Origin of the sequence: Streptomyces sp. 5K101, assembly GCF_046506645.1 — a bacterium.
In the GTDB taxonomy this organism is placed as follows: Bacteria; Actinomycetota; Actinomycetes; order Streptomycetales; family Streptomycetaceae; genus Streptomyces.
In genome coordinates this window covers 224730-281685 of the sequence record NZ_JBKFFO010000010.1, presented here as the reverse complement: position 1 = coordinate 281685, position 56956 = coordinate 224730, and the positions used below count along the sequence as shown (strand labels likewise).

General features: G+C 72.7%; 43 protein-coding genes and 1 riboswitch (2 of these 44 only partly in view). Of the genes, 13 read left to right on the top strand and 30 right to left on the bottom strand.

Annotated features, from left to right (window positions below; all coding sequences use genetic code 11):
* Nucleotides 1-315, top strand: the 3' portion of a protein-coding gene (locus tag ACLB9X_RS21200) for a hypothetical protein (protein WP_410361940.1). It extends 15 nt beyond the left edge of the window; only the last 315 of its 330 coding nucleotides appear in the window; its start codon lies off the left edge, out of view; it ends in the stop codon at nt 313-315.
* Nucleotides 316-448: 133 nt separating this feature from the next.
* Here the strand turns inward: ACLB9X_RS21200 and ACLB9X_RS21195 are convergent, their stop codons facing one another.
* The 6 genes from ACLB9X_RS21195 to ACLB9X_RS21170 all read right to left on the bottom strand — a co-directional run bounded on the left by ACLB9X_RS21195 (nt 449) and on the right by ACLB9X_RS21170 (nt 8371).
* Entirely contained in the window at nt 449-1411 is a 963-nt protein-coding gene (locus ACLB9X_RS21195; protein ID WP_410361939.1) for an ABC transporter substrate-binding protein, read from the bottom strand.
* Between the two features lies 1 nt (nt 1412).
* The gene (locus ACLB9X_RS21190) at nt 1413-3374 is read right to left on the bottom strand and encodes an ABC transporter permease subunit (RefSeq protein ID WP_410361938.1); all 1962 of its coding nucleotides are present in this window, start codon (nt 3372-3374) and stop codon (nt 1413-1415) included.
* Between the two features lie 265 nt (nt 3375-3639).
* A complete protein-coding gene (locus ACLB9X_RS21185; RefSeq protein ID WP_410361937.1) occupies nt 3640-4701 on the bottom strand; it encodes a glycine betaine/L-proline ABC transporter ATP-binding protein in 1062 nt (353 codons plus the stop codon).
* Nucleotides 4701-6227 carry a GMC family oxidoreductase gene (locus tag ACLB9X_RS21180; RefSeq protein WP_410361936.1) on the bottom strand — a complete coding sequence of 509 codons (1527 nt, stop codon included), beginning with the start codon at nt 6225-6227 and terminating at the stop codon, nt 4701-4703. The genes ACLB9X_RS21185 and ACLB9X_RS21180 overlap by 1 nt, the downstream gene beginning before the upstream one ends.
* 17 nt (nt 6228-6244) lie before the next feature.
* Nucleotides 6245-7732, bottom strand: coding sequence for an aldehyde dehydrogenase family protein (locus ACLB9X_RS21175; RefSeq protein WP_410361935.1), 1488 nt, complete (start codon nt 7730-7732; stop codon nt 6245-6247).
* Nucleotides 7733-7870: 138 nt separating this feature from the next.
* Nucleotides 7871-8371 carry a GNAT family N-acetyltransferase gene (locus ACLB9X_RS21170; RefSeq protein WP_410361934.1) on the bottom strand — a complete coding sequence of 167 codons (501 nt, stop codon included), beginning with the start codon at nt 8369-8371 and terminating at the stop codon, nt 7871-7873.
* Nucleotides 8372-8533: 162 nt separating this feature from the next.
* On the opposite strand from ACLB9X_RS21170, the gene ACLB9X_RS21165 reads away from it, so the two are divergent.
* Nucleotides 8534-9133, top strand: a complete 600-nt coding sequence (locus tag ACLB9X_RS21165; RefSeq protein ID WP_410361933.1) for a DUF6882 domain-containing protein — start codon at nt 8534-8536, stop codon at nt 9131-9133.
* A 308-nt stretch (nt 9134-9441) separates the two neighbouring features.
* Here ACLB9X_RS21165 and ACLB9X_RS21160 read toward each other — a convergent pair whose 3' ends face one another.
* The 3 genes from ACLB9X_RS21160 to ACLB9X_RS21150 form a co-directional block, all read right to left on the bottom strand.
* The gene (locus ACLB9X_RS21160) at nt 9442-10431 is read right to left on the bottom strand and encodes a malate dehydrogenase (RefSeq protein ID WP_410361932.1); all 990 of its coding nucleotides are present in this window, start codon (nt 10429-10431) and stop codon (nt 9442-9444) included.
* A gap of 454 nt (nt 10432-10885) precedes the next feature.
* Entirely contained in the window at nt 10886-11512 is a 627-nt protein-coding gene (locus ACLB9X_RS21155) for a DUF3017 domain-containing protein (protein WP_410361931.1), read from the bottom strand.
* A gap of 9 nt (nt 11513-11521) precedes the next feature.
* On the bottom strand, nt 11522-12391 hold the full coding sequence (locus ACLB9X_RS21150) for a bifunctional methylenetetrahydrofolate dehydrogenase/methenyltetrahydrofolate cyclohydrolase (RefSeq protein WP_410361930.1): 870 nt from the start codon (nt 12389-12391) through the stop codon (nt 11522-11524).
* A gap of 248 nt (nt 12392-12639) precedes the next feature.
* On the opposite strand from ACLB9X_RS21150, the gene ACLB9X_RS21145 reads away from it, so the two are divergent.
* On the top strand, nt 12640-13179 hold the full coding sequence (locus ACLB9X_RS21145) for a hypothetical protein (RefSeq protein WP_410361929.1): 540 nt from the start codon (nt 12640-12642) through the stop codon (nt 13177-13179).
* A 193-nt stretch (nt 13180-13372) separates the two neighbouring features.
* On the opposite strand, the gene purH is transcribed toward ACLB9X_RS21145, so the two are convergent.
* Entirely contained in the window at nt 13373-14938 is a 1566-nt protein-coding gene (purH, locus tag ACLB9X_RS21140) for a bifunctional phosphoribosylaminoimidazolecarboxamide formyltransferase/IMP cyclohydrolase (protein ID WP_410361928.1), read from the bottom strand.
* The gene (purN, locus tag ACLB9X_RS21135) at nt 14925-15542 is read right to left on the bottom strand and encodes a phosphoribosylglycinamide formyltransferase (protein ID WP_410361927.1); all 618 of its coding nucleotides are present in this window, start codon (nt 15540-15542) and stop codon (nt 14925-14927) included. The genes purH and purN overlap by 14 nt, the downstream gene beginning before the upstream one ends.
* A gap of 224 nt (nt 15543-15766) precedes the next feature.
* Between purN and ACLB9X_RS21130 the strand changes: the two genes are divergently transcribed.
* The gene (locus ACLB9X_RS21130) at nt 15767-16570 is read left to right on the top strand and encodes a hypothetical protein (protein WP_410361926.1); all 804 of its coding nucleotides are present in this window, start codon (nt 15767-15769) and stop codon (nt 16568-16570) included.
* Nucleotides 16571-16657: 87 nt separating this feature from the next.
* On the opposite strand, the gene ACLB9X_RS21125 is transcribed toward ACLB9X_RS21130, so the two are convergent.
* Nucleotides 16658-18433: a DUF6350 family protein gene (locus tag ACLB9X_RS21125; RefSeq protein WP_410361925.1), complete on the bottom strand. Its 1776-nt coding sequence runs from the start codon at nt 18431-18433 to the stop codon at nt 16658-16660.
* Between the two features lie 116 nt (nt 18434-18549).
* Between ACLB9X_RS21125 and ACLB9X_RS21120 the strand changes: the two genes are divergently transcribed.
* Complete coding sequence (locus ACLB9X_RS21120) at nt 18550-19959, top strand: helix-turn-helix domain-containing protein (protein ID WP_410361924.1); 1410 nt, start codon at nt 18550-18552, stop codon at nt 19957-19959.
* 111 nt (nt 19960-20070) lie between these two features.
* On the opposite strand, the gene sucD is transcribed toward ACLB9X_RS21120, so the two are convergent.
* The 5 genes from sucD to ACLB9X_RS21095 form a co-directional block, all read right to left on the bottom strand.
* Entirely contained in the window at nt 20071-20955 is an 885-nt protein-coding gene (gene sucD / locus ACLB9X_RS21115; protein ID WP_356634793.1) for a succinate--CoA ligase subunit alpha, read from the bottom strand.
* A 21-nt stretch (nt 20956-20976) separates the two neighbouring features.
* Nucleotides 20977-22158 (bottom strand): ADP-forming succinate--CoA ligase subunit beta, encoded by a 1182-nt coding sequence (sucC, locus tag ACLB9X_RS21110; RefSeq protein WP_410361923.1) that lies wholly within the window; start codon nt 22156-22158, stop codon nt 20977-20979.
* 540 nt (nt 22159-22698) lie between these two features.
* A complete protein-coding gene (locus ACLB9X_RS21105; protein WP_410361922.1) occupies nt 22699-23874 on the bottom strand; it encodes a VWA domain-containing protein in 1176 nt (391 codons plus the stop codon).
* Entirely contained in the window at nt 23871-26519 is a 2649-nt protein-coding gene (locus tag ACLB9X_RS21100; RefSeq protein WP_410361921.1) for a DUF5682 family protein, read from the bottom strand. The genes ACLB9X_RS21105 and ACLB9X_RS21100 overlap by 4 nt, the downstream gene beginning before the upstream one ends.
* Nucleotides 26516-27628: an ATP-binding protein gene (locus ACLB9X_RS21095; protein WP_410361920.1), complete on the bottom strand. Its 1113-nt coding sequence runs from the start codon at nt 27626-27628 to the stop codon at nt 26516-26518. Before ACLB9X_RS21095 ends, ACLB9X_RS21100 begins: the two co-directional genes overlap by 4 nt.
* Before the next feature lie 118 nt (nt 27629-27746).
* Between ACLB9X_RS21095 and ACLB9X_RS21090 the strand changes: the two genes are divergently transcribed.
* On the top strand, nt 27747-29171 hold the full coding sequence (locus ACLB9X_RS21090; protein ID WP_410361919.1) for an SWIM zinc finger family protein: 1425 nt from the start codon (nt 27747-27749) through the stop codon (nt 29169-29171).
* A 10-nt stretch (nt 29172-29181) separates the two neighbouring features.
* On the top strand, nt 29182-30798 hold the full coding sequence (locus ACLB9X_RS21085; RefSeq protein ID WP_410361918.1) for a DUF5691 domain-containing protein: 1617 nt from the start codon (nt 29182-29184) through the stop codon (nt 30796-30798).
* A 309-nt stretch (nt 30799-31107) separates the two neighbouring features.
* On the opposite strand, the gene ACLB9X_RS21080 is transcribed toward ACLB9X_RS21085, so the two are convergent.
* Nucleotides 31108-31518 carry a cobalamin B12-binding domain-containing protein gene (locus ACLB9X_RS21080; RefSeq protein ID WP_410361917.1) on the bottom strand — a complete coding sequence of 137 codons (411 nt, stop codon included), beginning with the start codon at nt 31516-31518 and terminating at the stop codon, nt 31108-31110.
* A gap of 374 nt (nt 31519-31892) precedes the next feature.
* Here ACLB9X_RS21080 and ACLB9X_RS21075 point away from each other — a divergent pair, with 374 nt between their 5' ends.
* Nucleotides 31893-32756 carry an esterase/lipase family protein gene (locus tag ACLB9X_RS21075; protein WP_410361916.1) on the top strand — a complete coding sequence of 288 codons (864 nt, stop codon included), beginning with the start codon at nt 31893-31895 and terminating at the stop codon, nt 32754-32756.
* A 294-nt stretch (nt 32757-33050) separates the two neighbouring features.
* The gene (locus tag ACLB9X_RS21070; protein ID WP_410361915.1) at nt 33051-34685 is read left to right on the top strand and encodes a M23 family metallopeptidase; all 1635 of its coding nucleotides are present in this window, start codon (nt 33051-33053) and stop codon (nt 34683-34685) included.
* Between the two features lie 115 nt (nt 34686-34800).
* On the opposite strand, the gene pcrA is transcribed toward ACLB9X_RS21070, so the two are convergent.
* Nucleotides 34801-37236, bottom strand: a complete 2436-nt coding sequence (pcrA, locus tag ACLB9X_RS21065) for a DNA helicase PcrA (RefSeq protein WP_410361914.1) — start codon at nt 37234-37236, stop codon at nt 34801-34803.
* Nucleotides 37237-37475: 239 nt separating this feature from the next.
* Nucleotides 37476-37640, top strand: a riboswitch (cyclic di-AMP (ydaO/yuaA leader).
* A gap of 1 nt (nt 37641) precedes the next feature.
* On the opposite strand from pcrA, the gene ACLB9X_RS21060 reads away from it, so the two are divergent.
* Nucleotides 37642-38796: an NlpC/P60 family protein gene (locus ACLB9X_RS21060; RefSeq protein WP_410361913.1), complete on the top strand. Its 1155-nt coding sequence runs from the start codon at nt 37642-37644 to the stop codon at nt 38794-38796.
* A 65-nt stretch (nt 38797-38861) separates the two neighbouring features.
* Here the strand turns inward: ACLB9X_RS21060 and ACLB9X_RS21055 are convergent, their stop codons facing one another.
* The gene (locus ACLB9X_RS21055; RefSeq protein WP_410361911.1) at nt 38862-39215 is read right to left on the bottom strand and encodes a hypothetical protein; all 354 of its coding nucleotides are present in this window, start codon (nt 39213-39215) and stop codon (nt 38862-38864) included.
* Nucleotides 39216-39543: 328 nt separating this feature from the next.
* On the opposite strand from ACLB9X_RS21055, the gene ACLB9X_RS21050 reads away from it, so the two are divergent.
* Complete coding sequence (locus ACLB9X_RS21050) at nt 39544-40587, top strand: NlpC/P60 family protein (protein WP_410361910.1); 1044 nt, start codon at nt 39544-39546, stop codon at nt 40585-40587.
* 47 nt (nt 40588-40634) lie between these two features.
* Here ACLB9X_RS21050 and ACLB9X_RS21045 read toward each other — a convergent pair whose 3' ends face one another.
* Complete coding sequence (locus ACLB9X_RS21045) at nt 40635-41324, bottom strand: LuxR C-terminal-related transcriptional regulator (RefSeq protein ID WP_410361909.1); 690 nt, start codon at nt 41322-41324, stop codon at nt 40635-40637.
* Nucleotides 41321-42601, bottom strand: a complete 1281-nt coding sequence (locus ACLB9X_RS21040) for a PspC domain-containing protein (protein ID WP_410361908.1) — start codon at nt 42599-42601, stop codon at nt 41321-41323. Before ACLB9X_RS21040 ends, ACLB9X_RS21045 begins: the two co-directional genes overlap by 4 nt.
* Before the next feature lie 151 nt (nt 42602-42752).
* Between ACLB9X_RS21040 and ACLB9X_RS21035 the strand changes: the two genes are divergently transcribed.
* A complete protein-coding gene (locus tag ACLB9X_RS21035) occupies nt 42753-44057 on the top strand; it encodes a PspC domain-containing protein (protein ID WP_410361907.1) in 1305 nt (434 codons plus the stop codon).
* Between the two features lie 168 nt (nt 44058-44225).
* On the opposite strand, the gene ACLB9X_RS21030 is transcribed toward ACLB9X_RS21035, so the two are convergent.
* The 3 genes from ACLB9X_RS21030 to guaA form a co-directional block, all read right to left on the bottom strand.
* Nucleotides 44226-44747: a DoxX family protein gene (locus ACLB9X_RS21030; protein ID WP_410361906.1), complete on the bottom strand. Its 522-nt coding sequence runs from the start codon at nt 44745-44747 to the stop codon at nt 44226-44228.
* A 146-nt stretch (nt 44748-44893) separates the two neighbouring features.
* Nucleotides 44894-46135 carry a hypothetical protein gene (locus tag ACLB9X_RS21025; protein WP_410361905.1) on the bottom strand — a complete coding sequence of 414 codons (1242 nt, stop codon included), beginning with the start codon at nt 46133-46135 and terminating at the stop codon, nt 44894-44896.
* Between the two features lie 212 nt (nt 46136-46347).
* Nucleotides 46348-47943, bottom strand: coding sequence for a glutamine-hydrolyzing GMP synthase (gene guaA, locus ACLB9X_RS21020; RefSeq protein ID WP_410361904.1), 1596 nt, complete (start codon nt 47941-47943; stop codon nt 46348-46350).
* Nucleotides 47944-48249: 306 nt separating this feature from the next.
* On the opposite strand from guaA, the gene ACLB9X_RS21015 reads away from it, so the two are divergent.
* Nucleotides 48250-48531, top strand: coding sequence for a chorismate mutase (locus ACLB9X_RS21015; RefSeq protein WP_410361903.1), 282 nt, complete (start codon nt 48250-48252; stop codon nt 48529-48531).
* A 545-nt stretch (nt 48532-49076) separates the two neighbouring features.
* On the opposite strand, the gene ACLB9X_RS21010 is transcribed toward ACLB9X_RS21015, so the two are convergent.
* The 5 genes from ACLB9X_RS21010 to ACLB9X_RS20990 form a co-directional block, all read right to left on the bottom strand.
* Nucleotides 49077-50777 carry a peptidase gene (locus ACLB9X_RS21010; protein WP_410361902.1) on the bottom strand — a complete coding sequence of 567 codons (1701 nt, stop codon included), beginning with the start codon at nt 50775-50777 and terminating at the stop codon, nt 49077-49079.
* 330 nt (nt 50778-51107) lie between these two features.
* On the bottom strand, nt 51108-52973 hold the full coding sequence (locus ACLB9X_RS21005) for a GMC oxidoreductase (RefSeq protein WP_410361901.1): 1866 nt from the start codon (nt 52971-52973) through the stop codon (nt 51108-51110).
* Between the two features lie 48 nt (nt 52974-53021).
* Nucleotides 53022-54638: a succinic semialdehyde dehydrogenase gene (locus ACLB9X_RS21000; protein WP_410361900.1), complete on the bottom strand. Its 1617-nt coding sequence runs from the start codon at nt 54636-54638 to the stop codon at nt 53022-53024.
* Between the two features lie 184 nt (nt 54639-54822).
* The gene (locus tag ACLB9X_RS20995; RefSeq protein ID WP_410361899.1) at nt 54823-56406 is read right to left on the bottom strand and encodes a protein kinase domain-containing protein; all 1584 of its coding nucleotides are present in this window, start codon (nt 56404-56406) and stop codon (nt 54823-54825) included.
* Nucleotides 56407-56649: 243 nt separating this feature from the next.
* On the bottom strand, nt 56650-56956 hold the 3' portion of the coding sequence (locus ACLB9X_RS20990) for a protein kinase (protein ID WP_410361898.1). The gene runs 2579 nt beyond the window's last position; 307 of the gene's 2886 nt are visible here — the last part of the coding sequence; its start codon lies off the right edge, out of view; the stop codon is at nt 56650-56652.

Below are 56956 nucleotides of genomic sequence, written 5' to 3'. Positions count from 1 at the left end.
AAGCAGGAGATGTCGGTGCTGGTCCTCCGTGACGCGGAGGACATCGAGGACGCCGTCCGCGCGGCTCTGGGCAGTGCCCCGCCCGAGGAACGCCCCGGCCTGGAGCGAACGCTGGCGCTCGTGACCGAGGCGGGGACACGGCCGGACGGCGAGCTGCACGCCCGCTGGGTCCGCCAGGTCCTCGCGAAGGCGGGCGTCCAGGGCCCGCCGGACTCCGTTCCGGCGATCAAGGCCCTGCGGGAGGCGGCACCGGGCCTGAGCCTGCTGTCGGCGGTCCAGCTGGCGAAGTCGGCGGCCGCCACGCCCGCGGCGTGACGTCGGGGGCCGTCACGCCGGCGGCGTGACGTCGGCATCCGCCGCGCCGACGGTGTGACTCGGCCGCCGCCACGCGGACGGCGTGATTCCGGGCCCGGGGGTGCGGCCTCGGGCCCGGCTCACGGTGCGGGCGTCACTTGGGGAGCCACGCCCGCCACGTCCGCTCGTTCTCCTTCACCCACTTCTCCGAAGCGGCCTGCGGCGACAGCTTCTGCTCGGCGATCATGAGAGCCACGTCGTTCTGCTGCTCCGTCGTCCACCGGAAGTTCTTCAGGAACGCGGCCGCCTCGCCGCCGTTGTCCGCGAACCGCGCGTTCAGGAACTTCTGCAGCGGGGTGTGCGGGTACGCGCACGCCACCTTCTCGGGATCGGCGTCGCAGCCCTCCTTGTACGCGGGCAGCTTCACCTCCGTCATCGGGACCTTCTCGAACAGCCACTGCGGCTTGTACCAGTAGGTCAGGAACGGCTTCTTCTCCTTGGCGAACTGCTTGATCTGCGTGATCTGCGCCGCCTCCGAGCCCGCGAAGACGACCTGGTAGTCCAGGTCCAGGTTCTTCACCAGCGCCTTGTCGTTGGTGACGTACGAGGGCGAGCCGTCGAGCAGCTGGCCCTTGCCGCCGCTCTCCGCCGTCCGCAACCGGTCCGCGTACCTGTCGAGGTTCTTCCAGTCCGTCACGTCCGGGTGCGCCTTCGCGAAGTACGTCGGCACGAACCAGCCGATGTGACCGGTCACGCCGAGATCGCCACCTGGCGCGATGGTCTTCTTGTCGGCGACGTACCGGTCCTCCTGCTCCGGGTGGCCCCAGTCCTCCAGGATCGCGTCGACCCGGCCCTGGCTGAGGGCGTCCCAGGCGGGGACCTCGTCGATCTGGACGGTGTCGACGCGGTAGCCCAGCTCGTGTTCGAGCAGGTACTGCGCCACGGCGACGTTCGCCTGGGCGCCCACCCAGGACTGGACGGACAGCGTCACGGTCTTCGTGCCGTGCGCGTCGGCGTACGGGGACGCCTGGCGGGTCATGTCGGCCGCGCCGCAGCCGGTGACGGCCATGAGGCCGACCGCCGCGGCGAGCGCGGTGATGCGTGTACGAGAAGCCATGTCAGGCCCCCTTTCCGGTGCTGCGGCGGGTCGGCTGGGTGACGCGGTCCAGCATCAGACCGAGGCACACGATCGCCGCGCCGGCGACGAGTCCGGTCGCCAGGTCGCCCTGGGCGAGACCGAACACCACGTCGTAGCCGAGCGCCCCGCCGCCGACCAGGCCGCCGATGATGACGACGGCGAGGACCAGCACGACGCCCTGGTTGACGGCCAGCAGCAGCGCGGGCCTGGCGAGCGGCAGTTGCACCTGGAGCAGCTGCTGGCGGGCGGTCGCGCCGAGCGAGCGCGACGACTCCATGGCGACCGGGTCCACGGCGCGCATGCCCTGTGCGGTGATGCGTACGACGGCGGGCAGCGCGTACACCACGGCGGCGGCGACCGCCGGGGCGCGGCCGACGCCGAACAGCGCGACCACCGGGATCAGGTACACGAACTGCGGCATCGTCTGGAAGACGTCGAGCACGGGGCGCAGCAGGCGTTCCAGTCGGGTGCTGCGGGCCGCGGCGATTCCGGTCGCGAAGCCGGTGACGAGGGTGACCGCGACGGCGGCCAGCACCTGCGAGAGCGTGTCCAGCGCGGGATCCCACACGCCGAGCACCCCGATGGCGGCCATCGCCAGGACGGCGGTCAGTGCGGTGCGCCAGGTGCCGATGAGCAGGGCGAGCACGCCGACCAGCACCAGCACGGCCCACCAGGGCAGCCATTGCAGCCCGTCGCGGACCGGGTCCAGGACCCAGGTGGTGAAGCGGCCGGCCCAGTCGGCGGTGCCGCCGACGAGGGGCACGCCCGAGTACAGGTGGGCGGTCATCCAGTCGACGGCCCGGTTGACGGGCTCCGCGATGTTCACGGTCCAGGCGTCGGGCCAGGCGAGGCGGCCGGCGAGCCGTCCCGCGAGGGCGGCGGCGACGGCGAGGGCGGCGGCGATGGGCCACCCGAGGCGGGCGGCACGGCCGGTCCGCGGCGCGCTGCCGATCCGCTCCCCCGCCGCGGCGGTGACGCGGTCGAGGACGACGGCGAGCAGCACGATCGGGATGCCTGCGGCGAGCGCGGCGCCGACGTCGACCGAGGCGAGCGCCTGGTAGACGCGGTCGCCGAGTCCGCCGGCGCCGATCACCGACGCGATCACGGCCATCGACAGGGCCATCATGATCGACTGGTTGAGGCCGAGCAGCAGTTCGCTGCGGGCCAGCGGGAGCCGGGCGGTCAGCAGCCGCTGGCGCCCGGTCGCGCCGAGCGAGGCCGCGGCCTCCATCACACCGGCGTCCGCGCCGCGCAGTCCGAGCGCGGTCAAGCGGGCCATGGGCGGGGCGGCGTAGACGACGGTGGCGAGGACCGCGGCCGGCACGCCGATGCCGAAGACGAGGACGACGGGCAGCAGGTACGCGAAGGCGGGCAGCACCTGCATGGTGTCGAGCACGGGCCGCAGCGCCCGGTGCGTACGGTCGAACAGCCCGGCGGCCAGTCCGAGGAGCGCGCCGAGCAGGACGGACGCGGCGACCGCGACGACCATGAGGGCGAGGGTCTGCATGGTGGGCACCCACATGCCGAGCAGTCCGCACGCGGCGAACGCGGCGACAGCGGTGAGCGCGAGCCTGACCCCGGCGACCCGCCAGGCGAGGAGCCCGGCGGCGGCGGTGACCCCGGCCCAGCCGGCGGCCAGGAGCACGAGGTAGACGGCGCGCACCGACAGCACGACGGCGTTGCTGACGTGCCCCAGGAAGTGGAGGAAGAGGGGGTGGCTGTCCCGGTTGTCGATGATCCAGTCGCTGGCCCCGCCGAGCGGCCCGGACAGGTCGACGGCGAACCGGTCGGGCCAGGTGCCGCCGCCGACGAGGACGGCGCCGAGGACGAGGAGCACCGCGCCGCCCACGGCGACGACGGCGCCCCGCCGCCGCGCGAGGGCGCGCAGCGCCCCGGTCCCGGCGGTGGGAGCGGTGGTCTCGGCGGTGACGGTGGCGCTCATCGTCCCCACCTCCGGATGAGACGCGGGCGCACGCCGCGCACGGCACGCGTGGGGGCGCATCGGGCGGCGCTTGGGTGCGCAGGGCGCATGCCTGCGCTCCGGCGCAGGGCACCCGGCGTCACACGGCGCACGACGCCCGGCCCGCCGGCAGGCACGGCCCGCTCGCGGGGGACATCGGCGCGCCCGCGCACCGCGGAGCCGCCCGTCACGCCGGCAGGCGTGCCCACGGCACGCGTGCCCGGCGGGGAGATCGTACGGTCGTACCTCATGCCGCCGCCTTTCCGGCCGCCTCCGGCGTGATGCCGGCGACCACCCCCAGCAGCCCTGTCTGGTCCACGACGCCCACGCAGCGGCCGTCCTCGACCACCCGGGCGGTCTCGCCCGTGCGGGCGACCGCCTCGATCGCCTCGTGGACGGTGGCGTCGGGCGCCAGCGCCGGGCCCGTGTCCGTCTCGGACGTCTCGGCGGGTCGCATCGCGGTGCGCACGGTCATGACCTGCTCGCGCGGCACGTCCCGTACGAAGTCCCGTACGTAGTCGTCCGCGGGATCGCCCACGATCTCCTCGGGCGTGCCGAGCTGCACGATCCGCCCGTCCCGCATCAGCGCGATGCGGTCGCCGAGCTTGAGCGCCTCGCTCAGGTCGTGCGTGATGAAGACCATCGTGCGGCCCTCCTCCCGGTGCAGCCGTACGACCTCCTCCTGCATGTCGCGCCGGATGAGGGGGTCGAGCGCGCTGAACGGCTCGTCGAACAGCAGGACTTCGGGGTCGACGGCCAGTGCGCGGGCCAGCCCGACGCGCTGCTGCTGGCCGCCGGACAGCTGGCCGGGGCGGCGGTGCTCCATGCCGGCGAGGCCGACCTTGGTGACGAACTCCGCCGCACGTTCGCGGCGCCGGGCGCGCCCCACGCCCTGGATCTCCAGCCCGTAGGCGACGTTGTCGAGGACCGAGCGGTGCGGCAGCAGTCCGAAGTGCTGGAAGACCATGGCGGCGCGATGACGGCGCAGTTCGCGCAGTCGTCCGGCGTCCATGGACAGCACGTCCTCGCCGTCGATGGCGATCGAGCCGGACGTGGGCTCGATGAGGCGGGTCAGGCAGCGCACGAGCGTGGACTTGCCGGATCCGGACAGGCCCATGACGACGAAGACCTCGCCCTTGCGGACGTCGAACGACACGTCACGCACGGCGGCGGTGCAGCCGGTGCGTTCCCGCAGGTCGGCGGGGGTGAGGGCGCCCAGCGCGGGGTCGGCGGGCACCCGGTCGGCCTTCGGTCCGAAGACCTTCCACAGGTCGCGTACGGAGAAGACGGGCGGCGGCGGAGTGTTCATCAGGAAGTACCTCCCAGGAGGTCGGCGCATTTCTCCCCGACCATCAGCACGCCGATCATCGGGTTGACGGCGGTCATGGTCGGGAAAACGGAGGCGTCGGCGATCCGGATGCCGTCGAGCCCCCGGATCCTCAGGTCGGGCGCGACGACGGCCAGTTCGTCGTCGGCCGCACCCATCCGGCAGGTGCCGGCGGGGTGGTAGACGGTGTGCGCGACCTTGCGCGCGTACGCGCTGAGCTCCTCGTCCGAGGTGACCTCGGGTCCCGGGCACACCTCCCGCTTCAGCCAGCCGGCCAGCGGCTCCCGGGCCGCGATGCGCCGGGCGATGCGGATGCCGTCGACGAGGGTGCGGCCGTCGTAGTCGTCCTCGTCGGTGAAGTACCGGAAGTCCAGGGCGGGCTTGACCTCGGGGTCCGCGCTGGTCAGGTACAGCCGGCCGCGGCTCCTCGGCTTGGGGATGTTGGGCGTCATCGACACGCCGTGCGCGGGGCGTTCGTAGCCCAGGCGCTCCGGGTTGTCGGTGAACGGGATCTGGTAGAAGTGGAACATCAGGTCGGGCCCGTCCGATGCGGGATCCCGGCGGACGAACAGACCGGCGTCGCTGTCCATCGCCGAGTTCTCGGGGATCGGCCCGTGGGTCTCCCACACGATGACGGACTCGGGGTGGTCGAGCAGGTTCTCGCCGACGCCCGGCAGGTCGTGGACGACGGGGATGCCCAGCTTCTCCAGGTCGGCGCGTGGCCCGATGCCGGAGTGCAGGAGCAGCCTCGGGGTGTCCACGGCGCCCGCGCACACGAGGACCTCGCGCCGGGCGCGTACGACGTGCTCCGCGCCGTCCTTGGTGCGCACGTGCACGCCGGTGGCGCGCGTACCGTCCAGCTCCAGGCGGAACGCCCAGGTCTCCAGGGCGATGTGCAGGTTCGGCCGGTCGAGGAAGGGGTGCAGGTACGCGACCGAGGCCGAGGAGCGCTTGTTGTTCTCCGGGTGGTACGCGAGGTCGAAGAATCCGACGCCCTCGTGGAACGGCTTGCTGTTGAAGCCCTCGATGCGCGGCACTTCGAGCGCGGACTGCGCGGCGTCGACGAAGTCGCGGGCGATGGCGTTCCGGTCGGCCTCGTCGACGGGGACGATGTTGTTGCGCAGCTTGGCGAAGTACGGGTCCATCGACGCGGCGTCCCACCCCTCGGCGCCCGCATCGGCCCACTCGTCCCAGTCGGACGGCAGCGGCTTGAAGGCGATGAGGGTGTTGTGGGAGGAGCAGCCGCCGAGCACGCGGGCGCGGCTGTGGCGGATGTGCGAGTTGCCGCGGGGCTGCTCGGTGGTCGGGTAGTCGTAGTCCAGTTCGCCGCCGAGGAGTCCCATCCAGCGGCGCAGGGTGAGCACGTCGTCGCGGCCGACGTCGCTGGGGCCGCCCTCGATGACGGCGACGGTGACGTCGAGGTCCTCGGTGAGGCGGGAAGCGATCACGGATCCGGCCGTTCCGCCGCCGACGACGACGTAGTCGTACACGGTGTGGTGCTCGGTCATGTGCTGTTCTCTCCGGCTCAGCCCGCGAACCAGCGCACGGGGCGCGGGGCGAGGTTCTGGTAGATGTGCTTGCTCTCGCGGTACTCGGCGAGGCCCGTCGGGCCCAGCTCGCGTCCGGTGCCCGACTTCCCGAAGCCGCCCCACTCCGCCTGCGGGAGGTAGGGGTGGAAGTCGTTGATCCACACGGTGCCGTGGCGCATCCGTGCGGCGACGCGGCGGGCGCGGCCGGCGTCGGCGGTCCACACGGCGCCCGCGAGGCCGTACTCGGTGTCGTTGGCGAGGGCGACGGCCTCCTCCTCCGTACGGAACGTCTCGACGGTGAGGACCGGCCCGAAGATCTCCTCGCGGACGACCCGCATCCACCGGTTGCACCGGTCGAGGACGGTGGGCCGGTAGAAGTAGCCGGGTCCGTCCGGACGTTCGCCGCCCGCCCGGAGCACGGCGCCCTCCTGCAGCGCGGACGCGACGAAGTCCTCGGTCCTGGCGAGCTGCTGCGCGGAGACGAGCGGGCCGCACTCGACGCCCTTCTCGGTGCCGCGCCCGAGCCGGATCTTCTCGGCGCGGCGGGCCAGTTCGGCGACGAACCGCTCGCGCAGGGACTCCTCGACGATGAGGCGTGATCCGGCGGAGCAGACCTGGCCGCTGTGGATGAAGGCGGCGTTGAGCGCCTGGTCGACGGCGGTGTCGAAGCCTTCCTCGGTCGCGCAGGCGTCGGCGAAGACGACGTTGGGGTTCTTGCCGCCGAGTTCGAGGGCCACCTTCTTGACGGTGTCGGCGGCGGCGCGGGCGACCTTGGTGCCGCTGACGAGCCCGCCGGTGAAGGAGACGAGGTCCACGTCGGGGTGCTCGGCGAGGCGCGCGCCGACGGTGTCGCCGGGACCGGTGACGAGGTTCGCGGCGCCGGGGGGCAGCCCGGCCTCCATCAGGAGGTCCATCAGCGCGACGGTGGTCAGCGGCGTGATCTCGCTGGGCTTGATCACGAAGGTGTTGCCCGCGGCGAGCGCAGGCGCGATCTTCCAGCTGGCCTGGAGCAGCGGGTAGTTCCAGGGCGTGATCAGGGCACACACGCCGACGGGTTCGTGGACGACCACGCTGTGGATCTCGTCGCACCCGGCGTCGACGACGCGCCCGCCGCTCTCGTTCATGACGAGGTCGGCGAAGTAGACGAAGGCGTCGCGCACGCAGTCGACGTCGGTGCGGCCCTCTTCGAGGGTCTTGCCGGCGTCCTGGCTCTCCAGCCCGGCGATCCGTTCCCGGTCGCGCTCCAGCAGGGCGGCGACGCGGCGCAGCAGGGCGGCCCGCTCGGCGACCGGCGTACGCGGCCAGGTCCCGTCGTCGAAGGCGGCCCGTGCGGCGGCCACGGCGTCGTCGGCGTCGGCGACGCCGCCTTCCGAGACGACGGCGAACACACGCGTGTCGACGGGGTCGATGATCTCGCGCGTGGCGCCGGAGGCGGCGGATCGCCATTCTCCGCCCACGTGGATGGTCTGTTGTGCTGCCGACACGTCCTGTTTGGCCTTTCGTTCCCGTTTTGCCTTGCACCGGTCACAACCCGGCGATCTGGCCGCCTGCCCGGGGATCCGAAATCCATGCGGAACGGTTAACGGAAAGTGTCGTGCTTCACACAGTGCGTGCGACGTGCGTCACTTCCCCGTGTCGAACGAGACCCAGACATCGCTCACGGCGTCGGCGCTGCCCGGGCCCGGCCTGCGCTCCTCGGTCCATGCGGCACCGGCGACCCTGGTGGCCACGTCCCGCCAGAAGCGCGCGGCACCCGCGTTCTCCTCCTGGAACGGGATGCCCCACGGCCCTGGATGCCGCCCCACCACGTCCAGCGCGACCCGCGTCCCGACCCCGCTCCTGCGCAGAGCGCGCACGACGAAGAACGCGCTCATCACGCGCGTCGGCTCGGCCAGCCCGCGTACGAGGACGAACCCGGCGGCGCACTCACCGCTGGTCAGCAGGTACAGCGCCCGGTCGGGGTGGTCGAAGGCGGCGTCGAGGCGGTCACTGGTGAACGTCCCGTCCGGCGCGGGAAGCGGCCCGACGAACTCGGACAGGTCGTGCCGGAACAGCTGCCACAGCCGCTGAAGGGCGGGCCGGTCACCGGCCCCGGCGAGGCGGAGAGCAAGGGCGTCGGTCATGGAACTCCTCCGGTCGAACGGTCACTGCCCCGAAACGAGGAAAAGCCTCCCGGCCCGGAAGGTGTCCGAGCCGAAAGGCTTGCAGCGCCAGGCATGCCGGCCAATCGGCCGTCCCCGGGGCCGAGTTCAGCACCTTCCGGCCCACCCCCTAGGGTCCACGTCATGACCACGACGTTCAGCGAGCCCTTCCTGCGGCTCACCCGGGAGCACGCCGCTTGGGGTGCCGAGCAGCTCGAGACCTTCAACGAGTTCCTGCCCATGGGCGAGTGGAGCGCCGACCTCGGGCAGTGCCTGTACCGGCAGTCCGGCCGAGAGCTGCGGATCTCGCTGCTCGGCACGTTCGACACCGACGAGCAGTCGTGGCTGTGGGCCTGGGCCAACCCGGGCTTCCAGGGCTCACCCGTGGCGCGGGCCGCCGAGTCGCTCCGCGCGTACGGCCGGACCCATGGTCTGCCCGAGTTCACAAGTGAACTGCTCCGCCTCGCCGCACACGAGGAGCCGCGCCGCGCGGCGGAGACCCTGGCGTTCACCGCGATGGGCGTCCTCGGCGCGTCCGGCTACATCGGCGTGCAGGCCAACCCGTCCGCCCGCGCCTACCTGCTCCCCGACGACCCCAGGTCCCCGTCGCCGAACCGAACGCGATCACGCTCCCCCGTGTCCTGCTCACCGGCGCGGGACTGCTCGGCGGCTCCGCCCGGCAGGTCGTCGAGGGCTACTTCGCCCACCACGACCTGCCGGTGCGCCGGACGGCCGACCGCATGAGCGCGGGCCTCCCCGACGGCGGCACGGTGGACGTCCTGTTCGACGACCTCGACCGCATCGCGTCGGTGCACATCAACTCGGGCTCACCGGCAGCCGTCTGAACGCACGCCTGGTCCGCCCGCCGATACCGACCCCCTGGACTCGCTCCAGCCGGCCTCCCCCCGCGACGGCACGGGCGGTCGTGAGCCCTGGCGTTCGACGGCACCGGCGTGTGGGTCGTCGACATCGGAAAGCCATGACCCGGCGCAGCAGGACACCGCCCCCGGCGGCCGAAGCCGACGGGGGCGGGAAAACGCAGGCGGGGTGCGTCAGATGAGGCCGAGCTCGCGGACCGCCGCGCGCTCCTCCTCCAGCTCCTTCACGGACGCGTCGATGCGCGCACGCGAGAAGTCGTTGATCTCCAGGCCCTGGACGATCTCGTACTTACCGTCCTTGCAGGTGACCGGGAAGGAGGAGATGAGGCCCTCGGGGACGCCGTAGGAGCCGTCCGACGGGATGCCCATGGAGGTCCAGTCGCCCTCGGCGGTGCCGTTCACCCACGTGTGGACGTGGTCGATGGCGGCGTTCGCGGCGGACGCGGCCGAGGACGCGCCCCGGGCCTCGATGATCGCGGCGCCGCGCTTGGCGACGGTCGGGATGAAGGTGTCGGCCAGCCACGCCTCGTCGTTCACGGTCTCGGCGGCGTTCTTGCCGGCGATCTCCGCGTGGAAGATGTCCGGGTACTGGGTCGCCGAGTGATTGCCCCAGATGGTGAGGCGCTTGATGTCGGAGACGGCGGCGCCGGTCTTGGCGGCCAGCTGGGAGATCGCGCGGTTGTGGTCGAGGCGGGTCATCGCGGTGAAGCGCTCGGCCGGTACGTCCGGGGCGGCGGCCTGCGCGATGAGCGCGTTGGTGTTGGCCGGGTTGCCGACGACGAGGACCTTGATGTCGTCCGCGGCGTTGTCGTTGATGGCCTTGCCCTGCGGCTTGAAGATGCCGCCGTTGGCGGACAGCAGGTCGCCGCGCTCCATGCCCTTGGTGCGGGGGCGGGCGCCGACGAGGAGGGCGACGTTGGCGCCGTCGAAGGCCACGTTCGGGTCGTCGGTGATGTCGATGCCCCTGAGCAGCGGGAAGGCGCAGTCGTCGAGCTCCATGGCGGTGCCCTCGGCGGCCTTCAGGCCCTGCGGGATCTCGAGCAGGCGCAGCTTGACCGGCACATCCGCGCCGAGCAGGTGGCCGGAGGCGATGCGGAAGAGCAGCGCGTAGCCGATCTGGCCGGCCGCGCCGGTCACGGTGACGTTGACGGGAGTGCGGGTCATGGCGATCTCCGTATGACAGCTGGCGGTGGGCAACACTGCCCCTCGTGCGGGACATCTCGTCCACGCCCGACCTGAATCTTGACGTGAAGAGAATTCCAGCGGTCAGGCTATCCGACCCGGACCCTCAGCAATCCACGCCCCCTTGTGGCGCGGCTCACCCGTCCGAACCGCCCGCGAGGCCGCTTCACCCACCGTACGGCGGGTCGCGCCGTAGTGGGTGTCGCGCGCGCGGACGGCGTGTACGGGGCTGGACCGGTGTTGACCAGCCGTTCCTTCCGTGGCGGAACGATCACACGATGGCGGAATGGTCACCTCCGTGCCACAGGCCCCAGCCGCCCCTTGAACGCCGTTGGCGCGTGCATGACCCTTGAAACACGACGGCGCCCGTCCTCCCTCGGGGGAGAGGACGGGCGCCGTTCGCCGTTCGTGGAGCCGTGGCGGTGGCCGTGGCCGGTCAGCGCACGGTGAAGTGGACGGCGTCCTCGAGGATCGGGATGTCCAGCCACGGCTTCGGCTGCGTCACCAACGCCAGCAGCACGATCGCCACGCCCAGCACGCCGTACGTGATCATGTCCGTGAAGCGCGAGCGTACGGCCAGCATGCCGACCGAGTGCAGGCAGCGCCGCAGGACGGCCCCGGTGATGAGCGCGGCCCCGATGAGGATCGCGCCGATCCGGAACGCCTCCGCGAAGGCGTCGGTGCCCACGATGAGGATGCCGGCCGCGGCCATGCCGAGGACGGTGAGCAGAGGCCACTGCCGCGCGGGTGCGGGGGCGTCCTTGGGCGCGGCACGCCCGCCGCCCTCGGGCCGCGCGGTGTCCCGCGTGACGGCGGGAGGCCGCCGTGAGGGCTTCTTCTCCCCGGTCTCGCCGGGACCTGTCTCCGGCCGCGCGGCACCGGCGAAACCGTCGCCGTCGGCCCGGCCGTCCCCGCCCGGCGCGCCGGCGCCCGTGTCACCGTCGCGACCGCCAGGTCCCGCGACGGGCGCGTCGGTGGCCGCCGCCCCGTCCGCGACAGCCCCGGCCGGCGCGCCCGCGTCCGCGTCCGCGTCCTCGGGGACGTCGTTCGTGCGTACGCCCATCGCGCCGGCTCAGCCCTCGGTCGTGGCCGACGCCGCGCGCTCGGCCGCCTCGACCACGTTGACCAGCAGCTGCGCGCGGGTCATCGGGCCCACACCGCCCGGGTTGGGGGCGACCCAGCCGGCCACCTCCGCGACACCGGGGTGCACGTCGCCGACGATCTTGCCGTTCTCGTCGCGGCTGACGCCGACGTCCAGGACTGCCGCGCCCGGCTTGACGTCCTCGGGCTTGACCAGGTGCGGGACACCGGCCGCGGCGACGATGATGTCCGCCTGCTTCAGGTGCGCCGACAGGTCGCGGGTGCCGGTGTGGCACTGCGTCACCGTGGCGTTCTCCGACTTACGGGTCAGCACCAGCGGCATCGGGCGGCCGATGGTGACGCCGCGGCCGACGACCACGACGTTCGCGCCCTTGATCTCGACGCCGTGGTGGCGCAGCAACTGCACGATGCCGTACGGCGTGCAGGGCAGCGGGCCCTCGATGCCGAGCACGAGGCGGCCGAGGCTCATCGGGTGCAGACCGTCGGCGTCCTTGGCCGGATCCATGAGCTCCAGGACACGATTTGCGTCGATGCCCTTGGGAAGCGGGAGTTGCACGATGTAGCCGGTGCACTCGGGGTTCTCGTTGAGCTCCCGGACGACCGCCTCGATCTCCTCCTGCGTCGCGGTCTCGGGCAGTTCACGCTGGATGGACGCGATGCCGACCTGCGCGCAGTCGCGGTGCTTGCCGTTGACGTACCAGCGGCTTCCCGGGTCGTCGCCGACGAGCAGGGTCCCCAGCCCCGGGGTGACACCCCGCTCCTTGAGGGCCGCCACGCGGGCGGTCAGATCGGACTTGATCGCGGCTGCGGTGGCCTTGCCATCGAGAATCTGGGCAGTCATACCCCCATCCTCCCGGATGCACCCGTCCCGGTTCCAATCCGGTCCGCCGCGATCTCGCAGTCCGGGCGAACGGCAGGTTGCACTTGCACAACACATACGGATACCGACTGGACAAGAAGTCGACGGTGATACGACGATGATCCGCGCAGTGCCGCGGGCAGTGCCGGGGGGCAAAACAGGAAATAACCATGCAGTTCCTCCGCTCGGACCGCGTCGTCCCCGGAACATCCAACGGAGGAACCCCACCCATGAGCTTCGGCGACCCGAACAACCCGTACGGCCAGCAGCAGGGCCAGCAGCCCGGCTACGGCTACCCGCAGGCCCCGCCGGCCCAGCCCTACGCCGGCGGCTACCCGACCGGTCCGACGGAGATGCCGGGCGGCGTCAAGGCGGCCCGTGTGATGCTCTTCATCATCGCCGGCTTCCAGGTCATCGGTGCGATCTTCGCCGCCATGGGCGCCGTCGGTCTCAACAAGGCCAAGGACGACCCGGCCCTCAAGGACGACATCCAGTTCCAGCAGATCGCCGACATGTCGGTCGGCGCCGTCTGGGCCATCGCGTTCCTGATCCTGGCCTGGGGTGTGCTCGCCATCGTCCTCGGCGCCAAGTTCGGCAGCGGCGGCAACGGCATCCGCATCACCGCCATGGTCTTCGGCATCATCACGGCCGTTCTCGGCATCTACCCGTTCGTCCTGATCGGCCTGGTGCACACCGTGCTCGCCATCCTCATCACCGTCTTCGTCGGCAAGTCCGACGGCGGCGCATGGTTCAACCGCCAGCGCGCCTGATCCGCCCAGCACCTCACGTGCGAAGGCCGTGAACCCGGCTCCGGCGAGGGTTGACGGCCTTCGGCTGTTTCCGGTCAACGGGCCCTCCCCCGACGGCACCTGGGACGCACGAGGCCGCGCGGATACGGAGAGGCCCGCCGCGCGGGTCGCGCGGCGGGCCTCCTGGGTGCTCCGCGTCCCGCGGAGGACGCGGTCAGTGGAAGAAGTGGCGCGTACCCGTGAAGTACATGGTCACGCCCGCCTTCTTCGCCGCCTCCACGACCAGCTCGTCGCGGACCGAACCGCCCGGCTGGACCACGGCCTTGACGCCCGCGGCGGTCAGGATCTCCAGGCCGTCAGGGAAGGGGAAGAACGCGTCGGACGCCGCGTACGAGCCACGCGCGCGCTCCTCGCCCGCGCGCTCGACGGCGAGTTTCGCCGAGTCGACGCGATTGACCTGGCCCATGCCGACGCCGACCGAGGCGCCGTCCTTGGCGAGCAGGATCGCGTTCGACTTGACCGCGCGGCAGGCGCGCCAGGCGAAGGCCAGCTCGGCGAGCTCGTCGGCGGACAGCGCCTCGCCCGTGGCGAGCGTCCAGTTCGCCGGGTCGTCGCCGTCGGCCTGGAGGCGGTCGGTGACCTGGAGCAGCGCGCCGCCGTCGATCGGCTTGAGCTCGACCGGGTTCGCCGGGGCGCCCTCGGCGCGCAGCACGCGGATGTTCTTCTTCTTGGCCAGGACCTCGACCGCGCCGTCCTCGTAGCCGGGCGCGACGATGACCTCGGTGAAGATCTCCGCGACCTGCTCGGCCATCGCGACCGACACCGGGCGGTTGACGGCGATCACGCCGCCGAACGCGGACAGCGGGTCGCAGGCGTGCGCCTTGCGGTGCGCCTCGGCGACGTCCGCGCCGATCGCGATGCCGCACGGGTTGGCGTGCTTGATGATCGCGACGCACGGCTCGTCGTGGTCGTACGCGGCCCGGCGCGCGGCGTCGGTGTCCGTGTAGTTGTTGTACGACATCTCCTTGCCGTGCAGCTGCTCGGCCTCGGCGAGACCACCGGTGCCGGAGGTGTAGAGCGCGGCGGGCTGGTGCGGGTTCTCGCCGTAGCGCAGCACGTTCTCGCGCTCCCACGTGGCGCCGAGGAAGTCGGGGAAGACCGTCTCGTCGGCGGGGGCGTAGGAGGACGCGAACCAGGAGGCGACCGCGACGTCGTACGCGGCGGTGTGCTGGAACGCCTCGGCCGCGAGCCGCTTGCGGGCCGCGAGGTCGAAGCCGCCCTCGCGGACGGCGGCGAGAACGTCCGCGTACCGCGCCGGGCTGGTGACGACGGCCACGGACGGGTGGTTCTTGGCGGCGGCGCGGACCATGGACGGGCCGCCGATGTCGATCTGCTCGACGCACTCGTCGGGGCTCGCGCCGGAGGCGACGGTCTCCTTGAACGGGTACAGGTTCACGACGACCAGCTCGAAGGGCGCCACGCCCAGCTCGGCGAGCTGCTCGCGGTGCGCGTCGAGGCGCAGGTCCGCGAGGATTCCGGCGTGCACGCGCGGGTGCAGCGTCTTGACCCGGCCGTCGAGGCACTCGGGGAAGCCGGTCAGCTCCTCGACCTTGGTCACCGGGACACCGGCGGCAGCGATCTTCGAGGCGGTCGAGCCGGTGGACACGAGCTCGACGCCTGCCTCGTGCAGCCCGCGGGCAAGCTCCTCAAGACCCGTCTTGTCGTAGACACTGATCAATGCGCGACGGATGGGCTTGTTACCCGACTTATTCACCGACATGAACCTTTCGTCCCTCAATGCGGTAGCCGTGCCGGGCGAGACGCCCCACGACCTCGACGAGCAGCGAACGCTCGACTTCCTTGATGCGCTCGTGCAGAGCGGCTTCGTCGTCCGTGTCCCGGACCTCGACCACGCCCTGGGCGATGATCGGTCCGGTGTCGACGCCGTCGTCGACGAAGTGGACGGTGCACCCGGTCACCTTCGCGCCGTACGCGAGCGCGTCCCGCACGCCGTGGGCACCGGGGAAACTGGGCAGCAGCGCAGGATGCGTATTGACGATGCGCCCGCCGAACCGCGCGAGGAACTCCTTCCCCACGAGCTTCATGAACCCCGCCGAGACCACCAGGTCCGGCTCGTACGCGGCGGTGGCCTCGGTCAGGGCCGCGTCCCACTCCTCACGGGTGGCGAAATCCTTCACCCGGCACACGAAAGTCGGCAGCCCCGCCCGCTCGGCCCGCTCCAGACCGGCGACACCCGACCGGTCCGCGCCGACGGCGACGACCCGCGCCCCGAACCCGTCGGGATCGGCGGCGATGGCATCGAGCAGGGCCTGGAGGTTCGTCCCCGATCCGGAGACCAGGACGACGAGACGGGCGGCAGCCACGAGGAGCTCTTTTCACGTTGCGGTGCGGCTTTGTGTGGTCGTACGAACGAATCGCATCCCTGGATACGGGGAACTCTACGAAGGGGTCGACCGTCAGCAACGATACCGGCACTCAGCACGGCCCCCACGGGACGGGGGCGCGGCCGGGGGGTAGCGTCTGGGGGCAGAGAACCGCCCGGGCGCCGCTCGACCGACGGGCCTGAAGAGGGGAAGACGTTCACCAGATGCCGGACCGACGCCACCGTACGAACCTCCTGTTGCCGCGGGAGCGCCAGTCCACGGACGACGACAATCCCTTCGCGCCCCCGCCGGAGGGCCGGCCGGACCAGCCGTGGCGGCCCCGTCGGCCGTTGAACGACGGCTCCTCCGCCGACGGCCGCTCGCAGGGCTCCTCGGGCTCGTCCGGGGACAGCTCGGACGGGTCGGGCGGTTCCCGCGGCGCGGGCGGCACCGACGGGTCCAACGGGTCGAACGGGTCGCAGTGGGGCAGCCAGTGGAGCAGCCGCCAGCCGGGCCGCTCGTCCGGCGGCTTCGGCGGCCGCCCCGGCGGCCAGCGCGACCAGAACGGCCCGGAGGGCGGCGGCCCCGGCGGCCTGCGCTGGGATCCGACCGACCCGGTCCAGAGGCGCGCGCGGTACGCGCTGCTGGGTGGCATGTGGGCGTTCTTCTTCGCGCTGTTCGACTTCCCGGAGATCGCACTGCTGCTGGGCGCGCTAGCCGTCTACTGGGCGTTCAGCTCCCTGCGCGCCAAGCCCCGGCGCGCCACGCCCGAGGCGGTGACGAGCGGGGCACCGTCGTCCGCGTCGGCGCCGTCCCCCCAGTCGAACAGGCCGCAGATCACGGCGGCGATGAGCGGCCTGGTGATGGCGGCCATCGCGCTGCTCATCGTGGCCGCGTCGTTCACCGCGCAGCTGGTGTACCGCGACTACTACACGTGTGTGAACGACGCTCTGACGAAGTCGGGCCAGCTGGCGTGCAACGACCTGCTCCCGGAGCCCCTGCGGGATGTACTGGGCGTGAAGGAGTAGCTCCCGCCCGACCGACGGCTCCTGCTTTCGGCAGCGCGTGAGACGGCCCGGACCGCGACGGCGGTCCGGGCCGTCCTGCTTCCCGCGTCAGCCGGGGGCCGGCGGGTCGTCCGCGGTCCGGGGGTCGGTGGCCGGGTGGGCGGTGTCGGTGTCGGTGGCCGTGGCGGCGTCGGGGTCTGTCCCCGGCTTGGGGTCGGTTCCGGTGGAGCGGGGGCCCTGTTCCTCGTCCGGGGCGGGGGCGTCCTCGTCCGGGGCGGGGGCGACGGATTCCGCGGGCTCGGCGGCTGGCTCCTCGGACAGGCACGGCTCGGCTGCCCCGTCGGCCGGGTCCTGGGGCGGGCGCGGCTCGGCTGCCCCGTCGGCCGGGTCCTGGGGCGGGCGCGGCTCGGCTGCCCCGTCGGCCGGGTCCGTCGCGGGTGGCGCCGGGGCCGTCCGCGCGCTCCAGGTGTCCTCCGGAAGGAAGTCGTACGACACGAAGTCCTCGTCCCGGCCCGCCAGGAACTCCGACGCCTCCGCCGGGGGCAGCGCCGCCTCGCGGCCGTGACCGGCCTCGGTTCCTCCGTCCTGCCCCTCCGGCTCCTTTGCCACCGCGGCCCCGCGCACGCGCCAGGCGCGCAGCGCCACGGCGACCGGAACGGCGACCACCGAGGTCCAGAGCAGCGCGGCCGCGCCCGTGAGCCACCACACCGGCCCGAACTCCGCGAGCCGCCCCCTGCCGAGCGGCCCGCCCGCCGCCGCGGCGAGCACGGCCATGAGCGCCCCGCAGCCGGCGGACCCCAGCAGAGCCGCCACCACCGTCCCGCCGCGCGTCCACGCCTCCTCCCGCTCCCCGTACCGGGGGGCTGCCGCGTCGACGGTGCACCATGCGACGCACAGGCCCGCCACGACCGGGGCGGCGGCCGCCGCCCAGTGCAGAGGCGTTCCCTGGCCGGGGCCCGGCACGGCCGCGAGCAGCGGGAACTCCGGGAGCGCGGGTGTGCCGGTCAGCGCGAGCGGGGTGGCCGTTGCGCCCGTGCCGAGCGCGAATCCGGGGCCGAGTCCGTAAGCCGCAGCCCACACCGCCGCGTTCGGCAGGAGGGCCAGCGCGAGCAGGACGACGGCCAGTCGGCCGGACCAGTCACCGGCGAGGGCCAGGAAGGACGTCTGCGCCGCGTGTGCGTGCGCGACGAGGGACACCAGCACGACCACAGCACCCGCGGCCACCATCGCCAGCGCGCCGACGGCCGCCGAACGCAGCGCCACGGCGACCCGGCTGCGGGCGAGGGCGACCCGCAGCCGGCGCGGCAGCCGGGCGGGGAGCGGCCCGAGCGGACGCCCGTTCGCCGTCCACACGCCGCCGGCCGCGGCCAGCAACGCCAGGAGCGGTACGTGCACGAGGGCGCTCAGCGGCTGGGCGGCGACCGGCCCGCCCGCCGCGTAGAGCACGGCAGGCGCTGCGACCAGCACGTATCCGGTGGACACGGCGGTGAGTGCGCCCGAAGCGGAGGCCCGGGGCCGCGACTCGTCGGGCTCGAGCGCGTCGCGCGCCGCCCGGTGGGCGAGCCAGGCGGGCAGCGCGGCCAGCAGCAGGGGCACGACGCCCACCGGGGCGGGGAGCTGGGAGAGGGTGTCGGTGCGGACGAGCTCCGTCCCGTGGGCGAGGAGCCACAGCGCGGTCGCGACGCGCAGGGCGCCGCCGGGACCGCTGTCGGGGAACGGCGAAGCGATCCACATCACCAGCACGAGCACGGTGATCACACCGAGGCCGAGTCCGGCCGCGGTCGCACCGCGTACGCATCCGGCGACGAACGCCGCCGACGCCCCGCCCTGGACGGCGACCGGCGCGTGCGGCAGGGGCGGGCTGTGGTCGGTCAACTGGGTCACCCGGCCATGCTGCCAACGACACGCACTTTCGGCCGGTAACGAGCTAATGGCCGTTGTGTCGCTAAAAATGCACTTATGTCATTTACTGCCGAGTGCCGTGTCGCTTGGAGCCCCGCATGACACACAGCGCCACACACTCCGCGTCAGGCTCTCCGCCGCTCCCTCCACCGAAGGAGCGGCGCAGGCTTCGCGAGGCGAAGTCGCTGACCGAGGCGCAGCTGGCCTCGGCGCTCGGCGTCACCCCTGCCGCGATCAGGTCCTGGGAGACCGGCCGCACGAGCCCCCGGGGGCGTCAGCGCGAGGCGTACGCGAAGCTGCTCGCCGCCTGCGAGGCGGAACAGGACGCCCCCTCGGCCGAGGCCCCGCACCCGGCCCCCGAGCCGGCCCACGAACAGACGGCGACACCCGACCCGGCCACCGGGCCTGCCGCGCCTCCCGAGCCGGACCACGCGCACGGCGTCGCGACCCCCGAGCCTGACCACGAACACACCGACGCGACACCCGAGCCTGACCACGCCGACACGACACCCGAGCCGTACCCCGTGACGGGCCCCTTCGCGGCGACGGCCGGGGGGACGTATCCCCCGGAGCGACAGCCGGTCGTGGGTCCGAGCGCCGACGGGGAACCGGGCTCCGCCGAGCCGCAGCTGCCTCTCCCGCCGCCTTTCCCGCTGCCGCTCCCGCTCGCGGAGATGACACCCGCCGAGGCGTTCGACACGCTCTACGCGTACGCCGCGCCCGACCTCGTCCGCCAGACCTTCGTGCTCACCGGCCGCCGGCGTCTCGCGCAGGAATCCGTCGAGCGCGCCTTCCACCTCGCCTGGCAGCGCTGGCCCGAGGTCGCCGTCGACCGGGACCCGACGGGTTGGGTGCGGGCGGCCGCCTACGACTGCGCCCTGTCGCCCTGGCAGCGGCTGCACCCCGCCCACCGGCACGCCGACGAGCCCCTGGACGACCCGTACATGCACGCCCTGATGCAGGCGTTGCAGGAGCTGCCCCCCACCTGCCGACGGGCCCTGCTGCTCTACGACGGAGTCGGACTCGGCCTGCCGGAGACGGCCGCGGAGACCGAGGCGAGCACCCCCGCCACCGTGGGTCGCGTCCTCCATGCCCGCGAGGCCGTGGCCGAACGGCTGCCCCGGCTCGCCGAGGCCGCAGAGCTCCAGGACGAGCTCAGAGCGCTCGTCCAGGCGGGCCCCACGCCCCGGCCCGCTTCCGCCGAGACGGTGCGTACGGACTGCGAGCGCCGGGCCGAGGCGTGGACCAGGGCCGTGGTCGTGGCGACCACGCTGATCGTCGTGGCGACGGCTCTGGCGCTGCTCACGTCGCCCCGGCAGTACGAGCCGCCGGTGCCGCCGAGCAAGCAGGTCGAGGGTGTACCGCCGCCGCACGGGGGCCCGCAGATGCTCAGCGGGGCGCCGTTCAGCGGCCCGCACCGGCTCAGCGCGAAGGACCGCAAGCTGCGCGACAAGCTGCGCGCCGAGCCGGCCGCGGGGCCGGAGCGGCTGCTGCCGCAGCCCCGCTGAGGACCGCCGCCGGGAAAGACGCGTGGGCCCGCCCCCGGAGATCCGGGAGCGGGCCCACGCGGTGCTCGGACGACTCGCCCGTGAGGGACGGCTCGACCCGTGCGGAACGACTCAGCCCGCGAGGATGGCGCGCGCGAGCTTGGCCGTCTCGGTCGGCGTCTTGCCGACCTTGACGCCCGCGGCCTCCAGGGCCTCCTTCTTGGCCTGTGCGGTGCCGGAGGAGCCGGAGACGATGGCGCCGGCGTGGCCCATGGTCTTGCCCTCGGGCGCGGTGAAGCCCGCGACGTAACCGACGACCGGCTTGGTGACGTTGGCCTTGATGAAGTCGGCCGCACGCTCCTCGGCGTCGCCGCCGATCTCGCCGATCATGACGATCAGGTCGGTGTCGGGGTCGGCCTCGAACGCGGCGAGCGCGTCGATGTGCGTCGTACCGATGACCGGGTCGCCACCGATGCCGACGGCCGAGGAGAAGCCGATGTCACGGAGCTCGTACATCATCTGGTAGGTCAGCGTGCCGGACTTGGACACGAGACCGATGCGGCCGGGCTTGGTGATGTCGCCCGGGATGATGCCGGCGTTGGACTGGCCCGGCGTGATGAGACCGGGGCAGTTCGGGCCGATGATGCGGGTCTTGTTGCCCTTGGACTTCGCGTACGCCCAGAAGGCGGCGGAGTCGTGGACGGCGATGCCCTCGGTGATGACCACGGCGAGGGGGATCTCGGCGTCGATGGCCTCGACCACGGCGGCCTTGGCGAAGGCCGGCGGGACGAAGAGGACGGAGACGTTCGCGCCCGTCTTCTCCATCGCCTCGGCGACGGTGCCGAAGACCGGTACCTCGGTGCCGTCGAAGTCGACGGACGTGCCGGCCTTGCGCGGGTTCACGCCGCCGACGATGTTCGTGCCGTCGCCGAGCATGAGCTTGGTGTGCTTCATGCCCGTGGCACCGGTCATGCCCTGGACGATGACCTTGCTGTCCTTGTTCAGGAAGATAGCCATGGTTCTACGATCCCTCTTCCCTTACTTCGCGGCAGCGGCGAGCTCGGCGGCCTTGTCGGCCGCGCCGTCCATGGTGTCCACGCGCTGCACGAGCGGGTGGTTGGCGTCGGAGAGGATCCTGCGACCCAGCTCCGCGTTGTTGCCGTCGAGGCGTACGACGAGCGGCTTGGTGACCTCTTCGCCCTTGGAGGCGAGGAGCTGCAGGGCCTGGACGATGCCGTTGGCGACCTCGTCGCAGGCGGTGATGCCACCGAAGACGTTGACGAAGACGGACTTGACGTCCGGGTCGCCGAGGATGATCTCGAGACCGTTCGCCATGACCTCGGCGGAGGCGCCGCCGCCGATGTCGAGGAAGTTGGCGGGCTTCACGCCGCCGTGGTTCTCACCGGCGTAGGCGACGACGTCGAGGGTCGACATGACCAGACCCGCGCCGTTGCCGATGATGCCGACCTCGCCGTCGAGCTTGACGTAGTTGAGGTTCTTGGCCTTGGCGGCGGCCTCGAGCGGGTTGGCTGCGGCCTTGTCCTCGAGGGCCTCGTGCTCCGGCTGGCGGAAGTCGGCGTTCTCGTCCAGGGAGACCTTGCCGTCGAGCGCCAGGATGTCGCCGGAGGCGACCTTGGCGAGCGGGTTGACCTCGACGAGGAGCGCGTCCTCGGCGATGAAGGTCTTCCACAGGGTCACGAGGACCTCGGCGACCTTCTCGGCGACGTCGGCCGGGAACTGCGCCAGGGCGACGATCTCGCGGGCCTTCTCGATGCTGACGCCCTCGTTGGCGTCGACCGGGACCTTGGCGAGCTTCTCGGGCGTGGTCGCCGCGACTTCCTCGATGTCCATGCCGCCCGCGACGGACGCCATGGCCAGGAAGGTGCGGTTGGTGCGGTCGAGGAGGTACGAGACGTAGTACTCCTCGAGGATCTCCGGAGCGGTCTCCGCGATCATCACCTTGTGGACCGTGTGGCCCTTGATGTCCATCCCGAGGATGTCCGTCGCGCGGGCGACGGCCTCGTCCGGGGTGGCGGCCAGCTTGACGCCGCCGGCCTTGCCGCGGCCGCCGACCTTCACCTGCGCCTTGACGACCGACTTGCCGCCCAGCCGCTCGGTCGCCTCGCGCGCCGCCTCAGGCGTGTCGATGACTTCACCGGCCAGCACCGGTACACCGTGCTTGGCGAAGAGGTCCCTCGCCTGGTACTCGAACAGGTCCACGCGCGTCCGTCCCTTTTCTGATGATCGCGGTTCGTTGTCTGCGTGGGCGTGCCGCGAAGGGCAACGTGACTGCTCTGTCACAAGGGAGGCACACACGGTGTCCGTGGGCGCGGCATGTCCGCCTGGCAGGTTATCCCCGCTGGAGGCGGGTCCCTAAATCACAGATCACACCGGGGCGGTGATTACGGTCACAGATCGCGACTCACCGTGCTCGCAGCGGAAGTGTGAGAACGGGCGGCCGGTCGGGGGCGAAGCGCCGCCGTGACGCCGCGCGGGAGCGCGGCCGACGCGATGGCCGTGGAGCGCGGCCGTACGTGCATTCGTACGGCGGGTGGGGCCTGATCGCGTCGAGGCTGGCCGGCCCGGGGCGGCGACGGGGCCGGTCCGCAGCCGCCGGAACCTGCGGGGCGGCTCGCGCGAGGGGCGCGCCGGTCATGCCGAAGGCGACGGCCCGGGGCGAGGAGGCCGCGGCGGCGACGGGGCCGGGAACCACGGGGCCTCGAACGGCCCCGGGGCTGGGCTCGCTGCCGCCGTGGTGGGTCAGTCCGTCGGCGGCACCGGAAGCGGGCGCTTTTCTATCGCCGCCGCCATGACGTCCGGGAACAGGTCCGGCGTGCACGCGAAGGCCGGTGCGCCGAGGGCCGCGAGCGCCGCCGCGTGCTCGCGGTCGTAAGCCGGCGCGCCTTCGTCGGAGAGCGCGAGCAGCGCGACGAACTGCACGCCCGACGCCTTCATCGCCGCGACGCGCTTGAGCATCTCGTCCCGTATGCCGCCCTCGTAGAGGTCGCTGATGAGCACGACCACGGTGTCCGCGGGGCGGGTGATCTGCGACTGGCAGTACGCGAGGGCCCTGTTGATGTCCGTCCCGCCGCCGAGCTGCGTGCCGAACAGCACGTCCACCGGATCGTCGAGCTGGTCGGTCAGGTCGACCACCGCCGTGTCGAAGACGACGAGCCGCGTCGCGATGGAGCGCATCGAGGCCAGGACCGCGCCGAACACCGAGGCGTACACGACGGACGCGGCCATCGACCCCGACTGGTCGATGCAGAGGACGACCTCCTTCTTGACCGACTGCGACGCCCGGCCGTAACCGATGAGGCGCTCGGGGACGACGGTGTGGAAATCCGGCAAGTAGTTCTTCAGGTTCGCCCGGATCGTGCGGTCCCAGTCGATGTCGCGGTGGCGTGGGCGGCTGATCCTCGCGGAGCGGTCCAGCGCTCCCGTCAGCGTCGAGCGCGTACGGGTCGCGAGCTTCTTCGCCAGCTCCTCGACGACCTTGCGCACGACCGCCCGCGCGGTCTCCTTCGTCGTCTCGGGCATCGCTTTGTTGAGCGAGAGCAGCGTGCCGACGAGGTGGACGTCCGCCTCCACCGCCTGCAGCATCTCCGGCTCCAGCAGCAGCGTCGACAGGCCGAGCCGGTCGATCGCGTCCCGCTGCATGACCTGGACGACGGAACTGGGGAAGTACGTACGGATGTCGCCGAGCCAGCGGGCCACGGACGGCGCCGACGCCCCGAGTCCGGCGGAGCGGCTCCCGGAGCGGGAGCCGGTGCCGGCGCGGGTGCCGTAGAGCGAGGTGAGCGCGCCGTCCATCGCGGCGTCCGTGCCGGACAGGGCACAGCCGGTGCCGTCCGCCTCCTCGCCGCCCAGCACGAGCCGCCACCGGCGCAGCCGCTCGTCGTGGCCGGCCGCGGCCTGTGTCGTCGTCCGTGTCATCGGGCCACCCCCGCCAGGTCGTTGTCGTCGATGCCGAGAAGCAGGCGCAGCACGGGCAGGACCGCGTCGGCGCGCGCCTCGTCGAGTCCCGGTGCGAAGCCCGGGACCGCGGGCTCCGTGTGTGCCGGGCCTGCCGCCGCGGCCGGCCCGCGGCGCACGAGCTCCCCGAGGGTCCGCCGCACGCCGGGCTCGTACGCCGAGAACGTGCGCCGCAGCAGAGGAAGCACGTCCGTGAACGCGTCCGCGGGCACGCCCGTCAGCCAGGCGTCCACCATACCGAGCAGCCGCGCGTCGTGGACGAGCAGCAGCCCTCCACCGGACGCCCCGCCGACGAACCCCTCGATCCACGCGGCCGCTTCGGCCGGCGGCGTGGCCGGGGAGAGCGCGAGGGCCATGAGCCGTGCGGCCTCGTCCTCCGCGAGCCGCCCGTCGTCCAGCAGCAGCCGCGCCGCGCGCCCGCGTATGACGCCCGGAACCGACTCCCGCACGGCGAGCTTGCGCAGCACCGCCTGCCAACGCCCCATCATCTCGGCGGAGTCGGGCAGCAGTCCGATCGCGGTGTGCACGCCGTCGAGGTGGCCGCGCATCTCCGCGGCGGCGTCGGCGTCGAGGCCGCCGCAGGCGGGCGGCAGCCCGACGCAGATCCTCTCGGCGAGCCCGGCGGCGACCTCGCCGAGCGCGGCCGTGTCCGTGGCCCGCACGTCTCCGTATCGCAGGGAGCGGGCGAGGGCCGGCAGCGCCTGGGCGAGGTGGCTCACGTCCGCGTCGAGGGCGGCTCGGTCGGCGAGCGCGGTCATCACCACGGGGAGCGCGTCGGGCAGTTCGGCGAGGAGGCACTGCTCGGCCAGTGCCGTGACCTCCCCGAGTGCCGTGGCCGCGAGGGCCTGCGACTCCGCCTTCGCCGTGGCGGCCGAGAGCACGGTGGTGCCCCACACGCCCGCCTCGGCGACCAGGACGAACAGCTCGGGCTCCCAGCGCAGCCGCCATGTCTCGCGGAATGTTCCGGTGCTTCCTCTCCCGGCCGCGGGCTCCCCCCAGTTGACGCCGAGCAGCCGCAGCCGGTGCAGCAGCCGGCTCTTGCCGCCGTCGCTGTCCTTGCGCAGGTCGAGCTCCAGCTCGCGCTCCAGCGCGTCCGGCTTGAGACGGAGGCTGCGCTGCTGCCTGGCCAGGTCGCGCTGGAGCGGAACGGCCGGGGCGTCGTCCGGCACTTCGCCGAGCACGTCGCCGACGACGAGCCGGTCCCTGACGAGGTCGAGCGGCACGTCGGAGCCGTCGCACATCACGGCCCGTACGGCGTCGGTGGTCTCGCTCAGCCCGGCGAGCGGGCGGCCGCGCACGACGGCGAGGGTCTCGGCGAGGCGCACGGCCTCGATGACGTGCGCGGACGACACCATGTGGTCCTCGTCCCGCAGAAGACCGGCGACCTTGGTCATCCAACGCTCGACGGGCCGGTCGGGCGCGGCGAACAGATGGCCGTACCAACCGGGCGAGTCGATGCCGGCGCCGTAGCCGGAGTGCCGCGCGAGGCGGCGGTGCGTCCAGGGCACCCAGGTCGTCTCGGTCCTGACCTTGGGCAGTCCCTTGAGGAGGGCGCGGTCGGCGGCGACGGTCGTCTTCTGTGCGAGGGCCGGGACGTGCCAGGCACCGCAGACGACGGCGACGCCGTCCCCGAACTCCTTGCGGGCGGCGCGCAACTGGACGCGCATGTACGCCTCGCGGACGAGGTCCCGGTCGTGCCCCCCGTGGCCGTACGTCTCCCGGAGGGCGGCCATGGCCTCGCCGAGCGCGGCGAACGGCCCGAAGGGATCGCTCTCTCCGGCACCGCCCGTCCCACGGCCCCGGTGCTCGACGACGTCCTCCCACCAGCGCTCGGGGTCGTCGTACCCGGCGGCCTCGGCGAGCACCCCGACGGGATCGATCCGCACGGCCCCCGGCTGCACCGAACCGTCGGCCTCCACCCCGTCGGGGCCGTCGGCCCCGGTCGGGTCGTCGACCGCAATCCGGCCGGGGGGGTCGGTGGGGTCGGCCGAACCGGTCCGGTCGACGGAGCCCGTCCGGTCGTCGGTCCGACCGGCCCGGGGCCGGTCAGCAGAACCCGCGGGATCGGCGGAACGGGTCCGATCGACGGAGCCCGTCCGGTCGTCGGTCCGGCCGGCGGGGTCGGCGGCCCCGGTCCGATCGGCGGAACCCGCGGGGGCGGCGGAGCGGGTCGGGGCCCGGCCGCCCGGCGAGCGGGGCGGGTCGTCACCGGGACCGGGGGCCGCCGGGGCCGATGGCGCGACGTCCGCCGGGGCCGCGGGCCGGGCCGGGGCGGGGTCCGATTCCATCGCGAGCGAGTGCGCGGCCGGGAGGTCGATGAAGCGGACGGGCACGTCGTGCGCCAGCGCCCAGCGGATCGCCACCCACTCGGGGCTGAACTCCGCCAGCGGCCAGAACGCCGCCCGGCCCGGATCGTCGGCCGCGTGGGCGAGCAGCGCGACCGGCGGGCGCATCTGCTCGTCCGCGGCCAGCGGCAGCAGCGCGTCGCCCTCGGGCGGGCCCTCGATCAGGACGGCCCGCGGCGACGCCGCGTTCAGCGCGGCCCGCACCGCCCGGGCCGAGCCGGGCCCGTGGTGGCGGACGCCGAGCAGGAGCGGGCCGGTCATGCGCTCACCTCGCGGCAGGCGCGGTAGAAGTCCTTCCAGCCGTCCCGCTCGCGCACCACGGTCTCCAGATACTCCTGCCAGATCACCCGGTCCGCCGCCGGGTCGCGCACGACCGCGCCGAGGATTCCGGCCGCGACGTCCTGCGGGCGCAGCACGCCGTCGCCGAAGTGCGCGGCGAGGGCCAGGCCGCCCGTGACCACGGAGATCGCCTCGGCCGTGGAGAGCGTGCCCGAGGGGGACTTGACCTTGGTGCGGCCGTCCGTGGAGACGCCGTCCCGCAGCTCGCGGAAGACGGTGACCACGCGGCGGATCTCGTCCAGGCCCTCCGGCACCGCCGGCAGGTCGAGTGACCGCCCTATCTGGTCGACACGGCGGGCGACGATGTCGATCTCGGCGTCCGGCGTCGCGGGCAGGGGCAGCACGACCGTGTTGAACCGCCTGCGCAGCGCGCTGGAGAGGTCGTTGACCCCGCGGTCGCGGTCGTTGGCCGTGGCGATCAGGTTGAACCCGCGTACCGCCTGGACCTCCTCGCCCAGCTCCGGCACCGGCAGCGTCTTCTCGGACAGGATCGTGATCAGGGTGTCCTGCACGTCGGCCGGGATACGGGTGAGCTCCTCGACCCGAGCGGTCATGCCCTCGGACATGGCCCGCATGACGGGGCTGGGCACGAGCGCGTCGCGGCTGGGCCCGTGGGCGAGCAACTGCGCGTAGTTCCACCCGTACCGGATGGCCTCCTCGGGGGTGCCGGCCGTGCCCTGCACGAGCAGCGTGGAGTCGCCGCTGACGGCGGCGGCGAGGTGCTCGGACACCCAGGTCTTCGCCGTGCCCGGCACGCCGAGAAGGAGCAGGGCACGGTCGGTGGCGAGCGTGGTGACGGCGACCTCGACGATCCTGCGCGGCCCCACGTACTTGGGTGTGATGACGGTGCCGTCGGCGAGGGTGCCGCCGAGGAGGTACGTGGCCACGGCCCAGGGCGACAGCCGCCAGTTCACCGGCCGCTGCCGGTCGTCGTGTGCGGCGAGCGCCCTCAGCTCGTGGGCGAAGGCGTCCTCCGCATGCGGCCGCAGGGCCTCGGCTGCGCTGGTGGTCCCGGCTTCGGACACGGTCATGGATCCCCCTCCAGATCGTTCGACCCGTTGCGTGATCCACCGTGCACCATGCCACTGACAATCGACCGTCGCCGCAGGTCAGGGCGGATTGTCAGTGGTGGGCCGTAGCGTCGGTCACATGTTGCGACTCAACGGGGGAGAGACCCCGAACCCCCCGGAGCAGGGGGTGCGCTGGACGTCGGAACAGGTGCTCTCGCTGGCTCCTGACGACGCATCACGCAAAGCGGGGAGCAAACTGTCCGCGGCCGGGCCGTGGTCGGGTGCGGGCTGCGACGGCTCGGGCGCGGTGTGGGGCCTGTGCAAGGGCAGCGGCAGCCGGCCGTACCAGACGGTGGTGGACACCACGGGCCCGGCGTACAGGTGCAGTTGTCCGAGCCGGAAGTTCCCGTGCAAGCACGCGATAGGACTGCTGCTGCTGTGGTCCGCGGACGAGCAGACCGTGACGGACGGCGCGGTTCCGGACTGGGCCGGGGAGTGGCTGTCCGGTCGCAGGAAGCGCGCGGCGGGCAGGGAGACGGGGGGCGCGGGCGGGGGTGCGCCGGCGAAGAGCGCCGACCCGGAGGCGGCACGGCGGCGCGCCGAGCGCCGGGCCGGGCGGATCACCGCGGGGGCCACGGAGCTCGAGCAGCGGCTGGCCGACCTGCTGCGCGGCGGCCTCGCGTCCGCAGAGCAGTCCGGATACGGCCTGTGGGAGGAGACGGCAGCCCGCATGGTCGACGCGCAGGCGCCGGGACTCGCCGCCCGCGTCCGCGAGTTGGGTGCGATTCCGGGCTCCGGGCCCGGCTGGCCGGTGCGGCTGCTGGAGGAGTGTGCCCTGATCCACCTGCTCGACTCGGCGTGGCTGGGACGCGAGCGGCTACCGGATCCGCTGGCGGCCACCGTACGCACACGGGTCGGCCTCCCGTCCGCCGTCGCGGGCCACCGGATCCGGGACCACTGGCTGGTCCTCGCGCAGTACGACACGTACGACGGCAGGCTCACCACCCGCCGGATCTGGCTGTACGGACGCGAGTCGGCCCGGACGGCCCTGCTGCTCTCGTTCGGGGCTGCGGGCCGCTCACCCCAACTGGCGCTTCCCGTAGGCCTGGTGGTCGACGCCGAGATCACCCCGCACGGCGGGGCGGCGCAGCTGCGGGCCGAGCTGGGCGAGCTGTTCACCGCGCCCGTCCCCACCGGCGCACCGCCGCCGGGCGGCTCCTGCGCCTCGGCGGTCGAGGCGTACGGGCGGGCGCTGCGGGACGACCCGTGGCTGGAGTCCTGGCCGGTCACCCTCTCCGGGGTCGTGCCGCTGCCCACCGACGACGGCTGGCAGCTGGCCGACGCGGGCGGCACCGCCGGCACGGACGGAGGCGTCGACGGCGAACAGACCGGCGGATACGCGTTGCCTGTGGCGGCCTCCGCCTTGTCCCGGCCGGGCCTGTGGCAGCTCGTCTCGCTCGCGGGCGGCCGGCCGGTCACCGTCTTCGGCGAGTTCGGCCACGAGGGCTTCGTGCCACTGACCGCCTGGTCCGACGACCAGTCCGAGACGGTTCCGCTCATCTGAAGGAGGCCCCATGACCGGCACCACCAGCACGTCACCGTGGGAAGAGCTCGTCACGGCGGCCCTGCTCGGCACCGACCGGCGTACACCGCCGGCCGGCCTCGTGCCCGTCGGCAAGGAGGCACCCGTCGCCCTGCTCGACGCCGCCGCACTGCACACCGTGCGGCGCAGGGCGGGGCTGCGGCCCGCTGCCGCCCCGACCGCCGGCGAGCGGCCCGCGGCGGCGCCGCACGATCCCCGGCCCGCCCTGCCGGACGCCGCCCGACGGCGGCTCGCCCAGCTGCTCGCCGACCGGAGCCCGTCGGGGTCCGGCGGCCGCCGGGGCTCCGCACCCGATTTGACCGAGCTGCTTCCGCAATGGCTGGCCGCCGCCAACGAGCACGGCTACCAGGCCCCGCCGTCCCTCCTGCCCGCGCTGCTCGACGCGGCCCGGGGGCGTACGGACCTGCGGCCGCAGGCGCTGGCGTTCGCCGGGCCGCGCGGGGTGTGGCTCGCCCGGCTCAACGCGGAGTGGAAGTTCGCCCTGCGCGGTGGAGCCGGCGGCTCGGCTCTGCCCGCCCCCGACGACACCGACGCCGTGCGTGGGCTGTGGGAGGAGGGCCTGTTCGCCGAGCGGGTCGCCCTGCTCGCCTCGGTGCGGGCGCACGACCCGCAGGCGGCGCTCACCCTCCTCGTCACGACCTGGCCGACCGAGCGGGCCGAGGACCGCCTCATGTTCCTCGACTCGCTGCGGACGGGGCTCTCCGGCGCGGACGAGCCGTTCCTGGAGCAGGCGCTCTCCGACCGCAGCCGCAACGTCCGCGCCACCGCGGCCGAGCTGCTCTCGGCGCTGCCGCAGTCCGCGCTCGCCGCGCGGATGGCAGCGCGGGCCGCGTCCTGCGTCGCGCTGGACCGGAGCGGTGCGGCGGGCACTGTGATCACGGTCGAGGCGCCGCACGAATGCGACGCGGGCATGCAGCGCGACGGAGTCGTCGCGAACGCGCCGTCGGGCCGCGGCGAACGCTCGTGGTGGCTCGGCCAGCTCGTCGAGTCGGCCCCCCTGTCCACCTGGCCGGCCCGGCTGGGCGGCCGTACGCCGCGGGAGATCGTCGCGCTGCCGGTGTCGGACGACTGGGCCGACGAGCTGCACGCGGCCTGGTGCCGGGCCGCGGTCCGCCAGAGCGACGCCGCATGGTCCCGCGCCCTGCTCGGCGCTCCCGGCACGCCACCGGCGAGCGGGCCCGGCACCACGTCGCTGGCCGAGCGCGCGAAACTGCTCGCGACGCTGCCCGCGGAGGAACGGGCCGGCTGGGTGGCGGAGTTCATCGCCGCGCACGGCTTGTCGGAGGCATTCCAGCTGCTCGGCGTCTGTGCGGTGCCGTGGGCGGAGCCGCTGGGCCGCGCCATGGTCGACGCGCTCGACATCGCGCGCGACGCGGGGAGTTACCCGTGGAGCTTCAGCGGCGTGATGGGCCTCGCGGAGCGCTGCCTGTCCCCCTCGGAGGCGCCCCGCCTGGAGGTCCTGACGGCGACCCCGGCGGAACAGGAGGACGCGTCACCGGGGGCGGGCGGGTACTGGTCGGAGGCGTTCCAGCGTCTGGTGTCGACGCTGCGTCTGCGCGCGACGCTCCACGCGGAACTGGAGCCCTGACGACTCGGAAGCGCTGCGCCCCTGTGCCCCCTGCCCGGGGGTCGTGCCGGGGCCGGGTGCCCACTCGCGGCCACCACCGGCGTCCGACCCCGGGTCAGGGACCCGCAGGGGTCGTGTTCGGGACGTAAGGCGTCGTCAGTCAGGGACCGGCCCGGTAGCCAGAAACCAGTCCGGATACGAGCCCCGGAGCGGCCCGACGCTACGGTCAGGGGCCGGGCCGAGCCCGAGACCGCCGCCCGGTCCGCCGCCCGCCCAAGGCCTACGCGCACGGGGCCGGCCGCGCCCGAGACCGCCGCCCGGTCCACGCCGCTACGCGGCGGTAACGCGGACGTTCGCGTTCACCCACTCCACGATCGACGCCGTCGTCGCGCCGGGCGTGAAGATCTCCGCCACGCCCTTGTCCTTCAGCGGCGCGATGTCCGCCTCCGGAATGATCCCGCCGCCGAAGACCTTGATGTCCGCCGCGTCGCGCTCCTTGAGGAGCTCGATGACCTTCACGAAGAGCGTGTTGTGCGCGCCCGAGAGGATCGAGAGGCCGATGGCGTCCGCGTCCTCCTGGATCGCCGTGTCGACGATCTGCTCGGGGGTCTGGTGCAGCCCCGTGTAGATGACCTCCATACCGGCGTCACGCAGCGCCCGCGCGATCACCTTCGCACCGCGATCGTGTCCGTCGAGACCCGGCTTGGCGACCACCACGCGGATCGGACCCGTCACACCCATCACTGCCTCCACATACCGACTGCGCCGCCTCGGGCACGGGTCCCCGCGCCCGGCGAGCGGAGCGCGGAGAGTGAACGAACGTTATCTCCAGATGTCCAGCATCCCGCAAGCCGCCGTTTCGCGGTGGACTGCGAGGGGGAAATCACACGTGGGACATTTTTCGCTGAGCGTCGTACCGGCACCAGGCACCGCGCAGCCCGCGGCGCCCCCGGCGGCACGACCGCACCAGGGGAGCCGCCGCAGATCCACACAGGGTCGCCGCGCCACCGTGCCGACAGCCGCACGGCAGGGTGGCGCGGCACCGTTTTCGCAGCGCGCGCCCCGCGAGGGCGCACCCGAGCCGCACGGGGAGCGCCGGTCGGGAGGTCGTTGTGATGGCTTCGGCCCTGCCTCTGCCCTGTTCCCGCGTCGTCACCGAGTTCACCGCGCAGTGCCTGGCCAGACTGCGTTGCTTCCTCCCCGCCGCGCTCCTGCGCGCCACCGCCCTGGAGCTCGTGATCCTCGCGGGACACCTCGTCCTGTATCCGACCGGGATCACCCCCGAGCGCCCGGCCCGCAAGGGCGCCGCCCCCGGCACGGCCCAGCTGCCCGCGGCACGGGCCGACGTCGTGCCCACGGTCCTGCTCCACGGGTTCGTGGACAACCGCTCGGTGTTCGTCCTGCTGCGGCGCGCGCTCGCCCGGCACGGCCCCCACCATGTCGAGTGCCTCAACTACTCCCCTCTCACCTGCGACATCCGTACCGCCGCCGAGCTGCTCGGCCGCCATGTGGAGGAGATCTGCGCGCGGACCGGGCAGCGCGAGATCGACATCGTCGGGCACAGTCTGGGCGGCCTCATCGCCCGTTACTACGTGCAGCGCCTCGGCGGCGACCGCCGCGTCCGCACGCTCGTCACGCTCGGCACCCCGCATGCGGGGACCGCGGTCGCGCCGCTCGCCGGCGCGCACCCCATCGTGCGGCAGATGCGCCCCGGCTCGTCGGTGATCGAGGAGCTCCGCCTGCCGGCGCCCGGCTGCCGTACGCGCTTCGTCAGCTTCTGGAGCGACCTCGACCGGATCATGGTCCCGGTCGAGACGGCCTGCATCGACCATCCCGACCTTCTCGCCCAGAACGTACGAGTCAGCGGAATCGGCCATCTCGCCCTGCCGGTTCACCCCGCCGTCGCGGCCGGGATCCGTGAGGCGCTCACATCGGGTGCGGCGGCGGCCGGTCCGTCCGGGTCGGTCTCAGTCGCCTGAGCCGAGCCAAACCGAGCCGAGCGGCACCGCACCGCACCGAGCCGCCCGACGAGACTCCGCCGGGCGGTCCTCGCAACTGACTTTTCCTCGAACGTTTCTCGAACGTACGGCCAAAGCTGTGCCCGCAGTCCGCCGAAAGGCGGCTGATTGCCCGTTTCCGGATTGCGGAGATGCCGCCGAAGATTGTCGCCATCGCGTACCGCCGGGTACAGTCGCGCCACTGCTTCCCCCTGGGACCCCTGCAATCCGGCGGTCCCGGATGCAGGTCCTGCTGCCGAGGCGAGAGAGAAGTTGGTGAACGACCAGCACGCCCACGCCGGGTACACCGGCTACGCCACCGGCAGCTTCGACTCCGATCCGCTCTTCGGCGCCATGCCGGGCAGTTACGAGTCCGGGCACAGCGGCCAGTACGACGCGTCCCAGTGGAACACCGGGGCGTCGCACCAGGCGGCCGGCTACGACGCCTACGCATCCGCGCAGCAGGCCCAAGAGCCGCAGTACGACCAGCAGTACGCGCAGTACGACACCACGGGCCAGTGGGACGCGAGCGCCTGGAACCAGGCCGACCAGACGGGCCAGTACGAGACCGCCGCCGCGACGTTCGCGTACGACGCGACCGGCCAGTGGTCCGCCTCGTCCTTCGAGACCGGCGCGTACGACGCGACCGCTTGGAACTCCGGTACGGCGACCACGCCGGAAGGTCTCGTACCGCAACAGTTCACGCCGGAGGACGAGTTCGTCCCGGCGGCCCAGTACGGCACCGGCTACGCCGACCACCAGACCACGGATCTTCCCGGCACGGAACATTCCGGTCAGGACTTCCAGAGGTCGGACTTCCAGGGGTCGGACTTCCAGGGGTCCGAGTACGCACCGGAGTTCCAGGACTACCAGGACTATCAAGACTTCCAGGTGCAGGACGTCTCGGACCACGACGCCCCGGGCGCCGCGCACCCCGAGGGCCCGGACACCGGCGCCGCAGAGGGCTACGAGACCGAGTCCGACCACGGCCACGACGGCGAATACGGCAACGACGGCGAATACGCCCATGACGCCGAGTACGCCCACGACGCCGACCACGGCAACGCCCCGGAGAACAGCGGCGAATCGGCGCACGACGCGCTGACGCAGACCATGACCTCCGTCCCGGCCACCCCCGTCGCCCCCCGCCCGGTCCGCCGCTCCGGCGGCAGCCGCGGCCGGCGCCGCACGCCCGCCAAGCGCTCGGCGCTCCTCACCGTCGCCGTGCCCTCCGCTTGCGTCATGGGCGTCGCCGGTATCGCCGCGGCATCCGTGGGCACCCTGGGCGGCGAGAAGAAGGACGACGCGGCCAATCTGGCGTCCGCCGACCCGACCTCGGTCAAGCACGTCGCAGCCAACAGCAAGATGGACACGCAGCTCGCCGCGCTCAGCGAGGACGCCCGCGACTTCGGCGACCGCGCCTCCCGCACCCAGGAGCGCCTCGACCTCAAGGCCCGCCAGGAGGCGGAGCGGAAGAAGCGCGAGGCGGAGGCGGCACGGCGCGAGGCGCTGCGGCCCAAGTTCGTGCTTCCCGTCAGGCAGGACGGCCTCAGCGCCTACTACGGCCAGTCCGGCGTCAACTGGATGTCCCTGCACACCGGGATCGACTTCCCCGTCCAGTACGGCACCGAGGTGCTGGCCGCGACGGACGGCACCGTGCGCACCCAGTGGAACAGCGCCTACGGCAACATGGCGATCGTGACGGCGGCCGACGGCACGGAGACCTGGTACTGCCACCTCAGCACCACCAAGATCCGCAGCGGTTCGGTGAAGGCGGGCGACGTCATCGCCTACTCGGGCAACTCGGGCAACTCCACCGGCCCGCACCTGCACTTCGAGGTGCGCCCCGGCGGCGGTTCGGCCATCGACCCGCTGGCGTGGCTGCGCGGACACGGCCTCGACCCGACCTAAGCGGCGGGCAGCCGACAGCAAGCACGGAACGAGGCGGGGCCGCGGCCCCGCCTCGTTCCGTTGTCAGAGGATCTGGTCAGAGTTCCTCGTCAGAGCCTCGCGTCAAAGCTTCGCGTCAGAGCTTCTCGACGGGCGCGTACCGCAGCAGCAGCCGCTTCGGCTTCTCGTCCCCGAAGTCGATCGTCGCCTGCGCGTCCGAACCCGACCCCGCCACGGCGACCACGGTCCCCAGACCGAACTGGTCGTGCGTGACCCGGTCGCCCACGGACAGCGCGATCACCGGCTTGTCGTTGGTGCGCCGCGTGGCGAAGCCGGAGGCACCGCCGCGGGAACGCGACGACGACAGCGATGACGTGATGCCCGACGTCGGTCCGGCCGGTGCGGTCATCGGGCCGGTGCGCTTCCACTCCACGTGCACGCCCGGGATCTCCTCCAGGAAGCGCGAGGGCGGGTTGTACGACGGCTGGCCCCAGGCACTGCGCATCGAGGAGCGCGTGAGGTACAGGCGCTCGCGGGCGCGGGTGATGCCGACGTACGCCAGGCGCCGCTCCTCCTCCAGCTCCTTGGTCTGGCCGAGCGCCCGCATGTGCGGGAAGACGCCGTCCTCCATGCCGGTCAGGAACACCACGGGGAACTCGAGGCCCTTGGCGGTGTGCAGGGTCATCAGCGTGATGACGCCCGTGCCCTCCGCGTCCTCGTCGGGGATCTGGTCGGAGTCGGCGACGAGCGCGACCTGCTCCAGGAACTCGGCGAGCGTGCCCGCGCCCTGCTCCTCCCCGCGGTCCTGTTCGAACTCCAGCGCCACGGCGGCCAGTTCCTGCAGGTTCTCGATGCGCGTCTCGTCCTGCGGGTCGGTGGACGCCTGGAGCTCGGCGAGATAACCCGTGCGCTCCAGAACGGCTTCGAGCACGGTGGCCGGTCCGGCGCCGGACTCGGCGATGGTGCGCAGCTCCTCCATCAGCACGTTGAACCGCTTGACGGCGTTCGCGGAGCGAGCCGCCATGCCGTACGCCTCGTCGACACGGCGGAGCGCCTGCGGGAAGGTGATCTTCTCGCGGAGGGCGAGGGCGTCGATCATCGCCTCGGCGCGCTCGCCGATGCCGCGCTTCGGCACGTTCAGGATCCGGCGCAGCGGGACGTTGTCCTCGGGGTTGGCGAGCACGCGCAGGTAGGCGAGGACGTCCCGGACCTCCTTGCGCTCGTAGAAGCGCACCCCGCCGACGACCTTGTAGGGCAGGCCGACGCGGATGAAGATCTCCTCGAAGACACGGGACTGGGCGTTCGTCCGGTAGAAGACGGCGACGTCGCCGGCCCTCGCCTCGCCCGCGTCGGTGAGCCGGTCGATCTCGTCGGCGACGAACTGGGCCTCGTCGTGCTCGGTGTCCGCGACGTAGCCGGTGATCTGGGCGCCCGCGCCCGCGTTCGTCCACAGGTTCTTCGGGCGGCGGGACTGGTTGCGCTCGATGACCGCGTTGGCGGCGGACAGGATCGTCTGCGTGGAGCGGTAGTTCTGCTCCAGGAGGATCGTCGTCGCGTCCGGGTAGTCCTCCTCGAACTGGAGGATGTTGCGGATGGTCGCGCCGCGGAAGGCGTAGATCGACTGGTCGGCGTCGCCGACGACGCACAGCTCGGCGGGCTCCAGGTCCTCGTACCCCTCGCCCACCAGCTCGCGCACGAGCGTGTACTGGGCGTGGTTGGTGTCCTGGTACTCGTCGACGAGGACGTGCCGGAAGCGGCGCCGGTAGTGCTCGGCGACGTCCGGGAACGCCTGGAGCAGGTGCACCGTGGTCATGATGATGTCGTCGAAGTCCAGGGCGTTGGCCTCGCGCAGCCGCGCCTGGTACATCCGGTACGCCTCTGCCAGGGTCTTCTCGAAACCGTCGGCGGCCTGGTCGGCGAAGGTCTCCTCGTCGATCAGCTCGTTCTTCAGGTTGGAGATCTTGGCGCTGAAGGACTTCGGCGGGAACTTCTTCGGGTCCAGCTCCAGATCGCGGCAGACCAGCGCCATCAGGCGCTTGGAGTCGGCGGCGTCGTAGATCGAGAACGACGAGGTGAAGCCGAGCTTCTTCGACTCGCGGCGCAGGATGCGGACGCAGGCGCTGTGGAAGGTCATGACCCACATGGCATGGGCACGCGGGCCGACCAGCTGCTCGACGCGCTCCTTCATCTCGCCGGCGGCCTTGTTGGTGAAGGTGATCGCCAGTATCTGGCCGGGGTGGACGTGCCGGGTGGCCAGGAGGTGGGCGATGCGATGGGTGAGCACGCGCGTCTTGCCGGAACCGGCCCCTGCGACGATGAGCAGCGGGGACCCGGTGTGGACGACGGCGGCGCGCTGCTGGTCGTTCAGCCCCTCGAGCAGGGCGGCCGCGTCGACGGCAGGCCGGGGCGCGCCGTCGCGGTAGTACCCGTCGCGGGCCGGCGGCACGTCGTAGGCGCCCTGGAAGAGGTCGTCCGGGATCGGCTCCGGAGCCGACTCCTCGGGGGGCGGAGGGGGCTCCTCCCCGTGGGGCTGGAGATCCGCCAGGAAGCTGTCGTCAAAGAGGCTGCTCATCGCTTATCGAGTCTAGGCGGCCGGACCGACAGCCGGGCCCGCATGCCCATACGGGGCAGGTCACGTTCCGTGACCGGCCCTGCCCGGCGCGCCACGCCGGGGCGGAAATACGGCCGGCGCCGAAAAAGGTCACGAAAATGTATCGGACATATCGAACATCAACCTTCACAGCCTGCACACGAGTTGGCTAGCGTGCTCGACCAGACGGCCCGCACCCCTCCCGGCGAACCACGCCGAACGGGTCGACTCCGCCGAATTCGGGCTGCCCGCACGGCAGTTCGGAACCGGGGACCCGAACGATGCACGACCGGGGTGAATCGGACCGCCTGTCCACGGTCCGTAGGGCATCTTCCGTTCCGCCCGAACCCGACAGCTAACCCGGTAGGCGGTCCACGGAAGAAGGAGATGCCGGTCTTGGCGTCGCATCGCAGGATCCGCAGCCGCAGCGCAAAGCCCTCCCCCGCCGTCGGGTTCACGACGGCCGCCCTCGCCGGCGTCACCCTCCTGTCGACCCAGAGCGCCACCGCGGCGCCCAGCGACCCCAAGCCCTCCATCGAAGAGGTGCAGAAGAAGGTCGACGACCTCTACCGGCAGGCGGGCAGCGCGACCCAGGAGTACAACAAGGCGAAGGAGGCCACCGCCGAGAAGCGCCGCGAGGTCGACAGCCTCTTCGAGGAGGCGACCACGCGCGCGGAGAAGCTCAACGAGTCGCGTCGCGCCCTCGGCGCCTACGCCGCCGCTCAGTACCGCACCGGCGCGGTGACCCCGACGGCGGCGCTGCTGTTCGCGGACAGCCCCCAGGCGTACTTCGACCAGACGCAGCTGATGGACCGGATGACCGACCAGCAGCGGACCGCCGTCAGCGACTACGAGACCCAGCGCGCGGCCGCGGCGAAGCAGCGGGCGGAGGCGACGGAGCGGCTGGAGTCGCTGACCGACTCGCAGCAGGCCCTGCGCATCAGCAAGCAGACCGTCCAGACGAAGCTGGCCGAGGCGCGCGCCCTGCTGTCGAAGCTGACCGCCGAGGAGAAGGCGCGGCTGGCGGCGATCGAGCGCGAGAAGGAGGCGGAGGCGCGGCGCAAGGCCGAGGCGAAGGCCGAGGCGGAAGCCAGGGCGCGCGCCGAGGCGGAGGCCGAGCGGCAGCGCCGGGAGAGCGAGCAGCCGTCGCCCGAGACGGGCACCGGCACGGGAGCGGAGGACGGCTCGTACGCGGCCCAGGCCGACAAGGTCCTCGCCTTCGCCCGGGCCCAGATCGGCAAGCCGTACGTGTGGGGGGCGACCGGCCCGTCCTCGTACGACTGCTCGGGGCTCACCCAGGCGGCCTGGAAGGCGGCGGACGTCGACCTGCCGCGCACCACCTGGGACCAGGTGGAGGTGGGCCGGCGCGTGGCGACGGCGGACCTGCTCCCCGGCGACCTGGTCTTCTTCTACGACGACATCAGCCACGTCGGCATCTACATCGGCGACGGCAAGATGATCCACGCACCGAAGCCGGGCACCGAGGTCCGCGAGGAGTCCATCTACTACATGCCGATCTACGGCAGCGTCCGCCCGGTCTGACCCGGGCCGCTCACGCGCGTGCCCGGACGGCGGCGCCGTCCGGGCACGCGGGTGCCGGGAGACGGTCAGGTCCAGAGCGTCGCGATGAAGATGTTCGCGACCGTCAGGCCGCCGACGGCGCCGAAGAGCGCCTTGTCGACCCGCTCCTCGTCCCGCTTGACGTAGACCAGGCCGAGGATCACCACCAGCACCGCCAGTTTGACGCCGATCTTGAGGTTGTTCACCGTCTGGTCGTCGGCCTGGTTGAGGCCCACCAGCGCGACGCCGGTGACCAGCATCGTCAGCGCACCGTGCAGCATCGCCGGGTTGAAGCGGGCCGCGCCCTCGCCCATCGCCTTCATCTGGGTCAGGAAGCCACCCAGCAGGGAGGCGATGCCGATGATGTGCAGCGCGACGAAGACATTGATGAGTATGTCCATGGGGTGGAGCCTAAAGGGCGCCGTACCACCGTCCGGCGGCCGGGGGAGGCCGATCGCGGCGTTCGGTCGGCCGCGCGCCGCATGCGGCCGGGCACCGGCGTCCCGGCACTCGTAAAGCGGGCAGCACCGTCCAGGTTCGGACACTTCCCGTCGTCACGTCCCCGACCCGTGAGCGCCAGGTTTAGCGTCAGCGCCCAGGTGGCCGGCTCCCCATCGCCGTCGTGCAGCCGGACGGCTCGGCCGCCCCGCCGAAAGATCCGGCGGCGTACCGCTCCCCCGTGCTGTACGTCGCCGGACCGCAGGTCCGCAGGAAGGACGTGTACGCCCCGTGGCAGCGCACCAGAAACCGAAGCAGCATCCGCTCACCGGGCCGGCCGCCCGGACCGCAGCCACCCTCGCGCTCGCAGGCGCGGCGACCACGACCGCGCTCGACGGCTCGGCGCACGCGGAGCCCCGTCTCACCCCCGCCCAGCTCAAGGCCCGCGTCGACAAGCTGTACCAGGAGGCCGAGGAGGCGACCGAGAAGTACAACGGGGCCAAGGAGCGGACGGCGCAGGCCCGCAGGGCGCTCGACGAGCTGCGCGACGAGGCCGCCCGCCGGACGGAGCAGCTCAACGCCTCCCGCAACGCCCTCGGTTCCGTCGCCACCGCGCAGTACCGCTCCGGCGGCATCGATCCCGGCATGCAGCTCGCGCTGACCTCGGATCCCGACGCGTACCTGGCGCGCGCCGCGCTCGCCGAGCGGGTCGGCGAGCGGCACGCGGCCGCCGTCGCCGGTGTGCACCGCCGGCTCGTGGACCTCGGCGGGCTCAGGGCACGGGCCGGCGAACGGACGGCCGAACTGGAGCGGCATCGCCGGGAGCTGGATCGGCACAAGGCGGTCGTGCAGGGCAAACTGGCCGCTGCCGAGCGGCTGCTGGCCCGGCTGACCGCCGAGGAGCGCGCCGCGTACGACGCCGGACCGGCCGGCCTCGCCCGCGCCGATCGCTCCACCGCGCCCCGCGGCCCGCTCACGGCGCCGAACAGCCGGGCCGCACAGGCCGTCGCCTACGCCTACGGCGCACTCGGCAAGCCGTACGTGTGGGGGGCGACCGGCCCGTCGTCGTACGACTGCTCCGGACTCACCCAGGCCGCCTGGCGCTCGGCCGGGGTGTCGCTGCCCCGCACCACGTACACCCAGATCAACGCCGGGCAGCGCGTCTCGCGTGCCCAACTCGCGCCCGGGGACCTGGTCTTCTTCTACTCCGGCGTCTCGCACGTCGGCGTCTACATCGGCGGCGGCCGGATGATCCACGCACCGCGCCCGGGCGCGCCGGTGCGCGTCGCACCGATCGACCAGATGCCCTTCGCCGGGGCGACCCGGGTCTCGTAGTCCGGCGGACCGGAGCCGTCCGGGCGCGCCGGACGAGACGCCGGACGTCAGACCAGACGCCGGGCCGTCGCCCACCGCGTGAGCTCGTGGCGGTTGGACAGCTGCAGCTTCCGCAGCACCGCCGACACGTGCGACTCGACCGTCTTCACCGAGATGAACAGCTGCTTGGCGATCTCCTTGTACGCGTATCCCCGCGCGATCAGCCGGAGCACCTCGCGCTCCCGCTGGGTGAGCCGGTCCAGGTCCTCGTCGACCGGCGGCGCGTCCGTCGAGGCGAACGCGTCCAGCACGAAGCCCGCGAGCCGCGGCGAGAACACCGCGTCGCCCTCCTGCACCCGGAAGATCGAGTCGACCAGGTCCGTGCCGGTGATCGTCTTGGTGACATAGCCCCGGGCCCCGCCGCGGATCACGCCGATCACGTCCTCGGCGGCGTCCGACACCGACAGCGCCAGGAAGCGGACAGGATGTTCCGCCGAGGCCATCAGCGGCGCGCAGCGGCGCAGCACCTCCACGCCTCCGCCGCCGGGCAGGTGCACGTCCAGCAGGACGACCTCCGGCCGGGTCGCCGTGATCACGGTGACCGCCTGGTCCACGTCGGCGGCCTCGCCGACGACCTCGACCCCGGTGCGCTCGGTCTGCCCGATCTCGGCCTGCACACCGGCGCGGAACATCCGGTGGTCGTCGACGAGCACGACCCGCACCCGCCGCTCGGCACTCTCTTGCGCAGACTCGGTCATCCGTCAGCCCTCTCCATCTCGAGCTCCACCTCGGTGCCCCCGCCGGGCACCGTGCGCAGCCGTGCCGTGCCGCCGTTGCGCTGCATCCGGCCGATGATCGATTCTCTTACGCCCATTCTGTCGCCGGGAACGGCATCCAGGTCGAACCCGGGCCCCCGGTCCCGGACGGAGACGAAGACCGTGCGCCCCTCGACCTCCGCGTAGACCTGGACCGCCCCTCCCGCGCCACCGTACTTGGCGCCATTGACCATCGCCTCACGCGCGGCCTGCATCTGTGCGGCCAGCTTCTCGTCGAGCGGGCAGTCCCCGACGACCACGACCTCCAGGGGCACGCCGTGCTTGTCCTCGACCTCGGCGGCGGTCCTCTTGACCGCCTCGGCGAGGGTCTTGGGCTCCTCGTCCTCGTCCTTGCCGGTGCCCTGCGGCCGGTAGAGCCAGTTCCGCAGCTCGCGCTCCTGGGCGCGGGCGAGCCTGCGCACCTCGCCGGGATCGTCCGCGTTCCGCTGGATCAGGGTGAGGGTGTGCAGGACGGAGTCGTGGACGTGGGCGGCGACCTCGGCCCGCTCCTGGGCGCGGATGCGCATGGTCCGCTCCTCGGAGAGGTCCTGGGTCATCCGCACCAGCCAGGGGCCCGCGAGCAGCGCGACCCCGGCGATGACGGCGATGGCGGCCGTCAGCACGTTGCCCAGCTGGGCCGCCGAGCCGCGCACCACCATGAACACGGTCAGGCCCATGCCGACGAGCGCCACCCCGGCGAGGGCGCGCGCCAGTTGCACCAGGCGGCGGCGCCGGCTGTCCGTGGCGAGAGTGGCCCAGCGGGCCCTGCGTGCGTTGTCCGCCTGCCGCCACACCAGCACGACACCGGCGCCGATGAGCAGCGTCGGCCACACGTAGCGGTTGGCGGGGCCGTTGGTGTCGACGTTGCCGGCGAAGACCGCCGCGCCGACGAGCAGCGCGACCAGGGCGAACAGCTGCCCCTTGTCGGGCTTGCGCAGCCGTCGCCGGCCGTCGGGCGTGATGTCGAAGACGGAGCGCGGCTCGGCGGCCCGGCCGCCGACGCCGAGCGGCACGACGATCCAGAAGACCGCGTACAGCAGAGCGCCGAGGCCGTCCGCCATGAACAGGGCGAGGAAGACGAGCCGCACCCAGACGACCGGCAGGCCGAGGTGGCCGGCGAGACCGCGCGCCACGCCGCCGAGCATGCGTCCGTCGGCGCTGCGGTACAGCTTGCGGACGGCAGTCTCTTCGGTCTCGGCCGGACGGGTGGCGACGGGCATGTCCTGATCGTCACACGGCCCGGCCGGGCCGGTCATCAGGGCCGTCCCTTACTCCGACCCTGAGAAGTCCCGGTCCCTCAGGGGCAATATCAGGGAACGGCCAGGGTCGGGGCGGCTGCCGCCCCGGCACCGGGCCCGTCACCATGGAGTCATGACCCAGCCGACCGCCGCGCCGCCCCAGCCCCCGCAGGAGCCGCCTCCGCCGCGGCTGCGCCGCGCCCCGCGCCACAAGGTGGTGGCCGGGGTCTGCGCCGGGCTGGGCAGGCACTGCGACACAGACCCGGTGATCTTCCGGATCGTGATCGGCGTGCTGTCGGTGACCGGCGGCATCGGTCTGATCTTCTACGGCTTCGCCTGGCTGCTGATCCCGGCCGACGACGAGGAGGAGAACGAGTTCCGCAGGATGCTGTCGGGCCGCGTCGACGGCTCCGCGCTGAGCGCCGTGCTGCTCGCCCTGCTCGGCTGCGGACTCCTCCTGACGATGCTGGGCAACGGGAACATGCTCGGCTTCGCCACGATGCTCTCGCTGGCGGTGACCGGAGCGGCCGTGTGGTCCCAGCGGCGTACGCACACCCCGCCCGGCGTCGAGCCCATGGCGGCGGCCGCGGCGCACGCCGTCGCCGAGGCACCGCCCGAGACGAAGGCCCCGCCCGTCCCGGACAGCCCGTCCTGGTGGCGCGACCCGATCGTCAAGGACGGGACGACCGGGCCGGTGCCCGGCGGATATCTGTGGGGCCCCGAGTCGGCGGTGGCCGAGAGCGCCGTCGCTCCCCCGCGCCCGGGCCGGGGTCCGGCCGCCGCCGTCGTGGTGCCGCAGCCGCGCGGCCCGCGCGGGATCGGCGGCGCGGTGTTCCTGCTGGCGCTGGTCGCGGGCGGGCTGGGCACGGGCCTGAGCTGGGAGGGCCAACCGCTGGGCACGGCCCTCCAGATCGGGCTCGTCGCGGCGCTGGCCGTGTTCGGCCTCGGTCTCCTGGTGAGCACGTGGCTGGGCCGCACCGGTTTCGGCACGGTCCTGCTGACGACGGTGACGGCGGCTCTGCTGGCGGGCGCCGCGGCCCTGCCGAAGGACATCGGCACGACGTTCGGCGACAGGACCTGGGCGCCGTCGTCGGCGTCCGCCGTCCGGCCGGCCTACGAGATGGGCTCGGGGCAGGGCACCCTCGACCTCACCGCCCTCGACGTGCCCGCCGGGCAGACGGTGTCGACGCGGGCGGAGATGGGGCTAGGGCACCTGAAGGTCGTCCTGCCGAAGGACGCCGCGGTGCGGCTGGCGACCGAGGTGGGGGTCGGCGACATCAGGCTGCCGGGCGACGCGCCGGACGATGTGGACGCCGGCCCGGGCCAGGACCGGCGCTGGACGCTTCCCGCCCCGCCGGGAGCGCCGCCGGGCGGGACGCTCGTCCTCGATCTGGAGCTGGGCATCGGACAGGTGGAGGTGACCCGTGCCGCGTCGTGAGCTCCGGCACCCATTCCGTCCGGGCAGGCTGGTCGCCGGCCTGTGCGTGCTGACCGCCGCCGTGCTGTACGGGGGTGACGCGGCAAACGCCTGGCACACGCCGTGGTTCGTCGTCTTCCCGGTCGTCTTCGGCGGTCTGGTCCTGGCGGGGACCGTCGCCGCCCTGCACTACGGGGTCCGGCGCCGCCGGGCCCGCAGCATGGCGTCGAGGGAGAACACCGGAGCACCGGCGAGCACCAGCGGCACCCAGGCCATGAGGTAGGCGAGATCGTTGCCGTAGTAGTACGGATCGGTCTGCCAGCTCACCGTCAGCCACAGGCTCAGCGAGATGAGTGCGCCGCCGAGGGCGGCCGGCCGGGCGAGCAGCCCGACCAGGGTGCCGAGGCCGACGGCGATCTCACCGATGGCGATGGCCTGCCCGAAGGCCACCGGGTTCTTCAGCGCCAGGTCGACGAGCCAGGGCACGGCGGAGCCGTCGCGCACGGAGGCCATGACCTCGCCGATGGAGCCGGTGCCGCTCGCCGCGAGGAAGCGGCTGTCGGTGAGCTTGTCGATGCCGGCGTAGACGAAGGTCACGCCGAGGAACAGCCGCAGGGGCAGCAGTGCGTACCGGGTGGCCTGGTCTCTCCAGCCGCGCGGCGCGTCGCTGCCCGTCCCGTAGGTCGCTGTCGTCCGGTAGGTGTAGGTCATCGGTGTCCCGCCTTCGATTCGGCCCGTCAGACGACCATACGTACGGTGAAGCGGCGCCGCTCACCAGGCGTGCGGCACGGACTGTGACAGGTGGGTGACTTTCTCGGCCGGCGACTGCGGTCGGTACCCGCTCAGGCGGCTCGGGGTCAGTCGCTGATCTCGATGAGGCAGCGGTTGCTCGTCACTCCAGCGGCCGTCACCACCTGTACGTCGACCGGGCCGGGCTCGACGTCCACGGGTACGGGCACGGTGAGCAGGGTGTCGGCCGGGTTGGCGAAGCCGCCCGCCACCGGGATGAGCGGCACGTGCACATGGACGGCGCCGAAGCGGACGACGAGCTTCGCCAGCAGGTCCGGCCGGTCCGCGCCCGGAGGCACGAAGCCGGTGCCGCGGATCTCGATGTCGTCCCCCGTGCGGATCGGCCCGTCCAGGTCACCGGCCTCCCGGGCCCGCACCACCGCCATCACGACGGGCCTGCCGCCCTCCGCGTACTTGCCGGCCAGATACGTCGCGCCCGACAACGCCACCAGCAGCACGAGCCCCCACGGGACCTGGGGCAGCCGCTCCGGAGCACGGACCAGCGCGCTCAGGGCCAGGACGACGGCGGCCGCGTTGACCAGCACGTACTGCCCGTCGGTGAAGGAGGCCCGCCCCGAGTCGTCGCACAGCACGTCGGCCGCGCGCGGGTGGTCGGCGCGCACCTTCTGCAGCCGCGTCGCGGCGACGCGGACGGCCACGGTCCTGCGCACCGCGACGGCGATCGCGCACACGACGGCGAGGACGCACAGCAGCCCGCCTCCGGCGGCGAGGCTCAGCCCCTCGGCGATCCGGTCGCGACGGGCGGTCGACGAGGCACCGGCCATGAGGACGGCGAGATGCAGCACGGTGCCGCAGACGACGAGCAGCCAGGCGGCGGCGACCGTACGGGATGTGGAGAGGCGGTTGTCCTCACCGGTCAGGACGGCGAGGATGCCGCCTCGCTTCCGGTGCGCGTACGCCGCGCCGGTGAGGATGCCGGCGACGACGAAGGCGGCGAGCAGCCCCGCCGTACGCGCCGGGGTCCAGCCGGTGCCGATCGCGGTCGCCGTCTGGCCGACGACGAGCACCGTGAAGCACCCCCACACCACGGCCAGAGTGTGCAGGCGGACCCTGCGCAGCCGGGACGCGGACGCGGCCTGGTCGAAGCCCGCGACGGTGCGGGCCGACTGCGTCAGTTCGTCGGACACCCACTGCCGGGACGCGCCCGGTGAGTGGGCGACGCCTGCGGGCAGCCCTTCACCCGCCGCGAACTCCTCCCGTTTGGCGAGGAATTCGGCCACCGCGCGCCGATGACCCTCGCGCGCGCCGTGCGCGCACGTGTCGCACTGTCCCGCTTCTTGCACCGCCACGGCCGAACGCCACCTCTCCGCATCGCCAGGCACCGCCTTGTGATGCATGGGAATTGTGCCGTACGCAATCCGCCGCCACCCCGATGGCGGAGGCCAGGAAGGGTGAAACCGACGGAGCGCGCTTGACCCCGGCTACCCACCGTGAACGCCGACGCCGCCGCCCGAACGAATGGGCGACGGCGTCGGCGTTGACCTGGACGGGTCGGTGGGGGTCACTCCCACTCGATGGTGCCCGGCGGCTTGCTCGTCACGTCGAGCACCACGCGGTTGACGTCGGCGACCTCGTTGGTGATCCGGGTGGAGATCTTCGCGAGCACCTCGTACGGCATGCGCGTCCAGTCGGCCGTCATGGCGTCCTCGGACGACACGGGGCGCAGGACGATCGGGTGGCCGTAGGTGCGGCCGTCGCCCTGGACGCCGACGCTGCGGACGTCCGCGAGCAGCACGACCGGGCACTGCCAGATGTCGCGGTCGAGGCCGGCCGCCGTGAGCTCCTCACGGGCGATGGCGTCGGCCTCGCGCAGCAGGTCGAGGCGCTCCTTGGTGACCTCGCCGACGATGCGGATGCCGAGGCCGGGGCCGGGGAACGGCTGGCGCTGGACGATCTCCTCCGGCAGGCCGAGCTCCTGGCCGACCATGCGGACCTCGTCCTTGAACAGCTTGCGCAGCGGCTCGACGAGCTCGAACTCGAGGTCCTCGGGCAGGCCGCCGACATTGTGGTGCGACTTGATGTTGGCGGTGCCGGTGCCGCCGCCGGACTCGACGACGTCCGGGTAGAGCGTGCCCTGCACGAGGAAGGCGACGTCCTCGCCGCCCGCGGCCTCCACCACGATCTCGGCCTGCGCCTGCTCGAAGACCCGGATGAACTCCCGGCCGATGATCTTGCGCTTCTCCTCGGGGTCGGAGACGCCCGCGAGCGCGTCGAGGAACCGCTTCTCCGCGTCGACGACCTTCAGCTGGACGCCGGTCGCGGCCACGAAGTCCTTCTCGACCTGCTCGGTCTCGCCCTTGCGCATCAGGCCGTGGTCGACGTAGACGCAGGTCAGCTGGGAGCCGATGGCCTTCTGGACGAGGGCGGCGGCGACGGCCGAGTCCACACCGCCGGACAGGCCGCAGATGGCGCGCCTGGTGCCGACCTGCTCGCGGATGGCCGCGATCTGCTCCTCGATGACGTTGCCCGTGGTCCAGCTCGGCTGGATGCCGGCGCCGCGGTAGAGGAAGTGCTCCAGGACCTGCTGGCCGTAGGTGGAGTGCATCACCTCGGGGTGGTGCTGCACGCCGTAGAGCTTCTTCTCGTCGTTCTCGAAGGCGGCGACCGGGACCACGTCGGTGGACGCGGTGACGGTGAAGCCCTCCGGGGCGGCCGAGCAGGCGTCGCCGTGCGACATCCACACCGACTGCTCGTCGGGGGTGCCCTCGAAGAGGGTGGAGCCGGGCTTGGTGACGTGCAGCGGCGTACGGCCGTACTCACGCGCACCGGTGTTGTCGACGGTGCCGCCGAGGGTCGTCGCCATCAGCTGGAAGCCGTAGCACATGCCGAAGACGGGGACACCGGCCTCGAAGATCTCGCGGTCCAGGCGCGGGGCGCCCTCCGCGTACACCGACGACGGGCCGCCGGAGAGGATGATCGCCTTCGGGTTCTTCGCCAGCATCTCCGCCACGGGCATCGTGGACGGGACGATCTCGCTGTAGACCCGGGCCTCACGGACGCGGCGGGCGATGAGCTGGGCGTACTGGGCGCCGAAGTCGACAACCAGGACGACGTCCGGGTTGGATGCGGGCGCGGCAGCGGGGGACGCTGATGACACTGGCGGCCTTCCGGCGGTGGGAGAGGGTCGGTATCAGTCGATTCTACCGGGACGGCCGGACATACCTTCGTCTCACCATCCGAACCCGGCTTTGGCACGGGTGCGGGGCCGGGTCCATACTGCTCCCATGCACCAACAGCTGACCTTCGTCTTTACCTATGGCACCGGCCCGTCCGGCTGCCATGGTCATGCTGCTTGAGCTACTGACAAGCGACTTCCCAGGCGCCCCGGGCCGACAAGGCCCGGGGCGCTTCGGCTTTCTCCGGGCCGTGCCGATCCGGGGCCCCTCACCCAAGGAGAGCCCCCATGACCGAGGTACTCGACAAGACCGGCGCCCGCACCGACGACGCCGCGCACGTGATCACCGGCGCCCGAGAGCGCATCGACGCGCTCGACGACCGCATCATCGGCCTGATCCAGGAACGCATGGCCGTCTCGGCCGTCATCCAGGACGCCCGGATCGCCTCCGGCGGCCGCCGCGTGCTGGCCCGCGAGATGGAGGTCCTCGGCCACTACAGGGATGCGCTCGGCAAGCCCGGCACGTCGCTGGCGATGACGATGCTGGAGCTGTGCCGGGGCCGGATCTGAGGCGCGGGCTTCGCGTCTGAGCCGCAGGCGTACGTCTGCGCACTTGCGTTCGGGCACATACTCACCCGTACGGCGCGTGACGCCCCCTGCCGGACCTCGTTGGTCCCGATGTCCGTGCCAGCCAGGGGCGGGCCTCGAAGGAAACCACGCGTGGCTCCGCTGGAGCGTGTGACGCACCCGCAGGTGCGTCGTGGGACCTCGCCCCAGCGCGCGTGACCGGTCGGCAGGGGACAGCAGCCCGGTCACCCCAAGGCGGTCGGCTCCGGGGACGCCCGGCGCCGACCGCATCCGGTCCGACGGTTGCGCAGGCCGCAGCCCGTCCCGCAGACACGACGACGAGCACGTCCCCCTCTGCGCAACCTCACTGACACAGGCCGATCCCCGGGCGCCCCGTGAGCGCCGGGGCGGCGGCCTCCCCACGTGGCGCACCCCCCGGCGCCGCGCCACGGCACCGCCGCAGCCCTGACGCCGGTGCCGGACGAAGGGGCCCCGCGGACTCGGTGTCCGCGGGGCCCTTCACCGTCGTCCCCCTGCGGGGAGCCGGGTCAGGCGTTCGTGCCCCGGCGGCGGGCCGCCAGGATCGCCGCCGTACCCGCGACGAGCGCCGCGGCCGCGCCGCCCGCGGCCAGCAGGGCCGAGGAGCCGGTGGCGGCGAGGCCGCCCTGGGCCGTGGTGCCGCCCGCCGAGGTTCCGGACGTGCCGGAGCCGCCGGTGGTGCCGCCCGTCGACGCGTCGTCGTCCCCGCCGCCGGTGGAACCGCCGGTGCCGCCGCTCGTGGCCGGGTCGCCGGTGCCACCGCTGTCGGAGCCGGTGTCCGCGCTGTTGAGGACGATCGTCGCGGTGTTGTCGTCCATGTCGGGGTCGAAGGGCAGTGCCGGGTCGGACACGAACCAGTTCCGGACGGTCACCTTGCCCCTCGCCTGCGGGACCACCTTCTCGATCGTCATCTCGAAGGGAAGCGCGAAGTTCTCGTCCTCCCTCACCACGGACGGGACGGCGCAGAAGTAGCGGGGCGCGCCGAGCTGCTGCTCACGGTCGCCGCCGGCGGCGGTCACACCGGTGCAGGTGTCGGGCTTCGCGGTCACCGAGGCCCCTTCGGGGACCGTGACGTCCACGACGCCGATGTCCTCCCCGGAGCGGAGGTAGCCGATCCAGGCCGGGCCCTCGTTGCGGAAGCCGACAGTCGTCCGCACGGTCTCCCCGGCGGCGGCCTCGGCGACGGACGCGCCGTAGGCCACGAAGTCCGCGGTGTTCTTCGCGCGGATGGACTGCTCCTGCTGGTTGTTCCACGGGTCGAGGTCCGCGGAGCGGGCGGAGAGCACCTTCTTCAGGGCCAGCTTCCCGCCGCTGCCCTTGGTGAAGGAGGCCCCGGCGCGCTGGGCGTCCCGCTCCTTCTGCGTGTTCTCGCCCACGCGGTAGACGAAGTCCTCGCGGAAGGCGTGCTTCGCCGCCTTGACCGTGAGGGGCTCTGCCAGCTCGTAGACGGTGCCCGGCTCGTACGAGCCCTCGAACGAACAGATCGCCGTGGAGAACACGTCCTCGAAGGACGCGCCGGTGCTCTTGGTGTACTCGCAGTTGGAGTACCGCTCGGGGATCTCGATGCCGTGGCTGTACATCAGCGTGAGGAGCACGCCGTCGGCGGCCGCGGTGCCCGTGTTCGCGAACGAGATCCGCGCGGGCTGTGCCTCGCCGGGCAGGACGTCCTGCTTGAGACCGAGGGGCCGCATGACGAGGTCGGGGCCGCCGACCGTCACTTCGGCCGAGTACGGAGTGAACGTCGCGTTCTCGGACTTCCCGGTGACCTTGATGTCGCCACTGGCGCCCAGTTCGCTGTCCTTCGCGGCGGTGAGCTCCAGGCGGGCCACGCTGTTGAGGGCGGATCCCCCGATGCTGTGGTCGGTGCACACCGCCGTCGTTCCGGTGATCTCGCAGTCGGCGCTCGTGGCCTCGCCGTCGAACCGGACGTCCGCGACGCCCGCGATCCCGCTGAGGTCGAAGGTGACGGTGTACTCGTCGGTGAAGTCCTCGTCCCGCGGGTTGTCGACCGTGACGTCCAGCGTCGCCTTCTGCGGCGCGCCGCTTCCGGGGTGGGGGCGCAGGCCGATCTCCGCGGGACCGCCGAGCGTGAAGACGGGGTCGGCCGCGTGGGCGGGGGCGGCGAAGAGCCCGGCAGCGGCGATCATGCCCGCGGCGGCGAGGCCGGCCGCGGAACCGCGCAGAACGGCCGACGAGTTGACGCGTCTCATGTACGAACCTCTTGGTCAGGAGGGATTCATGGGCCGCGTGCTGAGTGAGCGATGCGGCACACAGGTGACCTGGCGGAGCGGCCGACGGTTGCGCGGAACAAGATCACAGCTTGGCCACGCCCTCCACCTGCGATCCTCCTGTGATCCACCTCACACAAGGATTCCGTGAACGGAGGACAACCATCCCCACGGGTCACAGGTCATGCATGCGTAACAACGGCCTCTCGTGCTTCCGGCGCGCGGCGGCCGCACAAAGCCAGGAGGCCGCTGCACTCGGAGGGGGGTGCAGCGGCCTTCGTCGTGCGCGGGGGCGGCCCGCGGGCACGAGGGCTACTTCTTGGGCACGGGCTGGTTCTTGGGCAGGGGCTGCTTCTCGGGTACGCGCTGCTTCTTGGGCGGGACCGTCGGCATGCCGAGGAACGGCAGCTTCAGCGCGCCGAACGCCTCGGCGGGAACCGCCGGTGCCTTCGGCGCCACCGGGGCCAGCCGCTCGTAGGCGGCGCCCTGGGCGGGGCGGATGTCCTCGTCCCCGTTGTTGGGCCAGAACGACATCGCGCGCTCCGCCTGTGCCGTGATCGTCAGCGACGGGTTGACGCCCAAATTCGCCGAGACCGCTGAGCCGTCGACGACCGAGATGCCCGGGTGCCCGTACAGCCGGTGGTACGGGTCGATCACGCCCTCCTCGGCCGAGGCGCCGATGGGACAGCCGCCGAGGAAGTGGGCGGTGAGCGGAGTGCCCATGAGCTCACCGATGTTGGACCCGGCGAAGCCGTTGATCTCCTCCGCGAGCAGGGACGCGGCGCGGGTGGCCTCGGGGATCTGGTTCGGGTTCGGGGCGCCGTGGCCCTGGCGGGCGGTGAGCAGTCCCTTGCCGATGCCGCTCGGCTTGCGGTAGGTGGTCAGCGAGTTGTCCAGCGACTGCATGACCAGGCCGATGATCGTCCGCTCCGACCAGCGCCGGTTGGAGAGTGCGCGGACGGCGAGCCACGGGTGCCTGGCCATGTTGCCGAGCCAGCCGGCGACCCGGCCCCTGACCCGGTAGGGCACCTGAAGAATCGTCATGCCGCCCATGGCGTTCGAGCCGCGGCCGTAACGGACCGGCTCGATGTGGGTGTTCTCGTCCGGGTGGATCGAGGACGTGATCGCGACGCCGCGTGTGAAGTCGACCCGGTCCACGCCGTGGCGCTTGCGGTAGCGGCGGTTGTCGGTCTGGGCGCCGACGAGTGCCTCCGAGTTGGTCCGGGTCAGCTCGCCGAGGCGCGCGGACAGCCGCGGCAGCAGTCCGCTGTCCTTCATCCGGTGCAGCAGGGTCTGCGTGCCGTACGTGCCGGCCGCGATGACGACCCGGCGGGACCGGAACGTGTGGCCCCGCCCCTTGCGCTTGTCGTCGCTCGGCAGCGTCTTGACGGCAAAGCCGCCGCGCGCGTCCTCGGTGACCGCGACGACGGACGTCATGGGGTGGACGACCGCGCCCGCCTGCTCGGCGAGGTACAGGTAGTTCTCGTTGAGGGTGTTCTTGGCGCCGTGCCGGCAGCCCGTCATGCACTCGCCGCACTCCGTGCACGCCTTGCGCGCGGGGCCGGCCCCGCCGAAGTAGGGGTCGGCGACCTCCTGACCGGGCCTGGCCTTCGCCGACCCGTCGGCGTCCTCGCCGTCCCCGAAGAACACCCCCACCGGGGCCAGGTGGAAGGTGTCGCCCACGCCCATCGCCTCGGCGGTCGCCTGCAGGTGGACGTCCGAGGGGGTCATCGTCGGGTTGAGCCGTACGCCGAGCATGCGGCGGGCCTGGTCGTAGTACGGCGCGAGCTCGTCCTGCCAGTCGGTGATGTCCTTCCACTGCGGGTCGTTGAAGAACGGAGCCGGCGGGACGTACAGCGTGTTGGCGTAGTTGAGCGAGCCGCCGCCGACGCCCGCCCCCGCGAGCACCATCACGTTGCCGAGCAGGTGGATGCGCTGGATGCCGAACAGGCCGAGCGCGGGGGCCCAGAGGTAGTTGCGCAGGTCCCAGGAGTTCTTCGGCAGCGACTCCCGGGTGAACCGGCGGCCCGCCTCGAGGACGCCCACCCGGTACCCCTTCTCGGACAGCCGGAGGGCCGAGACCGAGCCGCCGAAGCCGGAGCCCACGACGATCACGTCGTAGTCGTACGCGTCTGCGTCCGCCGCGTCCTGATCTCGGGCAGGGGGTACCTCGGACATGGCTCTCCTCGTGAAAAGTGTGCGGGCGTACGGATGCGGGGGCGGCGGTCAGCGCAGGCGCAGGGCCTTCATCGCCTTCAGGCTGAAGCTCATGAACGCGGCGTACTTCTCGTCGTCCATGCCGAACGACGGGGCGAGCGGCAGCAGCCGCTGCTGGGCGACGGTCTGCGCCTCCGTGTACTTGAGGATGCCCTCGGAGCCGTGCCGCCGGCCGAGTCCGGAGTCCTTCATGCCGCCCATGGGCGCCTGGACGCTGCCGTAGGCCGGGGCGTAGCCCTCGTTGATGTTGACCGTGCCGGTGCGCAGCTTCGCGGCGACGGCGTGGCCCCGCTTGCCGTCCTTGGTCCACACGCTCGAATTGAGCCCGTACGCGGTGGCGTTGGCCAGCTCGACGGCCTTGTCCTCGTCCGAGAAGCGGTAGATCGACACGACCGGGCCGAAGGTCTCCTCGCTGCACACGGCCATGGGCGCGTCGACGCCGTCGAGGATGGTGGGCTCGAAGAAGTACGGGCCGATGTCCGGGCGGGCGACGCCGCCGGCGACGAGGGTCGCGCCCTTGGCGACGGCCTCCTCGACATGGCGGGTGACGGTCTCCAGCTGCCGCGGCCCGACGAGGGAGCCCATGTCGGCACCGTACGCGAGGGAGTTGCCGAGCCGCATCGCCCTGGTGCGCGCGGCGAAGCGCTCGACGAACTCGTCGGCGATCGACTCGTGGACGTACAGCCGCTCGATGGAGATGCACAGCTGGCCCGCGGACGAGAAGCAGGCGCGGACCGCGCCGGCCGCGGCCTTCTCCACGTCGGCGTCGTGGAGCACCAGCATGGCGTTCTTGCCGCCGAGTTCGAGGGAGACGCCGACCAGCCGGGCGGCCGCGCCCTGGGCCACCTCACGGCCGGTGCGGGTCGACCCGGTGAACGAGACGTAGTCGGCGTGCTTGACGACCTCGGGGCCGACGACCGGCCCCTCGCCGATCACGGCCTGGAACACCCCGGCGGGCAGACCCGCCTCGATCAGCAGGTCGCGCGCCCACAGCGCGGTGAGCGCGGTCTCGGTGTCGGGCTTCATGACGACCGCGTTGCCGGAGACGAAGGCCGGCAGGGCGTCGCCCACGGACAGCTCCAGCGGGTAGTTCCAGGGCGCGATCTGGCCCACGACCCCGCGCGGCTGGCGCAGTTCAGTGGTCTTCGTCAGGACGGGCACGACGCCCGTGTGGTGCTTGGGCCTGAGGTACGCGGGGGCCTTGCGCCCGTAGTGGCGGGCCGCGACGGCGACGGCCAGCACCTCCTCGTGCGCGTGCAGCCGGGCCTTGCCGGTCTCCAGCTGGATCAGGTCCAGCACCTCGGCCTGGCGCTCGAGGACCAGGTCGTGGAAGCGCAGCAGCACGGCGGCGCGGGCGCGCACCGGGGTGGCCTCCCACACGCGCTGGGCGGCACGGGCCCGCTCGAAGGCGACGGCGACGTCGGCGGGGGTGGACTCGGGCAGGTCCGCCAGCTTCTCGCCGGTGAAGGGGGCGTGGTTGGCCGTGCGGCCGGAGCCCGTAACGCCCTTGGTGAGCTGGGCGACCACTTCGGGGGTGACCACGTCGGCTGCGGTGCGCACACCGGCCGGCGACGGGGCGATGGGATTGGTGCCGAGGGCGGTTGCGGTGGCCTGCGAGTCCGTCATGGGGGCGAGAGTATGCGGCGACGGGCACTTTGGGTACCCGTCGGTAACAGCTTTTCACGGGCCCCCACGATTACGCCGGTGATCACTGGCGGATAAGCCCTGATCAGGGGCTTGTCATGGTTCGGCCGAGGTCCGGCGCGTGATGAAGCCGTAGTACGGATCTTCATGGGCGAGCGCCCGGACGTCAGTTCGGGGGCGGCCGCCAGCCCCTGAGCATCGTGTCGAACTGCTCACGGGTCACGGCCCAGTCCTCCGCCGGGCCGGACATGTAGAGGGCGTACTCGGTGCCGTCGTCCTCGTAGTACATCTGGTCGATGGCGCGCCGGGGCCCGGGGTGCTCCGTGCGCTCGGTCCAGGTGAACTCCCAGAGCGCGGACTGCGTCTGGTCGCGGAACGTGTTGGGACGCAGCTTCACCCGGCGGTAGTCCGGCAGACGCTTCTCCAGCCTCTTCTGCATGTCGAGCATGTGCATGTAGGGGTTCTCGAAGTCCGGGGACGGGTCGACGCTGATCCGGATGCGGTGGCGGCCGTTGTCCGGCGTGTAGTCGATCTGGTCGCCGTCCGCCTGGCGCTTCCAGCCCTCGGGCACCCAGAGGCTGAACCCGTCCGGGTCCTGGACACGCTCCCAGCCGTCCGGGACGTCCGACGCCCGGGCGTGCCCGGTCGGCCGGCTGTCCGTGTCCGCGGGGGTGGTGCCGCCACCCCGGTCCGCGTACGTCATCACGGCGAGACCCGCGCCGCCGCCGATCACGGCGGCGAGGACCACGACGACGGCGAGCGTGCGCAGCCGCGGGCCGCGCCGGGGCCGGGCCGGGGCCACGCCGGGCGACGCGGACGCGAGCGTGCCGGAGCCCGCGCCGGAGGCCGGGGCGCCGCCCTGCGGCAGCCGCTGCGTCACCTGCTGCGAGGGCACCCGCGCCGGCACGGCCGGCTCCCGGCCATCCATGGCCTCCGTCAGCATCCGCTCGGCCTCGGCCGCCGAGGGACGGGCCGCCGGGTCCTTGTGGAGCAGCGCCATGATCACGGGTGCGAGGCGGCCCGCCCGCCGGGGCGCGGGCGGCTCGTCGTCCACCACGGCCTGCATGGTCGCCAGCGGCGACGAACGGCGGAACGGCGAGCCCCCCTCCAGCGCCGTGTACAGCGTCGCACCCAGCGACCACAGGTCGGACGCCGGCCCCGGGTCGTGGCCGCGGACGCGCTCGGGCGCCAGGTAGTCGATCGAGCCGACGATCTCGCCCGTCCTGGTGATCGTCGAGTCGCCTTCTATCGCCGCGATCCCGAAGTCCGTGATCATCGCCCGGCCGTCACGGCCCAGCAGCACGTTGGCGGGCTTGATGTCCCGGTGGAGCACCCCGGCGGCATGCGCGGCACCGAGCGCGCCGAGGACGTGCAGCCCGATCCGTGCGGCCTCCCGCTCGTCGATGCGGCCGGGCTCCTTGGCGGCGTCGGCGAGCGAGGGACCGTCGACGTACTGCATGACGATCCAGGGCCGGGCGTCGTGCTCCAGCACGTCATGGACCGTGACGACGCCGGGATGGCTGATGCGCGCCGCCGCGCGGGCCTCCTTCTGGGTCCGGGCGTGCAGAACGATCCGGTCGGCCTCGGAGACGTACAGCCCCGCCGTCAACTCCTTGACGGCGACTACTCTGTGCAACAACTCGTCATGGGCGCGCCAAACCTTGCCCATGCCGCCGCGTCCGATGGTCTCGCCCAGCCGGTACCTCCCGGCGAGCAGCAGACCGGCGCCTGTGTTGTCAGTGTGTTCCACGTACCCGCCCCGTTCTTCGCATTGACAGGTTACGGACGGGAGGTACGCATGGGAAACCGGGGATCGCTCAAGTGACCGCACCGTGATGCGTGGTGAGCTGCGCGTCCGTCACTCTGCGTGACACGAGGGCCGGTTCGGGGTGTTTCGACCGGAACTGGCGGGCGCGGCCCGTCCGTTGGCATTCGCCCGCGGCTCAGCGCATGACGCGGCACGGCGGCCCGTCCGGTGGCATTCGCCCCCGGCTCAGCGCGTGACGCGGTACGTGGCCGTCGCCTGCTGGTGGATCTCGGTGACCCGGTCGCGCCGGTCCGCCGGTCCGATCACCTGGATCACGTGATAGCGGTCGCCGACGATCAGCGCCAGGTTGCGCACGTACACCTCGCGGCCGGTGCTGTCCTGCCAGGTGAACTGGCCCTCCGCCATGGACTGCTGCCCCACGTCGATGCGGCGCAGCCCGCTCGCGCTGGCCCACGACGAGTCCCGGAACGGCTGGAGCTCCCGCTCCTTGTCGCGCTGGTAGGCGAGCGGATCGTCGCCGTTGGTGCTGACC

Excerpts from the sequence above, each read along its gene's own strand:
- ACLB9X_RS21095 (WP_410361920.1), bottom strand. The coding sequence starts at position 27,628 with ATGACCGTGTCCGAAGCCGGGACCACCAGCGCAGCCGAGGCCCTGCGG.
- ACLB9X_RS21055 (WP_410361911.1), bottom strand. The coding sequence starts at position 39,215 with ATGGACATACTCATCAATGTCTTCGTCGCGCTGCACATCATCGGCATC.
- ACLB9X_RS21180 (WP_410361936.1), bottom strand. The coding sequence starts at position 6,227 with ATGACCGAGCACCACACCGTGTACGACTACGTCGTCGTCGGCGGCGGA.
- ACLB9X_RS21040 (WP_410361908.1), bottom strand. The coding sequence starts at position 42,601 with ATGCCCGTCGCCACCCGTCCGGCCGAGACCGAAGAGACTGCCGTCCGC.
- ACLB9X_RS21145 (WP_410361929.1), top strand. The coding sequence starts at position 12,640 with ATGAGCTTCGGCGACCCGAACAACCCGTACGGCCAGCAGCAGGGCCAG.
- ACLB9X_RS21045 (WP_410361909.1), bottom strand. The coding sequence starts at position 41,324 with ATGACCGAGTCTGCGCAAGAGAGTGCCGAGCGGCGGGTGCGGGTCGTG.
- ACLB9X_RS21015 (WP_410361903.1), top strand. The coding sequence starts at position 48,250 with ATGACCGAGGTACTCGACAAGACCGGCGCCCGCACCGACGACGCCGCG.
- ACLB9X_RS21190 (WP_410361938.1), bottom strand. The coding sequence starts at position 3,374 with ATGAGCGCCACCGTCACCGCCGAGACCACCGCTCCCACCGCCGGGACC.
- ACLB9X_RS21150 (WP_410361930.1), bottom strand. The coding sequence starts at position 12,391 with ATGACTGCCCAGATTCTCGATGGCAAGGCCACCGCAGCCGCGATCAAG.
- ACLB9X_RS21005 (WP_410361901.1), bottom strand. The coding sequence starts at position 52,973 with ATGTCCGAGGTACCCCCTGCCCGAGATCAGGACGCGGCGGACGCAGAC.
- ACLB9X_RS21170 (WP_410361934.1), bottom strand. The coding sequence starts at position 8,371 with ATGACCGACGCCCTTGCTCTCCGCCTCGCCGGGGCCGGTGACCGGCCC.
- ACLB9X_RS21085 (WP_410361918.1), top strand. The coding sequence starts at position 29,182 with ATGACCGGCACCACCAGCACGTCACCGTGGGAAGAGCTCGTCACGGCG.
- sucD (WP_356634793.1), bottom strand. The coding sequence starts at position 20,955 with ATGGCTATCTTCCTGAACAAGGACAGCAAGGTCATCGTCCAGGGCATG.
- ACLB9X_RS21155 (WP_410361931.1), bottom strand. The coding sequence starts at position 11,512 with ATGGGCGTACGCACGAACGACGTCCCCGAGGACGCGGACGCGGACGCG.
- pcrA (WP_410361914.1), bottom strand. The coding sequence starts at position 37,236 with ATGAGCAGCCTCTTTGACGACAGCTTCCTGGCGGATCTCCAGCCCCAC.
- ACLB9X_RS21035 (WP_410361907.1), top strand. The coding sequence starts at position 42,753 with ATGACCCAGCCGACCGCCGCGCCGCCCCAGCCCCCGCAGGAGCCGCCT.
- ACLB9X_RS21130 (WP_410361926.1), top strand. The coding sequence starts at position 15,767 with ATGCCGGACCGACGCCACCGTACGAACCTCCTGTTGCCGCGGGAGCGC.
- ACLB9X_RS21000 (WP_410361900.1), bottom strand. The coding sequence starts at position 54,638 with ATGACGGACTCGCAGGCCACCGCAACCGCCCTCGGCACCAATCCCATC.
- ACLB9X_RS21120 (WP_410361924.1), top strand. The coding sequence starts at position 18,550 with ATGACACACAGCGCCACACACTCCGCGTCAGGCTCTCCGCCGCTCCCT.
- ACLB9X_RS21160 (WP_410361932.1), bottom strand. The coding sequence starts at position 10,431 with ATGACCCGCACTCCCGTCAACGTCACCGTGACCGGCGCGGCCGGCCAG.
- ACLB9X_RS21080 (WP_410361917.1), bottom strand. The coding sequence starts at position 31,518 with ATGGGTGTGACGGGTCCGATCCGCGTGGTGGTCGCCAAGCCGGGTCTC.
- ACLB9X_RS21105 (WP_410361922.1), bottom strand. The coding sequence starts at position 23,874 with ATGACACGGACGACGACACAGGCCGCGGCCGGCCACGACGAGCGGCTG.
- ACLB9X_RS21060 (WP_410361913.1), top strand. The coding sequence starts at position 37,642 with ATGCCGGTCTTGGCGTCGCATCGCAGGATCCGCAGCCGCAGCGCAAAG.
- ACLB9X_RS21195 (WP_410361939.1), bottom strand. The coding sequence starts at position 1,411 with ATGGCTTCTCGTACACGCATCACCGCGCTCGCCGCGGCGGTCGGCCTC.
- ACLB9X_RS21185 (WP_410361937.1), bottom strand. The coding sequence starts at position 4,701 with ATGAACACTCCGCCGCCGCCCGTCTTCTCCGTACGCGACCTGTGGAAG.
- purH (WP_410361928.1), bottom strand. The coding sequence starts at position 14,938 with ATGTCGGTGAATAAGTCGGGTAACAAGCCCATCCGTCGCGCATTGATC.
- ACLB9X_RS21090 (WP_410361919.1), top strand. The coding sequence starts at position 27,747 with ATGTTGCGACTCAACGGGGGAGAGACCCCGAACCCCCCGGAGCAGGGG.
- ACLB9X_RS21010 (WP_410361902.1), bottom strand. The coding sequence starts at position 50,777 with ATGAGACGCGTCAACTCGTCGGCCGTTCTGCGCGGTTCCGCGGCCGGC.
- ACLB9X_RS21075 (WP_410361916.1), top strand. The coding sequence starts at position 31,893 with ATGGCTTCGGCCCTGCCTCTGCCCTGTTCCCGCGTCGTCACCGAGTTC.
- ACLB9X_RS21100 (WP_410361921.1), bottom strand. The coding sequence starts at position 26,519 with ATGACCGGCCCGCTCCTGCTCGGCGTCCGCCACCACGGGCCCGGCTCG.
- ACLB9X_RS21165 (WP_410361933.1), top strand. The coding sequence starts at position 8,534 with ATGACCACGACGTTCAGCGAGCCCTTCCTGCGGCTCACCCGGGAGCAC.
- ACLB9X_RS21030 (WP_410361906.1), bottom strand. The coding sequence starts at position 44,747 with ATGACCTACACCTACCGGACGACAGCGACCTACGGGACGGGCAGCGAC.